Genomic DNA, 57,671 nt, shown 5'->3' on the forward strand with positions numbered 1-57,671 from the left:
TGTGATGAACTAATTAGGAGAGACTCAGGATGACACAACTATTTACTAATGAAGGCTTAGGAATCAGTGGATCCTCGATTGGACAATTAGGCAATTATGGACCGAAAGGCAAGGCCGAATTGGGTCATGGTGGCGAATTCATTTATATGAATGCTGCAAATGGCAACCTGGTTTTACGTCAAACAGATGGTTTTTTAGCAAGCGCAGGGATCGGGTTTGAGGTCATTCAAAGTTATAATTCCCTTGGTGAAGGAGGTAAAAATTGGCAGTTCAATACAGAAACCTCTCTCAGTTTGCATGGTACAGTGAATAATGTGGGCTCTGAGCTGACCCGTATTGACGCAGATGGGCATGCAACTCAATTTATTTTTAATGCAATTAAAGGTTGTTATGTCGATAAAAAGGGAGGGATAGCGACCCTTATTTTCAAAGGTAATCACTGGACTTATCGAGAAGGTTCGAGCGCTTGTTCTTATGAATACAATGTAGACGGGCAACTCACGAAACTCACGGATCGCGATGGCCATCAATTGCAATTCTATTACCGTAACGGACAACTCGATTCTATCGTCGATAACAGCGGTAAGCAGCTCATCAAGTGGACGTTTAATCAAGGTTTATTGCAAGATCTCATCGTAATGAGTGATGGTGTAATCGTGCATCACTTGCACTATGACTATGATGAACAAAATCGCTTAAGCAAAGTCAGCCGTGATATAGCTGAAGGAAAAAGTTACTGGATAAGCTATGACTATGTGGGCGACTCAAACCGCATTTCAACCATCCGTCAATCCGATGGTACTGCTCTATTTATTGATTACGATGAGGAAGGACGCGTAAAAAAATTAGTTGATGGGGAAAATCGTGCAACTACTTATCACTATTTTGACGGTAAGACCTTAATCACTGATAGCAAAGGTGAAACATGGAGTTATTTTTATGATCAGCAGAGCCGTTTAACTGGCATTGATGGTCCCGAAAATAGTCGCATTCGTTACAAGTACGAAGGCAACCATTTAACCGAAATTTATCAAGGCGATTTGCATTGGTTGCTTCATTATAATGAAGCAGGGGATTGCATCAGTATCGAAGAGCCAACAGGGCAAATCACCTCTCGTCTCTACGATGAGGAACATCATTTATTAAGCGAAACTCACTATGCTTCTTTTGGCGGTAATCATCATCCTACTATACCCAATACTCAACGTTTTGTTTATGACGAAAAAGGGCATTTGCGCTTCAAAATTGCAAGTGATGGTACTGTTTCTGAATACCGCTACAACCAAGAAGGACAATGCATTAGTAGTCGTCTCTATCTTCAATCCAGTTACGATGTAGGGCAATTGACTAGAGAGCAAAGCCCCCAATTGGATGAGCTACTCCGTTGGGTAAGTGCTCAAAATGCCCAAGCAATCACGCTCACTACCTATCATTATGATTGGCGAGGTCTTTTAGATGAAGAAATGCATTACACGTCCATCAACGCGAACAGTGAGGGACAACTTGACGGTGCTATTGCGACCTATTTTCGATATGATGCAGCAGGCAGACTTTTGGAAAAAGCCGTTCCGGTGAATGGAAAATTAAGTACCACGAGCTATGTCTACGACGACTTAGGGCGCTTAATCCAGCGCATCGATAATCACAATCATCGCCAGCGATTTGAGTATGATGATGGGCATCAACGAACCATCGAAACCGATGCGAATGGTTTACAAACCATTCGTACTTATGACCGCTCCGGATTGTTGCTAACCACCCAGTATTTGGATAGTGGGCAACAAAATTACGGTACTGTTTATTACACTTATGACGAAGCAGGCCGCTTACAGTCTGAAACTGATGTGGATGGGAGTATCACTTATTACTTTTATGATCATGAAGGCCGGTTGCAAGCCAAATGCGAGCCAGGTGGACATTTAATCGAATATCGCTACGATGAAAATGGACGTCTTATTCAAACCCTGCGCTTTCATGACACAGTGAGCACCGTTGATTGGCCAAGGAAAATTCCTTTATGGTCTGCCATAAGGCCCGAAGCAAATGCGAAAGATCGCACGAGCCAAACAGTCTATAACGCTTATAACCAGGTTGCTTATCAAATTGATGCCAAAGGGGCTATTCTTGCTTTTGAGTATGATCCAGCAGGCCGAGTGATTTCTAAGACGGCTTATGCGATTCGTTTAAGTGATTACAAAGGACAAATTTTATCTTTTGAAGCTTTAAAGCCGCAAATGAGCGCTGAGGATCGCCGTATTCATTATTTTTATGATGAGGAAGGTCGGTTACTCGCTGAGGTCAATGCCGAAGGTGCGGCAACTGCTTTTCGCTACGATAGAGCAGGGCATATCGTGGAAACTATTCGTTACGCGAATCGACTCAATTTTCCACTTGAAGCCCAATGGGTAGCTCCCAGAAGCAGCTTTAAAGATATCCACAGTCGTAGTCTTTATAATGCAGCTGGTTTGAAAGTGGCTGATATTGACCCTTTAGGGTTTGTTATCACTTATGAATACAATGAACGAGGATTATTAATTGAAAAATATGGCTTTTCCACTGCATTAAGTAATGAAATATTAGCAAACATCAATGAAACGACACTTCTTAGCAATCTTGCGCTAAAAAAGACAGCTGCTGATCATGTCACGAGCTATGCGTATGATGATCTGGATCAATTAATTGAAGAACGCTCGCAAAATGGTTTACTGACCCAATTTCGCTATGACGAAAAAGGTTTAATTCTTGAAAAAACAATGATCGACACGAAAACAGCAGAAATTCGTCAACAGCGTTTTCGCTACGATGCCATGGGGAGGATCAGCCACCGGTTGGATGAGATAGGCGCCTATCAATTACTGAAAGCCAGCAATCTCACTCAAGAAGAATGTGAGGCCATTTGGCAACATCATAGTCTTCGTTACCGTTATGATTTAGCAGGGAGGTTGATGAGTGTTACTAATGGACTGAACCAAACGACGCGTTATTTTTATAATGAAGCAGGTTTACTGAATTACACAGTCAATGCTGATGGGCATGTGATTGAATATCAATACAATGCCTTTAACCAAATCGCTATGACACGCCGCTACCGCAACTTACTGAAAGAAAAATCAGCAAACTTATCTTCCACTGAACTTGCTGATCGTTTAAAGGGTTTGCGCGATGAAGCCAGCGATGAAATTACCTATTATGAATACAACTCATTAGGACAGTTAGTAAAAAAATTAACTGGTCGCAGCGGCCAACAAACCATCCATTATAACGCCTTTGGTGACATGGAGGAAACGCATTTACAGCTAGATGCCTCTCATGAGCAAGTGCAACGTTATTCTTATGATCGCCGGGGTTTATTACGTTTCCAAATCGATGATATTGGAGGACTGAATCGCAAAACAGAAATTCAATACGATGTGTTTGGACGCATTGAAAAATCCATTGATGGCCGCGGAGGAATAACGAGTTATGGCCTAAATCGGCGCGGCGAACAGATTATGATTGAAAATCAAGCTAAGCATAAGAAACAAATCTACTATGATGCATTCGGTCGTATACTCAGGGAAACCAATTATGCGTCAAAAGATCTCTATGCTTTCCTTTATGATGACCGAAATAATACTTTAACACTCGAGCATCCAGGCGAAAAAAACAAAGTGGTTACCCAATTCAATGCATTCGGTGACAAAATCACAGTGACAGACGCTAATGGTAATACGACACACTATGCTTATGACGTGAAAGGGCAATTATTGGGTGTTAATGGACCTGAAGAAAGTACTGAACATTATCACTATGATGAAGCAGGTAACTTAGTTTGGAAACAGGACAGTAATGGGCAAAAAATTCGCTACTGGTATGATGCAGAAGGACATGTCTTAAGCAAAACGGTGGACCCAGAGGGCTTGGCTCTGACCACGCGGTATCAATATGATGGTATTGGGCGTCAACTGCTAGTGACTGAGGCGAATGGGCTGCGTAAACAATTTAGCTATGATGATCGTGGGAATTTGATTCAAACCTGTATTGACCCTGAAGGGCTTAGCCTCACCACTCGCTTTGATTACGATGATCGCGGATTACTCATTAGGCAAACGGAATTTAACCCACAAGGTAAACATAAAATCACTGCTTATGAATGGGATGCATTGGGGCGACGCAAAGCAACTGTCCTTGATCCGGAAGGGTTAAAATTAACGACGCGCTATAAGTATGATGAGAATGATAATCTTATCAGCGAAACGGATGCCAACAATAACACCCGCCGTTTTGTTTATGATGCAAAGAATCAATGCCGATTTCAGATCGATGCTCGAGGAGCAGTGATCGAACATGTCTATAATGTGCATGGACATGAAGAAAGAACAATCGCTTACGCAAATCGTATCCCTGCATTAGATGACTACACGGAAGCAACTCTTCATTTAGCACTCATTCCCTCCGAAAAGGATCAATATCAATTTCGCCTGCATGATAGAGAAGGACGGCTCATTGTCTATTTTGATGCTTTAGGCTATGGGACATCCTATTCTTATGATGATAATGGTAATTTAGTCCATCAGATTCGCTTTGCCAAAGCCCAGTCTTTGGATATTCTTAAAGCCGGAAGGTTTGATTTGCCTGAAGAAGTAGAAGAGCGGCATCAGTATTTTGCTTATAACGGCCTAAATCAATTGATTTATCAGTTGGATGAGAAAAATAATTTAACCCAATACAGTTACAATGCGTATGGGCAATTAATAGCTAAAACCCAATTCGCCCAAGCCTTAGCGCTCGAAGGAAATGTTTATTCATTAGAAGTGATACGCGCTAATCTTAAGCCCTCTTCAGCGGATCAATGCACTCGATATGCCTATGATGCTGCGGGCCGATTAAGTCACCAACTAAGCGCTAATGGGATTGTTTCTGCTTATTTTTATGATGCATCAGGTAACCGTCTTGCCTCGTTACAGTATGCAACACTTCTTGAACGCTCGACCATAAAAGACGATTGGCAAAACCAGGTTTTGGCATGCAGTCATGATCGACTAACGCGTTCTATCTATGATGCAGCAGGCAGAGAGGTATATCGAATCAGTGCTGAAGGCCGAGTGCTTGAGCGACGTTATGATGCTTTAGGCAACGTCATTAAAGAAATAGCCCATTGCGAACGACTAAACTCATCAGCCAGAGCTGAAAGTGATTTACTTCTTTTAGAAGTGGACAAAAAAGATAGTATGACCTCGTTTCAGTATGATGGGGTTAGTCGTCTCGTCATTAAAACAGACGCTAACCAGCAAACCACTCGCTACCGTTACGATAACAACAATAACTTGCTGGCTAAAGTTGAAGCGAATTTAGCCGAGTGGACTTATGTTTACGATGAAGCCAATCAGCTCATCGAAACGCGCTCGCCAAGTACATCAATCTTGAGTTTCCAAGCTGGAAGATGGGTATCAGAAACGCGCACAATCCTAACTCAAAATAGTTATGATAGTTTTGGCAATATTATCTCCACCATTCGTGACGTAAATGGTTTAAACCAAACGATCCGTTATGTTTATGATAATAATAACCGTAAAATAAAAACGATATATCCCGACGTGTTACTGAATGCGGCTAGCAACCAAGCGAGCGCTAATCGCCAGGAGCAAGCACAAACGCTAACCGAAGTACAAGAATATAATGCGTTTGGTGAGGTGATTGCTAGCCAAGATAAAGCGGGTAACTGGCGCTATAATGCTTATGATAACAAAGGGCAACTATTATATAGCTTAGATGCTAAAGGCGCATTAACAGAATTTTCGTATGATGCTTTTGGTAACGTATTGTCAAAGACGCGCTATGCGCATGTTTTAAGTTGGTCTAAAGACCTGGGTTCTAGTAGTATTGCATTTGCGAATGCTGTACTCCCCAGTGCCTATGATCGCGAAGAGCTTTATCAATATGATTCCGATAATCGGTTGATCGAAAAAACGCAAAAGCCAATCTGCACCTACAACGCTTCGACGAATCATTACGATACCCTAAGACCTACCACACGGACTACCTATAATGCGTTTGGTGAAGCCATCAAGGTTGCTGTTAAGCGCAATGAAACTGATTGGGCAACGACCCGTTACTACTACGATAAAGATGGCTTAAAGCAGGCCTGTTTGGATGCAGAGCAATATTTAACCACTTACACGTACAATAATTTGGGGGAGTTAACTGACGAAATTCAGTACGCGAACCGAGCCACTTCCTGGGATGAAACGCATGTGCCCCCTCCCGGGATGAGCGCTAAAGATCGACATACCGTCTTTACCTATGATGCATTGGGGCAATTAACCAGCAAAACATTAAAACAGGTCAGTTATCAGCGTCTTATTAATGGGAGCAATCGCTATGAAACGCTCGTTACCGATGTAACGACTAAATATACTTATGACGCATCGGGAAATTTGACGTCTATCACTGACGCCTTAGGGTATACCGCATATTGTTACTACAATGCTCTAAATCAGCTAATCGCTAAAGTAGGCCCTACAACTTCAAAAGGTCGGGCTGCAACAAGTTATCATTATGATGCGTTAGGACAGCTTATTGAAGTCACGCGTTTTGCACAGGGGGCTCAGTCTGCTGATGAAAATCACTATGTATTAAACGGCCATTCAGAAGAAGACGTCACAACTCATGCAATTTACGACAGCCAAGGCAGATTACTTGCAGAAATTGATGGTTTAAATCATGCCATCCAATACAGCTATGATGCGAACGGCCAAAGAGTACGAAGTTGGCAATTAATCTCTCAAGTTGATGGTTCGCAACGCTTAATTGATAAACGCTACACTTACGATACAGAAGGGCATTTATTACAAACCGCAACTTATAAAAATGATGGTCAGTTGATGACAGAGGATGCTGTTTATAATGCTTTCGGCGAAATGACCAGCAAGGGAATTAACGGCAATCTAACTACCCACATCGAGTATGACAATTTAGGACGAGTTCGGCGCTCGAACACTCAAGGGTTTTATCAGCTTTATGTTTACGACTTAATCGATCATGTCACTCAAATAGTGACTTCTACCAATGCCTATTCTGAAGTTTATGATAAGTATGGTGTAGATTTATCCAGCGAGCGATTCAACGTGACTGAAAGCTTTGATAAAGATCAATGGCATTTTAATTTGCAACGGCAAAATAATACCTATGATGGACTTGGTCGTATCTTAAGTCAGCGTAAAGAATTCACGGTTCGGGCAGAAATAGAGGGACAAAAGGACCATTTAGAAACCGTACAGCAGTCCCAACAAGTTGATCGTTGGGGCAATATCATATCCCACCTCAATGCGCGGGGATTTGAAACACGTTATGAGTACAACGCTTTTGATCAGGTGATTCAACAAGAACTTCCAGAAACAGTTGCTTTTGATGAAAAGATGGTAGCGCATACCCTGAAGCCTACGCTTTATTATGCTTATGATGCATTAGGTCGCGCCATTGCAATGACTGATGCTAATGGGCATACCGTAGCAAAAATTTTAGATGCTGAAGGACGTATACGGACTGAAATTGATGCTAAAGGTAAGATGCGATTTAAAAACTACGACCTATTTGGGCAATTAGTCACTCTTCAAAATGAGTTAGGTGGTTTAACGACCTATACCTACGATAAAGCCAATCACTTAGCCAGCGTCACTTCTGCCAAAGATAAACAAACCTACGTGTATGACGAAGCAGGGGAGTTAATTGCTCAATACAATGCACTGGGGCAGTCCCTGTTATTTTGGTATGACAATCTAAATCACCAAATTGCCAAAAAAGATGTTGGTGATCGTATGACTTACGCAAAATATGATGATGCTGGACATAAAACGTTTGAACAAAACGCCAATAATCATAGTCAATTCTGGGATTACGATGCGGATGGGCGTTTGAAATCACATACCGATTTAGGTGGGCACACGACCTTCTACCAATACAATAAGAACGGGCTTTTATTGGAAGAAACTTCAACTACGGGTAAAAACATAAGCTACTATTATCGAGGGAACGGTGAGCTCTTATCCTATACGGATAACGCCTGTAGTGAAACGGTCTCGTACTCTTACGATGCTGACGGCAATGTCATTTCTAAAACGGCAGCACGCACTGCCGAGAGATCAGATGGTTGGTTACGAGAAACAGATAGCTATAGTTATGATGCGTTAGGACGGCTGATTGCAGTAAGACGTCGCCATCCGAACGACACCGATAATCGGTTCCCCGAGAAAGACCACGCATTGCTCAACGTTGATTATCATTATGATGCCGTAGGAAATATTCGCCATACTTCCGTGGAAGCTAATTACACAGGTTACCAAAAAGTGAGGCGAGATGATTTTTATACTTATGACGCCAATAATCGTATGCTGATTAATAAAGGTGCCTTCATTAATGGAGCCATTATTGTTGGTGACGCGCAAAGCGCTTACCTTGATTATGATGAGGCAGGTAATGTCAAAAGTGCATTGAAATTTGAAAACGGGGCATTGCAACAATACAGTTATAAATACAATAACTGGAATCAATTAGAGTCGATTAGTAAAAATAATGGCCTGTTAAAGGCGATTCATTATGATGCGATTGGTCGAGTTGATGAAGAGCGCTTATATGACGTGTTCGGCCATGCTGCAAGCATTACTCGAATGATTTATGACAAAGATCTACTCAAATACCAAACCACAAGTACTATTTTTGCAGGCGCTTGGCTGGAAACGGATAAGAATGTTTATTCCTACGATGCGGTGGGTAATTTAGAGGACAGCGCGAATCAGTTTTTCCAAAATGGCGTGTGGTATCAACGCTATCATCATTATACCTATGAACATTGGGATAGCTATATGCAATCGATGGATATAGCCTCCTTATCCATTAATAATGGTCCGTTCAGCCAGGGTTTAAGCGTGCGTCATTATGATGTGAACGGCCAACTTTTTAACGCGGTTGATATGCCGATAGCAGGAACCGGCACGCCCAGTAATATGGATTACAAAATCAGTACGCTTGATGGAATACGCGGGAGAAAAGATGGCAATGGACAAACGAACTATTTGACGGTGGCCGGCAAAACCATTGGTGATTTGCGCTTAGAGAATGATGGGACCCAGTACTTGAATGTTTATGGGGGATTTAGTCCAACCGGTAGCCAACGAACAGGTTCAGTTGCTGGTTATTTTGAAGATTTTGCTCCTGCCATCACAAACAGTACTGCTGATTTTTTACAAAGGGAAGCCTTAAGCCTTCCGAATGATGATGTCATGGCAAATACGCCTCAAGAAAATATAGGCACTTATATTGTTCAGGCAGGAGATAATATAGAGAGTATTGCGCTTCACATTTACGGTGATAGTAGCCTATGGTATCTCATCGCGGATGCGAATGGGCTTACCGACAAAGTAGGAGGACTTCATAATGGCCAGCGACTGATCATTCCGCCCGTTGCGATAAGGCAACATTTAAACAATACGACTCATCGTGTCATAAGTAGTGCTGAGTTAATTGGTGACACATCCCCGACTGTTTCCATGCCTACATTGCCCGCCACGTCACCATTGACGCCCCATCGAAAATCGCATTCCTTATTTAAAAAAATCGCAGTTGCGGCAGTTACAGTGATTGCCACAGTATTGGCGGCAGCTGCATTTGCAACGCTAGCAGGAGCAATAGGAGCGAGCTTAAGCGGAGGTTTAAGAGGTCTCTTGCATTTAGGTATAAAAGCATTGACGGGACAGGCCATGGGAATGGCCGGCTCACTAGCTACAGGATTTGCAGCAGGGGTTGCCGGCAGTCTTGCAGGGCAGGGCTTAGCTAATGCGCTTGGTTTACAAAAAGGATTCAATTTAAAGGGCTCATTGGTTACAGGACTATCCACCGCGGCATCCGCAGGTTTATTGAATGGCTTGAGTTCGAGCGAGGCCTTCACAAGCCTACTTGGCAAATTTGACAAACTGTCGCCTTCAGGATTTAGCTTGTCCCAAGCAGCGCAGATGATGGGAGAAGATGCAGTAAGCCAAGGCGTAAGTTTAGCCTTACAAAATCATCAACATTTTAGTTGGACAGAATTAGGCGCAAAAGGGGCACTCGGAGGCATTGCAGGGAGTAAGCAAGGAGAAAAATTCAATGAATCGCTCAATAGAAATCTCGGTGAAGGCCTAAGCAGTGTCATTCATTCTGAGCTAAGCGCCCTGGCAACAGGCGGATTACAAAGTGCAATCAATGGCGGTGGTTTTAATGCTGCTCAAGTGCTGAGGGAGAACTTAGGTTCTGCGATTGGCAGCGGAATTATTCAATCCCAAATCGCTAAAACCCCAGAGCAGCCCTCTCTAGTTCCCATTGAAATCGAGGCAGGGGAATACTGCCCCATTCCGCAAGCCCAGGAAGAAACATTAACCCCAATCCAAGAGACCAATCGTCAATTGTACGAATCCATGAATGAAAACACGAATGAAGTGTGGAACGATTACGGCGACACGTTGTTGGTAGAGGGGAAATTAGAAAGCGCAAACACTGAGAGCAATTTATCAATGGGTTTAACAACTTTTGTAAAAGATTCTGTAGTAAATTGGACAAAGGGATTAGGCGCTACAATATGGGAAAAAGGAAAAATAGGAAATAGACTGACAGGTGCTATGCAAGCAGGAGAAGGGGCAATAGAAATGACAAGCGCGATAGCCCTAGAAAACAGCACATTAGGCCTATCAACTCCTCTGAGCTATCTTTTGGGCATTCACGCTGCAGATAAATTAGCCACAGGTTTTAGAACGCTAGCCACAGGAGAACTCACCCCAACCCAAACACTAACCGCTTTAGGAAAAACCAAGCTCTCAGAGCAAAACATTACTCTCACCGAGGATATTTTCTCAATGGGTACGGTTGTAGGTGGCGCAAAAAGAATCGCGTTGAAGATTGGAAAGTATGGTGAGGATAGTTATTATAATTTTAAAAATACACCGCTCTTAAATCGTTATACAAAGAGTGTCGAATTCAGAAGTATAGTAGGAACCGGAGCACTTGGCGGGCTTTCAGGAGCTTATGGAGCTTTTGCTTCTGGGGGGAATAAATATGATGTTGGGGTTGGGGCTTTGGCGGGAACGAGTATTTCATTAGGGGCAGGAATAAAATACTTTAGAATGGTTTTGGGTAATCCTTTTGTGGCTTCAGGCCTATCAAATATCATTGGCCAATATGCTACCCATCTACGAGACCCCGTTAATAATAATTACAGCTTAGTTTCTTTAAGTTTTGTATTATTGGGAACTGGAGTTTCGAGTGCGATTAGTAAGCCAATAAATGTAAGAGTTACAAAAGCAATAATTGATTCAATGTTTAATGGATTTTTTAGTGGTATGGGCAGTGATTTAGGCAAAAAAACAGGATGGTAGATATGATTTGGAATGATACTTATTTAAGCCAAAGGCCAGGTATACCTAAGTGGCTATGTTGTATTGCATCTTGTATCAATTTTGTTATGGCTTATTTCACAATTGATAGCGCTATGACAGAAACTGGGTTAATGAATAAAACAATACCTACTCTACTCTCATTTTTTTTAATTTATTATGGCTTAAGTGGTGTTTTAGCGATTTTAAAAGGTGATGTATACGTTGAGAAGATAGAAAAAGAAGGAGATGTTTTTATCTTAACCAATGGGTTCCACAAACAAGCCAAGTTCACTGCCTCTGAGGTGCTTTCAGTAGAAAGCTCAAAATCCTCTATCGCAGAAAAATTTTTTACTGGATTTGCTAAGCATATTCCCGGATTAGACTTAATTTTAAAAGACGGAAGCAAATATTATATTACCTCAGATATGGAAAATATTGACACATTAAAAGCGCATTTACTTGGAAAAGTGGAAGGCGCATACAAATAAATGTAGAGATAAATAAGTTTTACACATAATTTAAAATGGTGTGCGTCAATTATTCTTGAATATAAAAGGATGATATAATATGCACACGAATTTAACTCTTCCCGCATAATAACGCCATTTTATCTAGGAAGGTACTCAAAATTCCATTATCCAGCTAATCCAACAATTAATTGTACATTTTATTACAGCTCAAAGTTATAATTCATGTGCTTTCAGTTCTGTGGAGAGTCGCTAAACAAAATCTTAATGGCGAGTAAAGCAGTGTAATTCATTGCAACAGGTAGGTTATGAAGTGCACTCAATGGCAGCAGTGTTTATGCGCGCTCATGTTCAAATTAACAGTAATCAACCATTCCATATAGCTCAGAACAAATTGATAACTGGGACTTATTAATGGGGAAAAATTTAATTCAGGAACCAAGGAGAGAGGGCTCAGGGCCTCTTCAACTAATGGCCAATTTCTTTTAGCCTTCTTGCAGCCCTAGTTTCCTAAAAGATTTGAGTTCACCCATATCTATTGCATCATAATTTAGATGTTAGCGAAGCATATTGTTTTTAACTTGAACACTCTCTTACAAATGCTTAAAATAATATGATTTACTAAATAAATGGATAACGGATTTTGGTAGATGAAAAAGAAACGATTGAGTTGCTTTATTGTTGGTGATGACAATATAACATTGCAGTGTGCAACCATAATCTTAGCCGGTAATCACGAGTTACTCGGTCTTGTATCGCGTTCTGAAAAAATAAAAGAATGGTGTGCTACAAATCACATTCCTTATATCCGCACTATTCAAGAGTTTGAGCGTCATTATGTGAATAGAAAGTTTGATTTTTTATTCAGTATCGTCAACAGTCAAATTCTTTCTCCAAAGGTAATGAATCTACCTCGTTATTATGCAATTAACTATCACAACTCTCCTTTACCTAAATACGCGGGCTTGTATGCCACTACTTGGGCAATCCTTAATGGTGAGTCGCATCATGCAATTACTTGGCATGTGATGAATGAGGAGGTTGATGCGGGTGATATTTTAAAACAGCGTTTTTTCCCAATTAATGAGCAAGATACAGCTCTTAGTTTAAATCTCAAATGTTATGAAGAAGCGGTGGATTCTTTTAGAGAATTAATTGATGAACTTTCTGCAAATTGGATAACCCCTATAAAACAGGATTTGTCACTACGTACCTATTATGGTTTACGAGATAAACCGGCTAATTTTGGTTTTGTTTCTTGGGATCAACCCTCCGACGATATTGATCGATTTTGCAGAGCATTCACTTTTGGAAATTATCGTAATGAATTAGTTATTCCCAAAATCATACTTCGAGACCAAATTTTTCACTTAAATGCTCATAAAACATTAACCACATCATCTGCTGCTCCACCCGGACAACTTGTTGCTATTTCAGATCAATTTTTACAAATCGCTACTGCAACATTTGATATAGCCATACTTGAATTAACGGATTTAAAGGGAAAAATATATCCAATTAAGGACTTAATTCGAGCATTAGAACTTAATACAACTTTATCTCTTGAGCGCCTAGAAATTAAGTTTGCCGAAAAATTAGTTCATTTTGATCTAGCAAGAAACCCTAAGATTGAGCAATTTTGGGTTAAAGAATTTTTAAAATGCTCCAAAGAAAAAGTCTCATTTTTGTCAAATTTAATTCATTTGGAAAAAAATAAAAAAATATTATCTCCTAAAGTAAAGATAATTCCGAATCATTTTCTGCGAAAAATCCAGAATAATTTTGATTGCTATTCATTAAAAAACATTCTATCAACCGCCATTTTAATTTATTTATATCGTTTAAATAACTACAAAAATTTATCGGTTGACTTCAGTCGCAAAGAAACGAGAAGTCAGCTTTTTGAATTTAAAAATTTATTTTCGGACTATGTCCCGTTGACAACACATTTTAACAGGCAATTATTATTCGTCGAAGCATTATCCCTTGTGTCAGATGAATACGTGCGATTGGCGAAACAAGGGACTTACGCTAAAGACATTTTTATTCGCTATCCAGAATTGAAAAATCAAGTGGATACGATTGACATTAGTTTCACTTTCGTGGATAGAAAGGAAGAAATCCCCTTAAAACACAATAAGAAACTAAATATTTATATTTCAAACGACGGCTCTTGGTTTTATGTTCATAATACTACGAATTCCAACTCATTCCCTCAGTCTTATGGATTTTTAAGAAATATCTATGACCATATCTTGACTCTATTGAGCGACATCCTCTTTAATCCCGCCAAAAAGCTCTATGAGCTTTCAATATTGGGGAAAAAGGAACGACATAAATTACTTGTAGCTTGGAATAATACTTACCGGAAGTATGATAAAACGAAGTTTCTCCATCAATATTTTGAAGATCAAGCTGTTTTACAACCCAACAATATTGCTGCGGTTTTTGAAGGTCAATCAATAAGCTACCAACAACTCAATCATCGAGCTAATCAATTTGCAAATTACTTAAGAAATCTTGGGATAAAACCCAATCACTTGATAGGTCTTTCGCTTAATCGCAGCATTGAATTACTTGTTTGTATTTTAGGCACCCTGAAATCGGGGGCTGCTTACCTCCCTCTTGATCCTTACTATCCTAAAGAACGAATCAATTACATGCTTAAAGACAGTGGCGCTCATTATTTGGTTTTCGATCAAGAATCGAACAAGCATAAACTCAATGAGTTCCAAGGCAAGATAATTACAATTAATTCTTTGGATTTTAATCAGTTTCCGACGGAAAACCTTACTATTCTCAATGCCTCCATCGATTTAGCCTATGTTATTTATACTTCTGGAACAACAGGAAAACCCAAAGGAGTTGCTATTTCTCACGGTGCGGCTTGTAACCATATGGTTTGGATGCAAAAAGAATATAATTTCGATAAGAATGATATCTTTTTACAGAAAACCCCCTTTTCGTTTGATGCATCTGTTTGGGAATTTTTTATGCCTCTTTTTGTCGGTGCTCAATTAATTATTGCTTCTCCTGATGCTCATGCGTGTCCTATTAAATTAACTCAATTAATACAGGAAAACAAAGTGAGTGTGCTGCAACTTGTTCCATCGATGTTAAAAGAATTAATTTCTACCACAGATTTTGCCAAATGCACCTCATTAACACATCTTTTTTGTGGGGGTGAAACTCTCTTAGCAGAAACTATTCATGCGTTTTTTGACCATCATCCATCAAAAACAAGTCTTCATAATCTGTACGGGCCAACGGAAACTACCATTGATGCGATTTCTGCTACTTGCACTTTAAACGATGCAAAAAGTCAGGTCAGCCGTATCGGTAAACCCATTATGAATACACAGTTGTATGTATTAGACGAGGAAAAACAGCTGGTTCCTGCAGGTGTAATAGGAGAACTTTACATTGGCGGTGATGGATTAGCCCGTGGTTATTTAAACAATCCAGACTATACCGCGGAGAAATTTATACCTAATCCATTTAGCACTATACCAGGAGATAGACTGTATAAAACAGGTGATCTCGTTAAATGGCAATCGAATGGCCATATTGAATATCATGGCCGAATGGATTGCCAAGTTAAAATTAGAGGATTTCGAATAGAATTAAGTGAAATTGAATCCACTTTGGAAAAAATTTCCCATGTTCATCAATGCATCGTCAAACCCGAGCTTCACGCTAATGGTTCTCATTTTTTAACTGCCTATATTGTCCTTAAAAAGAATACCGACCTTTCTTCCACTGAACTTCGTGACATGTTAAAACAACAACTTCCTGATTATATGGTTCCAAGCCGATATTTCATAGTCGATAAGCTACTTGTCACACCGAGCGGCAAACTAGATCGAAAAAATTTACCTACACCTTTAAGACAATTGAATCTCGGAAGCGAACAGGTTGAACCAAGTACGGATATTGAGAAATCCTTAAAAAGAATTTGGTGTATTGTTTTAAAAATAAGGGATCTTGGAGTTGAGGACGATTTCTTTGAGCTTGGAGGAAACTCTCTCTCTGCAATGCGAATAATGACAATGGTGAAAGATCAACTTTCGGTTACGCTCAGCATTAGAAAAATATTCGACTGCCCCACAATAAGGAGTCTAGCGAAAGAAATCCATAATGCGGGGGAAGCTAGTCCTGAGCCGCTAAAATATTTAAAGGATAGTGTTATTGTTCCGATAAAAAAAACAGGAAAAAACCCGCCCCTGTTCCTCGTTCATCCCATTGGTGGTAGCGTATTCTGGTACAAACGTATTGGGAAATATTTGTATGACGAGATTCCTTTATACGCGATTCAGGATCCTGGATTAGATAGGAAAGAATTCATTTTTGAGACTCTGGAGGAAATGGCAAATACCTATATCCAAGCGATTCAAGCCATTCAACCTAAAGGTCCCTATGTGCTTGGGGGTGCATCGTTTGGTAGTACGGTTGCTATTGAAATGGCAAAACAGTTAGAAGAAAAAGGAGAAACCATCTCTTCAATCGTTTCTCTTGATGGTTGGGCATCTTATCCTATACTTCAAAAAAATGAAGCTTATTTTCGTGAGATAATGAATGCGCAAAATTCAAGGATCTTAAAAAAATACATTAAGAATAACTTAAGTTCAGCACATTTTTTGCTTGAACTTCAATGGCATAGAGAAAATATGCTGATGAATTATAAGCTATCAGCGATTAGGGGAAAATTCATTTTATTTAAGGCAAAGGTACTTACTGCGATATTTAACTATGACGCGCACTTCAATTGGTGGGATAATTTCACTATGCAACCCATTGAACTACACTTAGTTCCTGGAGATCATGAAACAATGTTTTATGAACCGAATGTCAGAGTATTGGCTCAGAAACTAAATAAAAGCTTAACTGAAAAAATGTGTAATTACTCACACCCTTTCTTTCTCGCTCCTCAAACCAAGGATCTTACATTATTATTTGATCCCACAGAAAGCCGTGGGGCGTAAAATGACTACTCGTTTCGAAGAAGTGCTGAAGCGATTTATTAACTTACTGCATCAACCTGTATTTTTATTAGATCAAGATGCTTTGATTGTGGATCTGAATTTCTCAGCCGAAAAAATCTTTAAAATTAATAAACACGAGACTCTTCATAAGCCCATTTCATTTTTCTGTCCTGATTTCAATTCAAAGCAGTTAGGAATACCTCTTTTCGTCAAATTATCCGCTACAGCCAACGCTCAACAAATTCTTTTTCATCCTATCCTTTTAAAAAAGTCCAAAAATGGAATCCAATACATTTTGGTAGGCTCTGCTGATCATGGCGCTAAATCAGGTAACCAAGGTAAAGATGAATCACTGCATGAGGCCATTGCAAGTCTAACTCAAATGTTAACTGGCCAATTGATTGATAAAAACAAGAATGCATTAGAGCATGTAAAAAATATCTATCACTACATGGAAAATATTATTGCAGAGATACCTGTTAGTGTTTATTGGATGAATAAGGACTGTGTCTATCTTGGTTGCAGTAATAGTATGGCTAGATTATTAAATCTAAAGTCAAGGCACGAGATTGTTGGCAAAACCTATGCTGACCTTTATGACGAAATCTCAGCCTCATACTATAAAAAAGCAGATCAAGAAGTTATGAGTCAAGGTGTTTCTTTGAGTTTAGAGGAGCCGATGTATCATCCTAATGGAAGAAAAGAAATATATTTGTCGAAAAAAGTACCCTTATGTGACCCGGATGGAAACCTTATCGGTATGCTGGGTATTTCAGTGAACATCACTGACCGAAAAGAAATGGAAGAAAATTTACGGCAAGCTAAAATGGCAGCCGAAGCAGCAAATCAAGCAAAAACTGAATTTCTTGAAAACATGCGCCATGACATCCGTACTCCTTTGACAGGCATAGTCGGTTTTGCAGACATCCTTGAAATGGAGTCAGATAATCCGCAAGTTAAAGAATATGCTGAGAATTTAGTGGCCTCAAGTCATGCCTTACTCGATCTATTGGATGAAGTCTTAGAAGCCATTCGCGTAAGTTCGGGAGAAATTCCTAGGCTCAAGAAAAAATTTAATTTGCAGAAAACATTACAACAAATCATCGAGCTTAATAGAGCCAAGGCGGCGCAGAAAAAACTGAAAATGACTTTTAACTATGACTCGCAAATTCCTCGATATTTGATAGGTGATAAGATCCGCATTCATCGCATTGCCTTGGAGTTGGTCGCTAATGCGCTTAATTTTACCGATACAGGTTACGTCAAGCTTACAGCGACACTTGCGCAACAAGATCATCGTGAGCTTATTATTAAACTGGTTGTGGAAGACTCAGGCATTGGTATCCCCAAAGATAAACAGCAAGAAATCTTTTTGCAATTTAAACGCCTTACGCCTTCGTATCAGGGTATTTATAAAGGCGCAGGTCTTGGTCTTTCGGTGATCAAACAATTTGTCGACGAATTGAATGGGGAAATTTATGTCGAAAGTGAGGTGGGCAAAGGTACCCGATTTACCTGTCTTTTACCCCTTCAACAGTCCTTGCTGAATGATGAATTTGGTGTTGATGATGAGATGGAAAAAGTCATCGATAAGCCTTATGAAACCACGTATGCTCAAGAGATAAAGCCAAGCCAGAAAGCGTCAAATCAAACACAATATCGTGTTCTGGTTGTTGAAGATAATCCCATTGCGCAGACGGTGGCGAAATCCATTTTAGCTCAATTAAATTGCCAAGCGGATATCGCGGAAAGCGGCAATAAAGCTGTCGAAATGTGGAAAGCAGGAGCATACGATTTAATTTTTATGGATATCGGTTTGCCGGATATCGACGGATATCAAGTGACTCATCTCATTCGTGTGCAAGAGCTGGCAAAAAAATCACATACCCCCATTATAGCCTTAACTGCTCATGCGGGAGATGAAAACAAAAAACGTTGTATTGATGCTGGAATGAACGCTGTGCTCACTAAACCCCTGACAGTAAAAAGCTGCACTGACATTGTGGATGCCTTTATTCCAGGTAAACATCCCCATAAAACCCAAGAGTCACTAAACTATTTTTCTGATTTACCGCAACAGACTGACGAGTTATTTAATCTTTCACCCTTTCCTCTTTTGGATATTAAAGAGGGTATTAAAACAACAGGAAGTAAGACTGCACTGGCTGACATGTTGACTTTTATGGTGAATGAATCTCTTCCTGACGATTTAGCTGCAATGAAAAAAGCACATGCAGCTCAGGATTGGGATAAAACACAACAACTCGCCCATAAAATCAAAGGAGGTGCGGTGTATGTGGGAACCGTTCGTATAAAAATGGCTTGCCAATACCTTGAGCGTTATTGGAAAACAGGACAGCGTAATTTATTAGAAGAGCTTTACCAACAAATTTTAAAAGTAATTGAAGAAAGTCTAAGCGAAATTTCTCATTGGTTAGAACGCTATTAATAATTCACGAAACCTGCTTTGCTGCAATATTAAAAAGTGATCCATGTCTTTATTAGACATATAATGAATCAATTGTCCTCTAATTTAATGTGTACTACGAATGAATGATTCGTGCTCTAATTATTGAAATATGCTTTTACAACCTCAACGAGCTGTTTTGTTGAATCCATACCATTAAGAATGAAATCAGCCTCGAGCCTAAATTTAGCATCATTAAACAATGGCCTTGATTCTGTGAGGTATAACTGCAATTCATTTAAAAGATCGGTTTTCGTTTTATTGGCCTGTTTATAATCCCTAAGCAGCCAGCGGCATAAAGAGACGTCTAACGGTACATGAATATGAAACCAGGTATCGATGTAGAGGCCCGTTTGTTGATGAATACGCCCCAACGGTGCATCAAAGATAATAAACTGTGTGGGTTTAATCGCATCATGATGTATAGGATGAATTACGGTTTTTCCTGCTTTAAGGTCTCTAAGAATATCAGCTAATTTAGGGTAGTCCCATTCAGCATAATTTTCTCCTCTTTTGTACCAGTCAACATAATCTTCAGGGCCATTGGAAATAGCATCAAAATCATCCCAGGCAATAACTGGGCTTTTTAAATCAGTAGCAAGCGCGGTACTTAACGTTGTTTTCCCGGCGCCAGTGTTTCCGCTAATTCCAATAATATGTGGTTTTATTTGTTGATTCATCTTTAATAGCGTTTTCGATAAGAGCACTAACATCATAAGTAGGAGGTTTCCAATTATAGCGAAAGTTGAGAACAATATCCTTGAGTGCGATTGTAATTATTGTGATCAGTGTGTATCATTTAACAGCTTAAAGGTAAAGGATTTCGCTCTAATCATAAGCTGGGATATAATCAGGCGGTTTACCGATATTCTAAATCTTATAATTTCCCTCTCCCAAAAAAATAATTTAATGGACCTTATCGGGATTTCATTTGATTTAACTAAAACCTTACTTCATTACATTAAGGATTATTAGCATGCGTTTGTACTACAGAGCAGATACTCGTAGCCCCAAAACTATTTTCTGCGATGGATTTCAACCAAAAAACAATTTTTTAGGTCTATTAGGAACGAGTTGGTGGCAGCACGGTATCCGCCAAACGGGTTATCCCGCTCTGCTAAAAACAACCGCGACTGATGCACAAATGGATAACGTTGTTTGTTTAGCTAAAAAGCTTGAGTCAACTCCTCTTTTTCCAGTATGCGACCAATATCATACCGATTATGACTCAGAAATTTATGTTTATGTCATGGCACTACCTGATGCTGAATTACCTCAAGATATCGATGCGTCACAGCCGATTGAGGTATTTGACATGGAAGCTTACCAGGTTCAAGAACTTAGAGAAATTATGAATCACTCTGTGAACCCTGCAATGGCTGGCTATGTGTTAAGAGGCCACGAAGCATTTGTGAAAAATGTTGCGGTGCAAAATATTATTTGTGCGGTTAAATGCAAACGTTCCGATTTTGCGCTGACAGCAGGATTACCCGTATTCACAAAAGCACAAGACGATACTGATAAATTTGTTATCGACCAGGAGCGTTATTTTGAAATAGGGCATGAGGTTTTTCTAAACAGTAAGTATTCGCAAGATGCACAATATAAAGACGCTGCCCTTGATGAATTGCATCGTGTTAAAGCAAAAGGTTTACAGCCATCGACGAGAATTGAAGATGCGTTAGATCATTGCGGGATTGTATATAATAAAAATCAAATCCATAAGTCAACTTATTTTTGGCAAGAGGTGACATCCTTAAACTTCGGAGTGGCATTTTTTAGTATTCTTGAGAGTATTTACTATGCTGCAATCCAGCTTTACAAAGCCTGTGTGCGCCAATCAGTACAAAAACCCCTGGAAATAGTCGAAACTTTGCCCGATTCAATGCAAGACACCCATAGAAAAAAGACTTTGAGCTTTTATGGACGATATTTTACAACAGTTGGTGTGGTTACAGGGCAGGTTGATTCTATGACGGCTTATGCGATTTCTCATTTTTAAGCGCTATTGTGTGTAATACTCTTCGGTTTTGGTGGTTAAAATAAAGCATTGAGTAAATTTTTTATGTCGTGGCAATGGGATTCGCTCTCACTATTTTGGAATCCTAAATTGGCTTCGGGACAATGCGAGTTTATTCTATAATTTGCAAATTTAATCTTCAGGTCTAACTAATGAAATCAATTGGTGTCTACTTAGGAGCTCATTACGGAAATGATAATTCTTTTAGAGAATCAGTCATTACTCTAGCTAAAGAAATCACTAACCTTGGCCTAGTTTTAGTGTATGGCGGGTCAAGTCTTGGTTTAATGGGGCTTTTGGCTAATAGTGTAAAAGCATATGGCGGAAAAGTAATCGGCATAACTACTCATCAACTTATAGAAAAAGAACAGCCACTTGATACGCTAGACGAGTTATATGTAGTTAATTCCATGCAAGAGAGAAAACAAATTTTACAACAAAAATCGGATATGTTCGTCGTCATGCCAGGGGGATTAGGGACTTTAGAAGAAGCTTGTGAAACTTGGAATGCTATTAAAATTGGCCTATTTAATAAGCCGATTGGTTTCTTAAATGTTGCAGGGTATTTTAATGAGCTTTTTGCATTCATTCATACTTGTGAGAAAACAGGTTTTCTCTCTGAAGAGCATAAAAGAATACCTAAAATAAACGCCGATATAAAATTATTGCTAGGAGAACTTATTGAAAATCTCGAAATATTACAAAAAAATCACTATAAAAGAGCCGACAATGAATTGTTCCACTCTCTGTAGCTATCAATCTTTTATTCAATAAAATTCGACCTTTCTGTATTAATTCAATTTGGCATTATAGTTTTTTATGCGCTTAGGTAATGAAGTTTTAGATTGTGTAGTTTAGCCCCCACTGTAAGGGGTCTCTGCAAAAAGCGATGAATGAGCTTGGCAGAGTAGGTGCGGATTATGAAATGCCAACAGACCCTATCATAATTGCTAATAAGCATAAGAAAATTACGCGAGTGAACTGAAAAAAACAATAAAAATTGAGCAAGAGACTAGTAGTGGGACTTTATTGATATTGATGGCCCAACGAATCCGTACACTGATCTTCAGTGTTTGTTTGGCTATTTTTATAGGCGCCCACTGCAAATAATCCTATTCCGGAGAGAACTGCTGCTATACCGAGTCCAGCCACTATTACAGTACCCAAAGTTGCTGCATTAAGGACTGTGAAGGCTACGGCTACTGCTGCAATGCCTACTACCGCTATAAAACCACCTAAAACCATCATGTTAATATTCTCAGCGAATTTGTCTATTTCTGACCTCATCACCGAGGCTGCTGGCATTAATCGCTGAGAATGACTTATTTGCGTAGAATGGCTTGCCAGCTCGCTATTAGCTTCTTTCTCAATTAACTGGCATCTTGTTTTGCCATAGCTAACCTCTAGCATTCGCTTATCGTCTGCTGGGAGACAAAAAACGTTAAAATTACATCCATTACCTAAACTAACATTGCCATTGGAAATTTCTGCTGTGCAAGTACCGAGCTTTACCTTATCCGTTTCAATATTATAAAGCATCAAGTGAGTAGGAAATTGAGTATCTTTAAAAAGAAAAGCGCCTTCTCCCCGTTCATCGACAATAAATACCCTTTGTTTTATACCCAAAGAATCAATGAAATACGCGCCTCGATTTATCGGATCTTCTTGGTTTGTCGGAAAAAATAAATCATAGAACTGGTTATCTATCTCCACGCCATAACTCGTTGAAGCACTATTCTCATTTGTCCACTGGTGGAGATGAATTTGTTTAAATGGCATAGGGGCGATGCTCAGTTGAAAATTAAAAGACAAAATTTTACAGCATATTGTGGTTTATTCAAGTAAACATGATTCAAGAAGTATTGTTCAAATGTTGTTTTAGGACTCATTTTAAATTTATCCCCAAAAAGGTTGTAATCGTTTTGCTGCAGCGCGTTGCTCTAATTGTTCTGACGTCTTGTGATCAAACTGTTTAAGGGGAACATTGGAGGGGTGATAGAGGCTGGGCATTAAGTGAAGCACTTCTTCTGTTTTTTTGAGTAAGGAATGCAGTTCATAATCCATCAAAGGCGTTTTGTTTACTTGATGATAGAGTTCCTCTGCCTGTCCAAGACCATGAATAATGGCTTGGTGAAAATGTGAAATTGGGCCTCTGAGTGCAGCAATATGATCAAAAATGGGGCCCGCAGCTGGTTGTTCTAGAATTTGCTCCACTTCTTGATTAAGTTGATGGAGCACCTCTAAAAATTGGTTTTGTTTGCTAAGCAGTTTTGAAGTTTCCCTAACCATAAGGTGCTGCCTTGGTGCTTTGTTTTTTAGTGCAAATGAGGCATGACTGTTTTTATAACGAGCGATAATTTTAGAGAGGGAGCCAGTGAGTATCGCGAGCACATTTAAGATTTGTTTTAAATCTTCATTTCCTACCGCATAAGCTAATCGATCTCGATTTGTTTTGGCAGAATGCTGGGGGTGGATGCCAAGAAAATAAAGCACATTATGATCGAGCGTTAATAAAAAATTTAAGGCATCTTCGCCGCTTAAACGATATTGTAATAGGAGTTGAATAGTAAGGATTTTGTCCTCAGTTGAAAACTCGCCTTCGTCAGTCGAAACTTGACGAAGATTACTTAAAATAGATTTTGTTTCATTAAGAAATAAGGTTGCTTTATTCATTAAATGGTCAATCGTATTCGGTATATTACTCATAACGTTTCATTTAGTGTAGGGCGAGCGAATGAATTTTACCCCTTATTATAATTATGCGATATATCTCTCACGAGATCTATCAACTATACCCCTCTTGCAATCGATGGTTTAGTAAGAACGGCATGGTTTTTCCATGTCCTTATCGACACCCTCACTCGTCTGTTTGATCACCCAAAGGCCAATGCCTGCGCCTCCACAATCAGTTTAATGATAAACTCACGATGAGCTTGTTGTGCCATCGGGGCCGTAAGCTTGCAATTCAGGTTGAATGACTATTGGTTTTCCCTGCAGAGTAAAATTATACTCATTAGGAGTGAGTTCTCTCGACTCAGGCTTACTCAGTAGGCTACATAAGGAAAAAGAATGAAGAAGGAATGCCTTAATACTGCCTTGTGTTTTTTTATACTACTTTGCTTATCCGGTTTAGTTCGTTATTTTTATAAAAAAGAGCCACGTCCATCCACCGCTGATGGCAGTATTGTTATGGCTATAGGGATATTTTCATTTGATGCTTTACTAAAGCTGCCTCTCGTAAGCCGTGGTTTCACTCAATTGGTCACCTTAGAATTGCTGATTGTTTGGTTGTTCCTGGTGAAGAACTATCTTAATCAGTCTTTACATGGTGGGTTCAAATGCTTAATAAATCATACGGCAGGTCAATTTGGAATAGGAACTTGGGTGGCGGGATCATCAATACTCGCTTTGCTGTTTTTCCGAGACTTTACCTGTTACCGCTTCATCGCTTGGTTATGCGCTTTTTTAGCATTTATCATTTGGTTACCCTACCTTGCTCTTTCTGTTTGCAATCTTTGGCTTATTGTCACTAGGCAACGCAAAGTCCACATTGGAATTATGTTATTAGCCACCGTAAGCACACAATCCATTGTATTGTTAACTTATTTCATGTTTGCTACCACCATTCCGCGTTTGGCCTATCAAGCAGTTATTGTTTTGGGTTACTCCCTTTATTTTACTGGGCTGTTTATTATTGTAAGGTACCTCCTTTATAGCCGATTGAGCCGTATTATTTTAGGATGGCACAGCACAAATAGCATCCTTCATGGCGCCTTATCCATTTCAGGATTAGCAGCGGCCACCACTAAGGTAATTTCTGATCAATTAATTATAGTGACATGGTTTCTAGCTACTGGTTTCCTTCTTTTAGTCGAAGGAATAAGCGTAATAAAAGGCATTTATCGGTTTAGAAGAGCTGGATTTACTGAGGGTATACTGGTATACGATGTGTCTCAATGGGCACGGGTGTTTACTTTGGGAATGTATTACACGTTTAATCTTTCTCTAATAACGCATCAAGTGTACGTTAATCCTCTCATTCAATGGGTTGCTTATTATGGGCAATACGGAGTGCTAGGCATTGTATTATTCGAATTAGTTAATTATTTTTATTATTACCTAAGTTCAAAGCGTATTGACGTGCACTTCGCGTACAAGGGCTAACCAGGCCTTTGCCGCTTCTGAAAGGTAGGAATTTCTGCGCCAAGTCATGGCCATGTCCCATTGAAGCTCAGGTTCGTTAAGTAAAAGAGAGTGGATTTGGGGACTAGGCCTTTGAGTAGCTATCATTCGCGGCAAGAAAGTAACACCCAGACCTGCTGAAACAAGTTCTAACATAAAATCAATCTGACTACTTTGCGCAACGACCTTGGGCTCGAAATCGGCCCGGTGGCATGCATCCAGTATAATTCGATGTAAAGCAAAACCACTACCAAACAGAATAAATGGAATCTCTTTAAGCTCTGGTAAGGAAATCGAACTTCGCGTGGTTAAAGGATGGCTTGATATCAACAGTGCGACTAGGGGTTCAGAACGCATTAATTGAAATTCAAATTCTTCAGAAATGGGTAACAATGTTCCAGCAAAATCGATTTCTCCTTCTCGCAGGCATTGTGCAAGCTTATCACTCCCGTGTTCAATGAGTTCTACTTCGATGCCGGGATAACGCTGATTATAGCGAGCAAAGAGAGGAGCAAAGAGAGTGCTACTCCCCACAGGAGAAATACCTAACCGTAATCGCCCTTGTTTCAACCCTCGGATCTCATCAAGCTCTTTCAGAAGATCATCGCGATCCGCAACCAGTTTTAAGCCTCTACGATAAACAATTTCGCCCGCTTTGGTCGGGACATTATGCCTCTTAAATCGTGCAATGAGAGGGGTAGCCAATTCATCTTCAAGCTGCTTTATGGCTTTGCTCACTGTGGATTGGGTAGTAAAGAGGACCTCTGCCGCTTTGGAAAAACTACCTTGGCGCACCACTTCAATAAAAACACGGAGTGATTTAAATTCCATAATAATTCGCTATTGGAATGATTTTGAGTCTATAAATTCATTTTATTCATAATAAAGAAAAGTGTAAACTTTAATGAGATAAAAATGATCAATATACGGCTCCAACATGGTACTAAAAATTCAACAAAATTCACTGTTTCAGGTCGGATTAGTTTGCTTAATGTGGCTTATTTGCGAGCAAGTGGCCAACGTTGTCCGACTACCGATCTCGGGGGGAATCCTTGGCCTTGGGGTGGTATTCATTCTTTTAATTACAAAGCGTTTAAAGCTTGACAGCATTAAGCAGGGTACTGAATTACTTCTTAAAGACATGTTGCTTTTTTTTATTCCCTCTGTGCTTGGAATATTAAAGCATCAGGAGTTTTTAAGTTTGCTTGGACTTAAGATTCTCTTTGTAATTTTGCTCAGTACGGTATCGGTAATGTTAGTGACGGCGGTTGTTGTTGATTATTGTTATCACTGGAGAATGGGTGATGCTCAGTGATTTTTTAGCTGCATTCAGTGGGAAAGCATTTTTTTGGTCAGTCATCACGATAAGCTTGTACTTTATTGTCAAACGACTTTACCGCCGATGGGCATTTTGGTGGCTAATGCCCATTGCGCTCACGCCTATTTTGGTGGGTAGCATTATTCTTTTACTGCATGTCAGTTACTTCGATTATTTTCGTAGCACTAAATGGTTAGCGCTTTTGCTTGGGCCGGCGACCGTTGCTTTCGCAATTCCCATTTATGAGCAACGCGCACTCATTCGCAAGCATTGGCCAGTGCTTCTGATTGGTGTCATTGTCGGAAGTGTAACGGCGATATTAACCAGTTGGGGGTTAGCAATTCTTCTAGGTTTCGATGAAAATTTACTCTTAAGCTTGTTACCCCGCTCAATCAGTACACCCTTTGCGATCGAAGTCTCACGCGGAATTGGTGGCACGCCTGATTTAACGGCCATTTTTGTGATTATTACGGGAATATTAGGTGCTGTGATCGGTGAATTCATACTCACGCGTTTGTCTTTTAATTCAGCGCTTGCAAGAGGGACTCTTTTAGGGATCGGGGCGCATGCAGCGGGGACTGCTCAAGCTCAAAAAATAGGATCGACAGAAGGGGCTATCGCTAGCTTAGCAATGATTTTAGTCGGTCTCTTAAATGTACTTCTTTTCCCTCTCATTAGTCATTTTCTAAAATAACACCCTGTCAATTGGAATTTTATTGCATCTTTAGCAGTAGTAATAATGCTGCTACAGCAATGACGGATATTTTCATACTCAATCATTTCAATGCTGACAAAATCTGTCACATCCCTCTCTTAAAATAACCTCGGATTATGTACTACTAGGAGTATTAACATGACATTTCAAAAGTCCAAATTAGTCAGCCTCGATAGTTTTTCCGTTTTAGAATGCAGTAAGCGCCTGTTTGTTTTGCAAACAGGACTTTCAACATTGGAGACATCCAATCCCATTGCGAACAAACAGGCTACCTTACTGTGGACTGTACGTTGCTTTTTAAAAATCACAAGGCTAATATAAACATGCGGGGAAAATCCCCGCACGGACTTTCTAAGGTGTTAGCGCACCGAAGAAGTCTAACCACCAATAACCCCACAGCACTGGAGTTACTCATGGCTAATCTTAGAGTAATACATCTTGCGCTTATGCGCAAAGAGCAAAATGTTGTTATAGCTGCTAAACCCAAACAAAAAACATTCAATTCACCCACTTTTGGTTCTAATCCCTCGATTAGCCATGAGATTTGGCGGTTGCCGAAGGTGTTTGAGTTGCGTTCTTTGTTAGCAGCAAAAAGCAACGTTGCGCGATTATTCGAATAGGGGGTTGAAGCGGGAGCACTGAAAAGTGCTCCCAAATCAACTTTAATCGGTTGTGCTTCGCCCCCTTCGGTGAATTTCTTTTTTATACTCACAAGGTGAGCGTAAGCACTTAGTTTCAATTCATGCAAAGGAAAAAGCATATGACGGCTAAGTTACGCATCTTAATCGTAGAGGACAATGCGATAGCGGCAAAGGTTTTACGAAACCACTGTTTAAAAGCAGGGTTTGCTGTGGACCATGCCACAGGAGCAAAAGCGGCTTTAAAATTTTTACTGCAAAAGCACTATCGGCTTATTTTGATGGATTTAGGACTAGCAGATGGCGATGGCAGGACACTAACTCAATGGATAAGAGGAGAGAAAAACTTAAACCAGTCTACTGCAATCATTGTGATAAGCGCCCATATGGATGAGACGTTGAAGCATGCCTGTTTAGCAGCAGGTGCTAACGAGGTCTTGGTCAAACCAGTCAGCCGCATAATCTTGGATAAACTACTCAGGGATAGCCAATGAACAAGCGAGGCCAACTGACATTTGACAATCTAAGTCATTTTTTAGCAAAACTGGCAGAAAACTCTAACAGCGTCTACTGGCTGAGCACGCCTGATTTGAAACGGATTGAGTACCTAAGCCCGGCATATGAAACCATCTGGGGGCGGGCAAGGGAAGAGCTCTATAATGACCCAGAAAAATGGGTAACTTACCTGCACCCAGACAATGATTACAGTTACCATCCTATCCATGATATGGCAGAGCGTATTGCTGCACGTGGCCAGCAAGCGCGTTTTTCAGAAACATATCGCATTATCCGGCCGAATGGCGAAATCCGCTGGATAGTCGACAGGGGTTTTCCTATTTTTGATAAAAATGGGTGTTGCCATGGGGTGACGGGAGTGGCGATAGATATTACCCAGGAAAAATACTATGAAGAACAATTACGGCTTGCCAAAGAAAAAGCCGAGATTGCCAATCAGGCTAAATCAGAATTCATTGCCAATATGAGCCATGATGTACGTACTCCGCTAGCAGGCATCTTAGGTCTAACCCAGGAATTAATTGATGCCGCGAAAGAAGCAGAAAAGCGAGGACAGCAACCACTGGCTAAAAAAGTAAAAAAAGACGGACGCCATCTTTTTTGCGCAGCCAATGCGTTGTTAAACCTCTTTAATGAAATTCTGGAAGCCATTCGTGTTGAGTCGGGGCAAACCGTAGCTAAAGAAGAGTCCTTCCATTTGCATCGCTTAATTAAGCAACATCTCAAGTTGCTTGGACCGATCGCGCAACAGAAAAAGTTAAGCTTAACCTGCCACATTGACCAGCGAATCCCTTCCTACGTGCGTGGCTTACGCCACCATCTTGATCGCAGCTTGCTAAATTTACTGAGCAATGCCATAAAATTTACGCGACAAGGCTATGTCAAAATCATTATCGAAAAAGACGAAGAGCAAAGAGCAAGCGATAACGGTATCCCCATAAAAATCAAAGTACAAGACAGTGGTATTGGCATTCCAGCTGATCAATTCGACGCTATCTTTGAGCAATTTTCACGCTTAACACCCGCGTACCAGGGATGTTACTCAGGTGCAGGACTTGGTCTTTATATGATTAAACGTTATATGGCTGAGATGAAGGCCCGCATTGAGGTTGAAAGCGAGGTGGGGAAAGGATCTTGTTTTACATTACGGCTAGCTTTGAGGGAGGTATCATGATATTGACTCCAGAAGGTCAACCCGCGGGGGATTTGGATAAAATTACTTTGTTGGCGATGTGGTCAAGACATTTGCGCAAACAAGAGCGGTTGGTCATTACTTCAAACATGGGCAAACCCACCTTCGCCTTGAACGGGCATGCTGCATCTCTTGCTGCACAGCATTGGTCGCAGTTGCAGTTGGCTGTCCAAAAGGCGCATCACTGTTTTCGTAGCAACCCTGACTCGGCTCTCACGCGTGATTTAATTGTGCAGATGGCTAGTGCCATTGATTACGGTGACCCCCAGGGTGATGCTGAGGCACGTGAGTTGATGGCAAAAGCACTGAATCGTTGGTACAAGCAACGTATTGAAGTGGAACCACAGCATCTGCTTTTTACTGTAGGCGGTGCTGCTGCCATCCATATTGCTCTTCACGTCCTGCATGAGCAAGCGCCTGACGCTAAAGTAATTACTCCTTTTCCGCATTACAGTTTGTATGCAACAACGAATAAATCCCTGCAGTTACACCCAATTCCGGTAATGGATGAACCAGGCTATCGTTTAACTGCCAAGGCCTTAGCCAAGAGCTTAGCACGCAACAATCATCCCATTGCGGCTTTCTTATTTTGTGATCCCAATAATCCTTTAGGCACCCTAGTAAGCCCTGAAGAATGGCAGGCCATCGCCGCTGTCTTACAACACTACCCCAAAGTACCCATCCTGCTCGATGAAGCTTATGCTGAAATGCGGCTTGATGGGCAAGCCCACCAGTCTCTGTTAACGGTTGCGCCTGAGCTTTACCCCCGCACCATTTTACTACGCTCAGCCACAAAAGGTTTATCTGCAGCTGGCCAACGAATGGCTGTGTTAATCACGCCGGATGCAGCATTGATGAGCAAGCTAGTGGTGAAAAATGTTTCTATCTATGGCCATGCCCCACGGATTGAACAATATATCTTTGCCTCCGCGCTCAACTCCTTCAATGAAAATGACCGAAAGGATTTAGCTGCGTTTTATGCCCCGCAGGTAAAGCTTGCTCAAAACCGGCTTAAAGCGATGGGCGCTGCAATGCCTGATCCGCTTTATCAAGTGGAGGGTACATTTTATGTCTTAGCCGATCTCAGTGCCTTATTAGGCCTGGAGCTTTCTGCCGAAGCTGCCTATGTGTTAGGCAAATCAGGACCTATGGAAACGGATGAAGATATCGCCTATTACCTGTTGTTCAAAGGTCTGAGCATTGCCCCTTTGTCTTATTTCGGCGCAGCTCCACAAGCGGGATTTATGCGCATTACCTGTAGCGGCGGGGATTCAGAGATTAATGCGCTCTGTGATATTTTGCAAAAGGCTCTAGTTCAGGCTAGGAAAATGAAAAAACAGATCAAACAAAAGCGGATTTTAAGTAGTTCGGAGATCTAGAAGGTAATTTTTTAATAGCTAGGGTTCTGTACAGGCCCTAGCAACAATAGACCTAATTACGTTGAATTGCTGGATTATAGACCCGTGCCAAAAGAGGGTGTCGATGCTTTTGTGTATTGCTCCCTTCTTTCGTCTAGACTTTTGTGCAAAGCAATCAGCCCTTCTTTTAATTTTTGCATTTCTTCATTTTGAGGTTCTTCTAGTAATTCTAACGCTTGTTGACAAGCGGCCATACTGTCAGCGAGATGTTCTTGAGCCTCTGGCAATTTATTTTGATAACGACAAGTTCTTTCAAGATTAGAATAAATTCTGGTTTCTAAATTGCGAAGTTTGGCCAGTTCCAAGAGTTCAGAACTGGGTTTTTCCTTAAGAGAACTACAGGCTTTGAGCGCGTCCAGATAAATAAGGCGTGCTTTCTCAAAATCTTTTGATAGGTAGGCAGTGTCAGCTAATTTTTTAAATCCACTGATTTGCTCCAACAATCCTTTTTTAATGCTTTCATCCTCAGGCGACATTGCATGAGCTTCCAAGTAAGTTTCTAATTTGGTTTTTTGTATTCTGTGATCCAACAAATTATTTCTTCTAGCACGATAAAGATCCCTGACCTCTTTTATATGTTCCCCAATACACATTTCTGTGCTGCGATATTCTGTTAAAGTTTTATAAAAAATGGTCTCATTAATTTGATAAGCATGTCCTGTAAATTGCGTAGCATTGGCTAGCCCATTAGCACAGACAATGCCATTCGCTATCCCTGTTCCTTTGCGATATTCTGCACTCATCATTGCATCACCGCACACCGCAATCGGGAAAGGGAATGGGCTTGATTGACAAATTGGATTTTCTACTTGATGGGGATCGACAATGAAAGGACAGAACTTTAAAGATCCTGGCTCTATTTCAAAATCAATTTTCTTCCCTGCTTTTAATTCAAGCATTGTGGATAACCATTCTCTTTGCTTAGACTCAGGAGCGCGCGCTAGTTCGTCAGGCATTTCAAAATAGCAACAAAAGCGAGATGGCTTACCGCCAGAAAAGCTCCAGCGTCTCATATCCCAATGAGGCATATCATTTTGTGTCCATCCTTGTGCTCGTAATTCCTCAAAGCGTTTTACTTCATTGATGGCAGAGTGGGTGCCTCTATACCCAGAAAGTAACTCGGCATCTTCTTGATTCATAGTAATGAAGGCAATGAAATTAGTTTTTACAGGATTGTCGGCAATCGGGGAAACTTTAAAAATTTCTTTTGACGTTGTTGAATTGACATAGTTAACTACGGCTCTGCTTTCACCCGAGCAATCAATCAGTAAATCACATTTTATCGGGCTTATATCTCCTTCAACTTCAACCGAATCACCTTGAATACCCTTAAAATGGGCGGAAGTAAATTTTACCTCTAATTTCTCCGCTTCTTCACGCAGCACTTTCTGGATGTCGCTGATGTAGTAGGTTTCAGGAAAAGAATCTGCAAAGGGGATTTCTACTTTGATGCCGAGATGAGCCAGTTGCCGAGTAATGAGTTGTCCAGCTTCTACTGCAACTACACCGGGTCTGGAAAAATGGTCGGCATATTTGTCAATGACTTGTACGGGAAACCCTTTGCGGGCCAGATAAATGGCGGTGTATAATCCCACAGGTCCTGAGCCAACTATAACAATGGGCATACAATTCCTTATTTTATTGGAATTGTATTAATTATAGGCATTAAGATGAAATAATGATCAGCAGCCCCGCATTTGATTGAATGGTGACAATATAATCACTATAATAGATAAAAGCACAATATTTCTAAGGAATGAAGCGTGTATAGTAAATTTGAGAGAGTTATTCCCATTAATGATACGACGCTTTTAAAATTCATTGAGGATGATGCCCCTTTCTACTCCAAACTTTATCTGTATCATGATAATAAGAGGGTTTCTGACTGTAGTTTTAAGCCCGAAGAAAAAAAACAGATTAAAGAAGCAATGCAAAGCTATACGTCCCTAATAAATACGTTGAAAACAATAAGTAATGCCGTAAACAATAAGTATCTAAATGAGTTTATCGAACTTATTGAAAGTTATAGAAAAAATAATCACCAAACCTCTCCAGGTACATGTCCACCCCGACCTTGATACCGCGACCACAGTGCTGACAGAATCTGTCACATACTCCGCTTAATATAGCCTCAGTGTGGATTACTGAGGAGTATTAACATGGCATTTCAAGAACCCAAATTAGTCTCTCTTGATGGTTTTTTGATTTCGGGCTTGAGTGTAAGAACGAAAAATAGCGAAGAATTCGATCCGAATACCGCTAAGTTACCTAAGCTTTGGGAAGCGTTTTCACTGAAAGCAAATCATTTACCTTTTTTCATGAAGAATTCTGAGATTTTCGGTGTATACACGGATTATGAATCGGATGCTACAGGCTATTATAATGTCACCGTGGGAGGGCTTACTGAAAAAGTTTTGCCTGAGTTTTCTACGGTCAAAATTCATTCGGGGAATTATTTAGTTTTTAGTGGGAAGGGGGTAATGCCAAAGTCCGTTATAGAAACTTGGTTAAGGATTTGGTCCTATTTTGAATCGTACTCAGAATGTAAACGTAATTTTATTTCTGATTTTGAGTTATATCGAGGGGATGAGATTAGTATCCATATTGGTGTAACAATCGAATCGAGTGACTAAGAGAGCGATCAAGTCCAAGTCTCATATTATCGTTGCGTGTAATAAAGATAAGGTATAAATTCGTCTGACCTAAAAATTTCAGGATTCAGTTGTATGCCTAGTCTCAATGTTGGCTTTTCATTTCGTAAAGTGGATAAAAATGATTACAATCTGGTGTGCGACTGGTTGAAAAAAGATCATGTCAAACCCTATTTCTATGATGAAGGGCTAGCTAATACGCTGAATAATCTACGCTTGTTCGTGAGCGGCAAAAATCATAATGGCAGGTACAGTTTCGAACACTGGATTGCGTTTTTTCAGAATCAACCGTTTGCTTTTTTGATGACATCACGAATCGATGGACCGTATGATGCGCAAGATGATTACGATAAATGGTACGAAGAAGGAAAAGAAACAATAAGTTTAGATTTGCTCATTGGTGAGGAAGCATTTCTTGGCAAAGGCTTGGCGGCTAAAATGATTCGAGCTTTTCTTTTGGATCAATTTTCTTTCGCCGATAAAATTATCATTGATCCGGCCGAAGAAAATGCGCGTGCTGTGCATGTTTATGAGAAGGCAGGCTTTAAAAAGATTGAGCGGTTCTTTCCTGCAATGGACCCCATTCCTCACTGGATGATGATTTTAGACATGCAGACATTGCTCAAAGAGGCTAGTAAGTAGCATAAACAATAATTCCACCTATTTTTTGTTTTCTAATGTCGGTGAGTAGCTGTTGGTAGCCGTTATACATGAGCTGAAATAAAGCGCCACCGAATCGTTCGACAAGCGCGTCTCGTTTTACATCAAAATGATGCAATAATTGGATGTACCAATGCTCAAATTGAGTGGTCACGTCTAAGCTGGTCTTAAATTTCCATCCTGTTCCTGCCAATTGTTCTTTTAATTCGGGTAAATAAATTGGGTTAAACTGTGAGGCGGTTTTCGACCAAGAAAATGGGCTATCAATGGGTGATTTATTAGGACGTGAATAATCAAAAATCACCAAGGTACATCCTCTTTCTGCTAAGCGTGAGAATTGGTAGAGCGCTTCTTGTTGTGAAGTGAAACAAAAAAATGAACTAAAGCAGTAAATGACATTGAATGTTTGTGATAACAGAAATTCTGCTTGTAAAATATTGCCATCAATAAAAGAAATTTCTGGGTAATTCTGCTGTGCATATTGAATAAGCTCGCTATCGAGATCAATGCCGGTAATCTGTCCCCAGCCGCGCTGTTGTAAGTAGTGAGCTGTTCCTCCTAAACCGCATCCCACATCAAGAATTCGTTGCGATTTGTTTTTCTCGATCGACGTCATGGCAAGTTGAATGGCTTCAACTTCTCCAGGATGGGCAAAATCACCATTTCGAGCGAAAGAAAGCAATTGCTTGGTTAGACTCATATTTTTTCTCTAAGTAGTAAGAATTCATAAAACTAAACTAGCATTTTTTACGCGTGAATTTAATCCCTTTATTTGATCGTGCAATAGACAGAATTGTAATGAGGGCATACAATCGAGAGGCGTTAAAATTTTATTAAGGGAATAATAATATGTTAAGGAAAACGCATGTCACTGGAGTCATTTCTTTATTGGTATCTACCTCTTGTTTTCCGGGCTTTTATGTGGGAGCCGCTGTTGGACCTGAGGGAGCGAGTTTTAGTCAAAAGGCGCATGTTCAACGGCCAGGCACAGCAACATCAGGTGCCTTTAATGTGATCGATAGAAATCATTTCTCTGGTATTGGTTTATTCGGTACTCTTTTTGCGGGATTAAGTTGGATTTATAAACAAATTTATTTGGCCGCAGAAGTCAATGGAACCATGAGTTCAGTCGAATATAAATTGATCAATGATGAATACGTTCATCAGAATTTTGCTAAAACTACCTTCACAGTTCGGAATAGTGAAGGAGTAAGTGCATTACCTGGATTTCTTCTCTCTGAAAACACTGTGCTTTATGGGCGTATTGGCTATGCAAATGGCAGGATTAAGCTTGTGGAAGGAGGCGATCCAACCATTCATGGCGCAGCGACTAGGAAAAGTGGTCTTCGATGGGGGCTTGGCCTTAGGCACGCCTTCAACGAGCGTTTTTCTTTTATGATGGATTTTAGCCAAATCACGTATAGTAGCATCCATAGTTTTGTTTTTGAGCCGAATGGTAATGTCACTAAAGCGACAAAAATTACTCCTAAGACAGCTCAGGTTGCATTTGGTCTTATTTATCGCTTCGATAAGCCGGCTCAACAAATCTATGTAAAATGAATGAGTTCTACACTTGGCGTAGGCAAAGATGTGATCCATAGGGCTCGATTACGATCGATTAACGGATAACCCTACGCCATAATTTTTTGATCAAGCCAGTTGAATAACAGTTTCTGAGTCAGTTCAGATGCTTCGTCGATACTCTGTAGACAGATAAAAGGCACATTTTTCTTTCTCTCTGCACGAGCTAATCGGGATTTGATTTTTGCAAGTGAATGACAGGCTCCATTAATAGTTACTACTTCCAAAGAGGAATCAAAAACAACATTCTTTTTTTGAATTTCCAAATGTTGTGCTAAAGAAATCGGCCAAAATTGTTTGTAATCTCGAAGCCTATAGCTTAGATTGTCCGATAATTGCTGCGGATTTTCTTGAAAGAAATTTGCAAAGATGTCTTTTCTGGCAGGGTAAGGCGCGTGAGGTAGATGAAAAAAATGCTTATTCAATCCTGCTAATTGGGCACTTCTTTCCTGCACGGTCCGATGTAAATTGTTGGATTCGAGGGTTTGGGCTGTTTTACCCAGTAAATAATGCTTAAGTTTATAGTGCCATTTTTGCTTTTGCTGAATTTTCCATTCGCCCCGTAAAACAAGCTTACCACCTTGAAAAAAATCGTGGGGAGAAACAGGGCGGATAAGTGAAAAATCATCGTTAAGATAAATAAATTGGTTTGAAATGCCCTTAATACGCCATAAAACCGATTCAATGGATAAACTGTTGAAAGTAGGTAAGTAACTCTCGAGTCCAGAAAAAATCTCACGATGATCAATCAATTTCACTTTTTCTGCATGAGGGGTTCCTTGCAACTGTTTGATAATAGGGGGTGTTTGCTGGTCAGTGACAATAAAAATGGTCTTGAGCCAAGGCGCAAAGCGAAGCAAGGACATCACACAGTAAGTCAGCTCACCGCGTTCGTTAAATCGAGTGGGGGCGGCGCCTTCAGTGCGCTTTATGCCTAGCTGCGCGCAGTAGTGAGCTAATTTTTCAGCATACACTCTATCATTGCCATCTACCCAAGTAATGACTGCATCTATCGTTTCTTTTATTGCCATATATTCAGAGAAAGTTAAAACACAGAGTATAGCGTTCATTGTTGTTAATTAACACTAGTTGAAAATTAAATAGTCTAAATTTTATTTCGTCGCGAGCTTTTGTTTTTATGCTACAAGGAAGTCACTGGCTGAGTAATTAAAGTGTTTAAGGTAAGAGTCAATAGATTGCAAAGAGAAGCGAAAGATTCTTCATTTGCAATTAACGTTTGATTGGATTCGACTTCGATGCCTGCGTAATCATTATCCAGAAAACGCTTTCTGAGTGCACTAGTAAAGCCATCACTTACGCCACGATAAGGATAATTCAGGCGCACTCTCAAACCTGTATGGTGTTGCTTAAGCAATTGCTGCCATAGCTGGGCTAATCGCTTTTCATTGTTGCGCTTGGGATCATACAGGAGCCCCACATCAGCATTACGGATGTCGTTATTTAACACTGGAGTAAAGCTATGGATAGATAAATGCAAGACTAATTTTCTTTGCTGAATGTGGTTTTTTATTATTTCTTCCACTCGCTGGCGAAAAGGCAAGTAATATTGCTGGATTAATTGATTCTTTTCTTCTTTGGATAATAAGGCAGTGACTTCTGAAAAGCAGTTGCGATGATGCAGGCTGCGATTACAGTCAATCAACAGGCGAGTCGCCTGAGCTTGTACTAGATCGCACTCAAAGTACTGGCTAAAAGAAAAAGCAATGGCTTGAGCGCCAGGGTCGAGGCCTCGATGGCTTGCCAATTGTTCGTGGTAGGAGGTGAAAAGCGCTTGATAGGGTTCTGGTACGGTATTCACTGCATGTTCACAACTCACCACAAGTGCTATTTCTTTCATAAAGGGTTAAAAAGCTGATTAGTTAAGAGACAATGGCCTAGCTGACGATACACTCGGTTTAATGTTGATTTACTGTGATCATTACCGCAAGCCCGTAAAATTCGTTCACTTAAGTTTCCATGTTTTAAAATGTATTCAAGACAAAGCTGACTTGTTCTATCCAAATCAGAACTCACACGCTCGATAAGTTGAGACCAAATTTCCTGAGCAGTCATTTTGCGTTTAGGAAGTTGCCACTGAGCACATAATTCAGCATCATCCACACTGAATGCGAATCCCGATTTTACTGCTTGATCGTAGACGGCACGCAAGCGCTTCGTATCACAAGGTTTGTCTAAATAGTAATCAGAAGCTAACCAATTCTTCAAAATCGCATGAATAGCAAGAGCAATGGCAATGTCGGCTTGTACGCATTCCTGAGAATCAATAATACGAATTTCTATGGCCTTGTAATTAAACTTGGGAATTGCTGCGCGTGAATTAAGCCACTCATTCTGTAAAATTCCTTCGGGATCGAATGGACTGATATCCCTGTACATGGGGAGTAAGATGGCTTGTTGGTATTCGGATTCAGAGGCGATGAACTCAGGAATAATATCGCCGCTGATTGAAGGGATACGTTGTTGATTTTTACCATAAAAATACAAGCGGGAATCCTTTAGGCCGGTCTTTTGACCATCAAGAAAAGGAGTACTAGCAGCGATAGTAGGAAGTAGCGGTAAAATGAGGCGAATTAAATTATGGAGTTGGCAAAATTCTTCGTCATTCGCAAAAGGCAGGTTGACATGCATGCTTTGTAAGTTAGCCCAACCATGGCCTTGGCAATTAAAAATGGCGTCATATTGCCGATAAATCCCCATATTACCATGCGGCCAGCGTTTCGTTTCAGTGAGAGGATCCATCCACGGATGAGCGCCAGTCGGGAGAAGTTGCAGATTGCATTGGGTTAATAAGGGTTGCAACTTAAGGATAGTCTGTTGGAATTGCTGCGCGAGCGGAGCATGAGGGGGTTTAGGTCCATTGTTTTTTAATTCCAGAACGTGCATCACTAATTCATTACTGACAGCAATATCGCCTAACTCCACTTCATTGACTTGTTCTCCAGCCAAACTTCTTAGGATGACATCACTTTTGGGTTGTACATCTAATTTTTCAGGGTCAACCAGCATGTATTCAATTTCGAGACCAATGACAGAGAAAAGCGAATAATTAGACATAACCATGCTTCCTGCGAATACGTTGTAAAAAGACATTCATGATTTGCTCATACAGTGCTTCACCGAGAAGCCTATCTTCAATGCCGCAGTCGATATTGGGATTATCATTGACCTCAATGACATAATGTTTATCGCCATGGCTTTTTATATCAACGCCATATAAGCCGTCGCCAATTAAGCGCGCGCATTTTAAGGCCGTTTTAATGATGGCTTCTGGAACTTCATTTAATGGAATGGTTTCATTAGGACCTTCCACCTTTTCGCTTCGTGCATCCCAATTGTAAATTTGCCAATGGTTTTTAGCCATGTAATAGCGGCAGGCAAAAATGGGTTTGTTGTCTAACACACCGATTCGCCAATCGTATTCGGTGGGAATAAAAGGCTGCACTAACACTAAGTCAGAGGTTTTAAAAAATTGGGCGAGCGATTTTTGTAATGCTTTAGCATCATCCAATTTAATCACGCCGTGTGAAAAAGCACTGTCTGGGCGCTTAAGTACACAGGGAAATTCAATTTCAGGAATCGCTTTATCGTATTTGCTAATGAATTTGGTATCAGGAGTTAATATTTGATGACTGCGCATTAATTCAGCTAAATAAACCTTGTTGCAACATTTAACAATGGATTGCGGATCATCAATAACAACTAAATTTTCTTGTGAGGCACGTCTTGCGATGCGGTAAGTGTAATGATTAACAGCGGTTGTGGCGCGAATAAAGAGGGCATCGTATTCGGCAATGCTTTTACTGTCACTTTTCTCAATAAAATCAACGTTTAATCCCATTGACTCGCCTACATTAGCAAAGATCTCTAAGGCTTTCTTATTAGAGGGTGCATTTGGTTCAGCCGGGTCGATAAGAATAGCCAAATCATGAAAGCGCTGTTTTTTACGCCATTGATGGAAACGTTTTTTTGAGAGATAACATTCTGCTGCTTGTTGCATGAATTCTTGATGATGCGCAGGGATATCATTGGGGGCAACAGTTTGCACCCCTTTGATTCGCCATTGTTTTTTCTTCTCAAAAGTGAAGCGGAGCATAGGTAAAGGAAATAGTCCATGTAGTTTTTTAGCCAAAGCCGCATGACACTTGGCCATATTTTGACCAAAATAGAGGCTGAATACAAATTCCTCAGTTTTGATTTCATGCAAGCTATGCTGAATCTCTTCATCCACATCCTGCGAAATAAATTTAGATAAGCTCGTACTCAAGACATCTTGAATGCTATCCACGGAAGGAATAACTTTGTGATCGCGGGCATGGGCGAGCAAAGAAACATAATATCCTATTGTCTGATGATTATAGGAACTACAAAGATTAATCACTCTTACGGATTTACTATGATGATAATTGGCATCGGATAAATAATCTGAAGCTTGAACAATAGAAGCAAGAGGAGCTAAAAAGTTCCAACTGGATGGATGATCCGTAACAATTATAGTTTCCATTCAAATCCCTTCGGTTGAATTATTAATAGATTGGCATCGTAGGTTAATACACCAAGTAAAATCGAATTAATAAGACGGTTAGAATTTACCTTATAGTAGTTATCATTTGAAATTGGATTTTCTCGATGCGGATCAGCCACAATAATAAGTCTTTTCTTTTCATCATAACCACACAATACAACAAAATGTCCACAAGGTGTACCGCGAATGTCATCGTAAATTGATTCGCCTTGTTTAGTGAAGCGCTCCCGAGAACTACGGTACAAATAAGTGGCACTAAGCCCTGTTAAAATAGGAATATTTTTAAGAAAATATTTCTTAAGTAAGGGGACATTGAGGGTTTGGAAACGCACGCTCCCCCCTAACGCTAAATATTCTAAGTAGGCTTCGCTTGCTTGAATAATGGCTTTGTCAGATTTATGTTTCATTTGTGCAGTCAATTTACTGGCTAAATTCTTTTGACAAGCTTCTCCTTGATCCGATGAAAACCAAGTCGGATCAAAAACATCAAGATTATTAATATAAATGATGGCACTAAAGTCATTTTGCAATGCATGTTTGCCTAACATGGGTGCTAGAGTTCCTCCCGAATGAGAGCGATCGACAGAGCTCACAACCTGTTCAAGATCGACATTTAAACCATAATAATGGTATATGGCATGTAAGCTAGTAGGCCCACAGCTTTCATCGTCAGGTTGTGTGTGAATAATTAAATCAATCATTGCTGCTTATGTAGTTGGCAAATGCAGGTTTCTCAGTTAACGTTAGACTTCGCTAGGGAGTTTGTCAATTCCTCCTGAGGAGAAGATAGGCGATCCTCTTTTTCTACGTTGAGAGGCTATCACTTAAGGAGCCCAATGAATATAAGCTATTTGCATTATCCGGTGAGAAGGATTTTTAATGGGGTTACTATTGCTCCGAACAGCAAGATAAAAAGAAGGATAAATAAAAAGGGGTATTCCCTTTTCTTCAAATTTATTTCGTTTTTGCCGGAAATAATCTGCTTTTGACTTAGCAAATAAGTTAATAAAACTAATCCATAAAAATAGAACGAAGACGGAATTAAACGCACAGCAAAATTTTGCATGTTTTGAGTGATAACATACCCTTGCGGTAGATCAATAAGAAAAAGGGAGAATAGCCATAAGAGCATAGTTGTATTTGTCGAGGTGGTTTCTTGAAGGGCGGTTGCCCAGGTTAATGCAAAAGGAAAAACGAGCAGGGGAAAATAGTAAAGCCAACCAAAGGGGCTGATGAGCAACATCATCGCTAAAGTCATACCAAAAGGTTGGTGATTAATCGTTGTTGTTTTGTATAGACGAAGGTTGCGAAAATACCAAAACAATAAGACTAAAAGTAAAACAACAAAAAAAAGTTCTAGATAGGGTTTATTGTGATAACCAAATAAGCGAAAAATATAACCGTAAATTGATGCATTCCAATTATCCCCGTACCAAAAAACCCGCTCCATTAATGTAATATACTGCGAATAAATTTCAATTCCGTAAGTCACCCATGGAATTAGACTAAACAATAAAAAACTAAAGACTGCAATCATTAAAGCATTCAGACGACCTTGTTTAAAGAGATAAAACAATACCAAAGCAGGAAAAAACTTAAGCGCTATACAAAGACCCCAACAAATGCCAGTCTTAATATAACGATCAGAGAGAAAAAAATGGTAACCAAGCATTAAAAAAAATAATAGGAACGAACCAAATTGTGCTATGACAGTATTCACCATTGTTGGGAAAAAGGAGAAGTACATGAGCAGTAAAATTAGTTTATATTTTTTAATGAATTTATCTGAGAAAGTATAATAAAAGGCGATCCACGCCCCGATTAATCCAAGGATAAAAGAGAGAGTAATCCAGATTATCAAAGCAGTAGGATAGCTAAAACAAGCGAGTGGACTGAAAAACCATAAAGTAACCGGTGGATTTAAGTTAGGGGTTAGTTGTTTAGTGGACGATAAAAAGTCACTGTACAGTATTCCATAAGGGTTTCCGTTATTTTTTAGTGACAAAAGGGCGGAATAAAAGGACGTAAAATCCTGTTTGTCTGGATGGATTAATAGGACAAAAAAAAGTAGAAAGTAAACGCTAATCAGTACTAACGTAAAGCCGATTTGTAGCTTGCGATTATTCATTTACCGTACTGTTCCAGGATAATAATCTAAGCATTTTATCTCTCCAAAGATTCTTGCTTTTCAATCATTTCAAACAGAGCACTTTTCTCTTGTTCAGGTAATGATAAAGCGATAAGTAAGCTATTCAGTGGAACAATTAAACCAAACATAAAGAAAAGAAAGACAGCAATGAGAGAGCGGCGTTTTTGCTCATCTTCCAAAAACGTGTGGATATTTAGTTCATGATGCCCATGAATTTGCTGGTTTTTGATTAAAAAATAGAGCAAAAGTATTAAGCCATAAAAGCAAAATGAATATAAAGTAATGCGCTCGACAAAATGTTGCATTTCTTTATTAACGACATAAGCTTGAGGAAAATTAATGAGAAAAAAGCATGCGGTCCATAGTACAAGCTGTACTGGTGACGTGTTTTTTTTCTCGAAAACCGTAGAGAACGTGAGCACCAAAGGGAACATTAACAGTGAAAAGTAGTACAGCCAGCCAAAAGGGCTTAGTAATAACATCATAACCAACGTTAAGCAGAAGGGTTGATGATTAACTTGATGTGTTTTGTATACAGTGGATGGGCCAAGCGTTTTAAGATAGAGAATGAGCAAAATTAAAAAGAGGCCGGAATAGAGGAGCTCTATTGGGATTAAATTATGCGAAGTGTAGTGGGTATCGATAAGAAGACGAAAAAGAAAACCATAAACAGACGCATTCCAGCTATCGCCAAACCAGAGGACTCGAGTGATCATCGAATGATATTGCACATACAGAGTTGGTCCATAGAATAGGATGGGAATTAAACAAGCTAATAGAAACGTGGCGAGCATCGTTAAAAAGACTCGCGTGCGTCCTTGTTTTAAAACATAGAACAGCAATAAGGCGGGGAATAATTTTAATGCGATGATAATTCCCCATGAAATACCGGCTAAGTAGCAGCGGTTGGTAAGATAGAAATGATAACCAAGCATAGTGAAAAAAATTAAAATCGCCCCGATTTGTACTATTGATGTATCCATTAAAATGGGAAAAAAAGAAAAGTAAATGAGGTAGAAATACAGCCAATATTTCTTCCATTGCTCCGCAGAAAAAGCATAATGAAATACAAGGCGGGCTGCTAGGAAGCCTGAACATAGTGAAAGCATTGACCAAATGATTAGGGCTGCACGGTAGTTAAAATGAGCTAATGGGCTAAAAAGCCAAATGAAAAACGGAGGATTTAAATTGACAGCCATGACAAGTTGAACGGGGTAAGGATTTTTACCCGCAAGAAGCAATTTTGCTGAGGTATAAAAAGGCGTGAAATCAACAATGCGTTGATTAGAAAAAATAAGATAAAAAAGCAAAGTGTAGATAAAGGTAAGAAAGAACAGTGGAAACATAGCGTAAGTTGGATGCTTCTTCATTTTTCATACTCTTCACGTCATAGATTTCCCTCCTATTCCTACATCCCGCGGATAAGCCGCAGGATGTAGCGAAAGAGGGAGCGATTGCCTCTTCATGAGTAGGTCAACGGCGTTAAACCAAAACTTTCACCGATAACTCTAAAATAAAATCGGCAATTTCCTCCGGATTTTCCGGATAATGAGTAAATGCTTTAATTTTTAAAGGGGTATTAATACGTTGCCCTGTTTTTTTAGATTCCTCAATCATCGCTTTCACCTCTTCGCCTTTATCGAAAATAAAATAGACATCTGATTCGGGGCGTTGGAGAAATTGTGCTTGAAACGATTTAAAAACGAGGGATATTTTTAGTTTTAACTGATTGGCATAATAAAAGCCATGTAATCCTCCCGCAAGGTCAGCCCCTACTGCAAGAGCACCAAAGTACATCGAGTTAAGATGATTTTTACTTCGTCGGCTAAGGGGAAGCTTAACAATGACACGTTGATCATCCATGGTCATGAGTTTAGGTTTTAAATGGCCAATTAATGGAACTTTAAAATGGCCAAAAATCCAAAGAAATAGTTTAAAGCGGGCGAGGGGATTCATTAAGCATCCTTGCTCACCTGCAGTTTTGAAATAATCTTTTTAACGCCACGAACGGCATTGACTCGTTTGATGATAGCAACAATGGATTTATCTTGTTTTACCTTGCCAGACAGAGTCACAGTGCCATTCGTTGTGCTGGCATTGATTCCCACTAGTGGTATCGATTCGTCGTCAAAAACCTTTGCTTTTAACACTGCTGCTTCCACTTTTGCGGTAATGTATGCATCGGTGAACGCGGTATTCACTTGCTTAATTTCTAAATCGTCCGCTTCAACCGCTTTGACCCCTTTTGTGACTTTAACTAATTTTAATGCATCAACAAAGGTTTGTTTATCTTTGACATTCCCTTTCAGCGTTACGATACCGTCTTTAGTTGACACTGAAATTTTTAACGGATTGAGATCCGCGTTCTTAGCAAATTTGGCGGTAATTTTAGCAGTAATCACTGAGTCACTGAGTTGTTGTTCGAATTCTTTAAAATTATTATCAGCATGTGCTAAACCAACGCATAGCAGCAGTATAGAACTGATAAAAAAATTTAAAAATGGACGCATGTCAGGTTCTAGTCAATGAACATGAAATGCAGTATATCATTTTTAGAATTTATAGGGCTAGGGGAAAAATAGTTTAGCTATTTGTATAAAAATGAAATTTTCATTTTACAATTCGAGTCAGTATGGATATTATTCGATCACATTGTCGATATGGAGATTTATCATGCAGTTAGTTATTCAATTTAGAGCTTTTTCTACCCAAAATTTAAGTGTGGGCAAGATGATTCAAATGGGCTCTGAAAGGTTAGCACAGATTAAGGGCGAAATAAGAGAGGCTTTGACGGAACACTATCAAGAGTATGAAGAAACTTATGATCAAATGTATGGTCAAACATCCATCAATTTATTTGTCACTGAAGTGGATGAGAGCAAGACAGATTGGCTAGTCTTCTTTAGAGAGCAAAATGACATTGAAAAGCTAGCATCGATTAATAAAAAGTCAAAAGAAGTCAAAATGACTACTTACGAGAACTCAAACACAGAAGAATATCAGTGTGAGTCATTATTTACTGAATCTCCCTTGTTTTAATTGTTTTGCAGCAAAAAGGGCCTGATAGTATATGTCAGGCTCCAATATAAATTTTTATCCGCTAAACTTAATTTAAAGCAATCCTCTTTGCGTTTGCTTTAATACCATTTGCAGCTATAATTTGTCTTTTTTTTAAACCAAATTGCCTATGGATTCCATCAGCATTCGCGGTGCAAGAACCCACAACCTTAAAAATATCGATGTGGAGTTGCCTCGCAATCAATTAATCGTAATTACCGGACTTTCTGGGTCCGGTAAATCGTCCTTAGCTTTCGATACACTGTATGCCGAAGGCCAACGTCGTTATGTGGAATCACTTTCTGCTTATGCGCGTCAATTTTTGTCCATGATGGAAAAACCGGATGTGGATTCAATTGAAGGTTTATCGCCAGCGATTTCCATTGAGCAAAAAGCCACGTCCCATAATCCCCGCTCGACGGTAGGAACGATTACCGAAATCTATGACTATTTACGCCTGTTATTTGCGCGAGTGGGTGAGCCCCGTTGTCCAGTGCATGGAATTAGTTTACATGCACAGACGATTAGCCAAATGGTGGATCAAGTCTTAGCGATGCCAGAGGGTAGCAAAGCCATGATATTAGCCCCAGTAGTGCGCGAGCGAAAGGGTGAACATGTGCAGTTACTTCAGCAATTGCAGGCCCAGGGTTATGTGCGGGCTCGTATCGACGGTGAGTTATGCGAATTAGATGATCCGCCTAAGTTAACTCTACGCCAAAAACACACGATCGAAGTGGTTATTGATCGCTTTAAAGTTCGGCCTGATATCGCTCAGCGCTTAAGCGAGTCGTTTGAAAATGCGCTCAATCGTGCAGAGGGATTAGCGGTTGTTGCTGCGGTAGATGACGAATTTGATGAAATGATTTTTTCTTCCAAATTTGCTTGCCCAGAGTGTGGTTACAGTTTGAGTGAATTGGAACCGCGGCTCTTTTCATTTAATAATCCAGTAGGTGCTTGTCCTTCTTGCGACGGGTTGGGCGTGGATCAATTTTTTGATCCTGAGCGCGTGGTTCATGATAAAAGTGCGAGCTTAGCTGAAGGGGCTATTCGCGGTTGGGACAGAAAAACGACTTATTACTACCCTATGTTGGAATCATTGGCTCGTCATTATCATTTCGATATTGAAACCTCTTTTTGTGATTTACCTGAGAAAATACAAGAAATAGTCCTTTATGGCAGTGGAAAAGAGGTGATTGAATTCCACTATCAAAGAGCACATGGGGATTACATGGTCAAAAACCACCCTTTTGAGGGGGTTATTCCTAATATGCAACGCCGCTATCGAGAATCGGATTCGTCGTTAATCCGTGAAGAGCTAGCCAAATATTTATCTTCACGTCCTTGCCAGCAATGTCATGGTGCTCGTTTGCGTGAAGAAGCTCGCCATGTTTTTATTGACGATAAAAATTTGCCAGAAATTACAGCCTATTCCATTGAAAAAGCGCATGAGTTTTTCAGAACGCTGGAATTAACAGGGTACCGAGGTGAAATTGCAGCAAAGATTAATAAAGAAATTGTCGAACGGCTAGGCTTTTTGGTGAATGTGGGTTTGGATTACTTATCCCTTGCTCGAAGCGCTGAAACGCTTTCGGGTGGGGAGGCGCAGCGAATTCGGTTGGCTAGCCAAATTGGTTCAGGATTAGTCGGTGTAATGTATATCCTTGATGAGCCTTCAATTGGGTTACACCAGCGCGATAATGAACGTTTACTGAATACGTTGTTACATTTGCGTAATTTAGGGAATACGGTGATTGTGGTAGAACACGATGAAGATGCTATTCTTTCCGCTGATTACGTATTGGATATTGGCCCTGGTGCAGGGGTTCATGGTGGCAAAGTAGTGGCCTGTGGTTCGCCCAAAGAAGTGATGGCAAACGCCACTTCGTTGACTGGCCAATACCTTTCAGGAAAACAAGCCATTGAAATTCCTTCATCGCGGGTGCCAATGGACAAGTCAAAGATGCTTTATTTGAAAGGGGTTAACTGTAATAACTTAGATAACGTTGAAGTGAGTATTCCACTGGGACTAATTACTTGTGTGACAGGGGTTTCAGGCTCTGGAAAGTCAAGTTTAATTAACGATACGTTATACCCCCTTGCAGCAAACAAATTAAATCGAGCTAGTCTTCTCACGATAGGTACGGTGGACGAAATTCAGGGATTAGAATTATGCGATAAAGTGATTGACATCGATCAAAGTCCGATTGGTCGCACCCCCCGTTCAAATCCTGCCACGTATACGGGAATTTTTACTCCTATTCGTGAATTGTTTTCAGGTACTCCGGAGGCACGTGCGCGAGGCTACCAACCGGGACGTTTTAGCTTTAATGTGCGTGGAGGCCGTTGTGAGGCTTGTCAAGGTGACGGATTAATTAAAGTCGAAATGCACTTTTTACCTGACATTTACGTGTCCTGCGATGTTTGTAAGGGCAAACGCTATAATAGAGAAACGCTCGAGATTGAGTATAAAGGCAAAAATATTCATGAAGTCCTTGATATGACAGTGGAAGATGCCCGCACTTTCTTTGATGCTATCCCTGTCATTGCAAGAAAATGCCAAACGCTGATTGATGTAGGTTTGTCGTATATTCGTTTAGGTCAAAGTGCTACCACTTTATCGGGGGGCGAGGCTCAACGAATTAAATTGGCTCGTGAATTATCTAAACGAGACACAGGAAATACTTTATATATTCTTGATGAACCAACGACGGGACTACATTTTCACGATACAAAACAATTGCTCAGTGTGTTATTTCGGCTAAGAGAGCAGGGTAATACTATTATCATTATCGAGCATAATTTAGATGTCATTAAAACGGCTGATTGGATTATTGATCTGGGCCCTGAAGGGGGTAGCAAAGGAGGGAAAATCATTGCCACGGGGACACCCGAAATGATTGCTCAAAATAAGGTTTCTTATACGGGACATTTTTTGCAACCACTATTGGCTAGGCGTTAAAACTAGAGCCTGAGTGGAGGAATAAGCCTGGAAGGAAAAAACCTGGAGAGGATATCATTTTGCAACGCTACAAGCTACGCCTATGGGTTCTGCCCTCGCTAAAGAGGTAGGATGTATCAACCATTCTGAATTTTCAATTTATAAATTTTAAGCAGGGTAGCCCGGGATTTATTTCTCAATTTCCTTGGGCTACGTACGTCTAGGCCTGAGAATCATCTCGTTTTGAGATTGAGACCAAAGCCTCTGTGCTGGGACTGAATTTCAGAAAAACCCGCGTCATGCGGTCGGTGCGCACATTCTCATGCGCACGCCCTGAAAAAATTCTCAATCCCAGCTCGGATTATCGAGTCTTAGAACACGGATACGTTATCTTACAGTGCTTTCATAAACGCCGTCAGATCTTGTTTTTCTTGTTGATTGAGTTGGAGACTAAGAACCAAATTAAAAAATTCCACCGTGTCTTCTAAAGTCAGTAAACGGCCGTCATGCAAGTAAGGGGGTGAGTCTTTAATTCCACGAAGCGGGAAGGTTTTGATGGGACCATCACCGACTGCTTTAAGGCCATTGATCAACACCGGATTAAAGAAGCGCTCTGTTTGCAAATTATGCATCGTATTGTCGGTATAATAAGGTGGTGTATGGCATGTTGCGCATTGGGCTTTGCCGAAAAACAGCTCCTGTCCTCTTAACTCGGCTGGGGTCGCTTTGGCCGGATCTAGTTTTCCATCCCACTTTAATTTAGGTGCGGGCGGGAAATCTAATATTTCTTGGAATTCGGCCATGAAATGCACTTGGCTGCCTCGTTCAAGAACGTTCACCCCTTTTTTAGTCGCAATGACTGGATCTCCGTCAAAATAAGCGGCGCGCTGTTCGAATTCTGTAAAATCCTCCACCGTTTTCAGAGCGCGTTGAGAACCGAATAAGCGTTGAATGTTAACACCTCTTAAACTGGGTGTAGTGATGCGATGGCGGAATTCTTGAGGACGTATATCACCCACTAAGTGGGTCGCTTCATTGGTATGGCCATTGGCGTGGCAGTCGAAACACGCAACACCACGGCTGGGCTTTACAGTGCGGCGATCCGCTGTTTGGTTAAACTGCTGTTGCGGGAAAGGCGTAACAAGTAACCTTAACCCTTCCAGTTGTTTGGGGTTAAGTATGCCATTGAATAGTTCATAAAAGTTTTCGATCGTTACCAGCTTACCTTGGGATACATCACCCAAATCGGGGCGTGTGGTCAGATAAATAGGGGCTGGGAAAGGAGGTAAAAAATGATCAGGAATGTCAAAATCAAGATCAAATCGCGTTAAATCACGTCCTTCTTGTTTGTTGATTTCATCAATCGCAAATTTTGGAAACAGCATCCCGCCTTCGGTATGATTGGGGTGAGGTAATGGAAGAAAGCCTTGAGGAAATACCCCCTTTTCTTTAATTTGCTCCGGAGTCATTTTGGCCAAATCATCCCAGGTAATGCCTGCAGGAAGTTTGACGCGTACGCCTTCTTGCATAGGCTTGCCTGTTGTCATGGTATCTTTCGACGGTTTATTACTCAAATCATAGCGTTGATTGAGGAGAGTCTGCTGCTTATCGTTAATACCCTGTTTAGCATTAGACATACGCTCTAGAACCGTTTGAAAACTTTCTTTATCCACAACGGGCATATAACTTGAAGTAGGTGGGGGAGGAGCAGCATGAGTTTGTAATAGGTAGCTAAAGGAAAACAGTGCTAACCAAGCGGTTTTTTTTATCATAGAAAAGTCCATTTTTAGAATTATTTCTACAAAAGCATAAAATACTTGGCGATTCTTTACAATTGACATATAAAAGTAAGCAACGTCTTTGAAATTTTTTTACACACTCCTGCCTCTTATTTTTCACGGATTTTGAATTGACTTCGATCTGTTAGGAATTAGTGGGTAAAAAACTTCAGGGACGTTGCCTCATTTCAGCTTAATGATTTGCCTCATCCAATGGCAAACTTACTAGGACGTTTAGGCCCCCTTCTAGCCGATTGGACAAACTAATTTTCCCATGGTGCAGTTGAATAATCTCTTTAGCGATGGTTAAGCCTAAGCCAGCTCCGCCAGTCTCTCGTGAGCGGGACGTTTCGCCTCGATAAAAAGGGAGAAAAACGCGCTCAATGTCGTTGTCATTTAAGCCTACCCCTTTATCTTGGATGGAAACTTCAACATGAGTGGCGTTCTTTTCCAGTGACACGAGGGCTTGTTGACCGTAATAAACGGCATTGTTGATCAAATTAGAAAAAGCGCGTTTTAGCAGATTAAGGGAGCCAAAAAAGATGAGCTTATTTTCATGAGCAATGAATTGTACATCAAACTTCAAATCTGAAGTGTCTTCGCAGAGGGATTGTAGCATTGCGACGAGATCAAAACGTTGCTTTTTTTCCTCATCATGTGCTTCTTTGAAATAGTCTAGTGTTTCTCGAATCATCATTTCCATGTCATTCACATCGTGCATCATTTTTTCGAAATGCTCATTTTCCGTAAGGTATTCCATTCGTAATTTTAATCGAGTTAAAGGAGTGCGTAGATCATGCGAAATAGCCGTGACCACTTGCGTACGATTTTGCAATAATTTGCTCATTTTCATTTGTAGAGAGTTAATTTGCGTAAAGAGCATGCGTTGATCGCTGTTTCCTGTCACAGGAATAGAAAGCCAGTTTTCCTGACTTTCATTGTACTTAAGGCTTTGTATTAAAGTCTGTATAGGTTGGTTGAGACTTTTTACTGCCCAATAATTAATTAAAAAAAGAACAAATAAGAGTCCTAAAAGGGCAACAGCTAGGACAATGCGCAAGCCCGTGTGATGATGCTGAGGGGGAACGAGGCTGAAATTAAGCCAAGATTTTTCTTTAATGAAAACAGAGAGTTGCAAATGTTTCTGGTGCTTTAATAAATCAAACACAATAGGAGGCTGTAGATTTAACAAGGCGTTATCCTGATAAAGTGGCGTTTCTGATAGAGTCATTTTTGACCAGGGAATTTTTTGCTTTTGCAGTATGCGTGACCAATTGGATTCGGGCTTGGATTGAAGCCGATGAACCAGCTTGATAATGGAGTGCACAGTCTTAGGGGGTATAGCCGGTCTTAGCGCGGCAAAAATAAGGTATTGAGTTAAAACAATGCATGTGAGTAACACAAGAATATTTCCTGTGAGCAGCATTGCATAGGTTTTTTTAGCCGAAGAGGTTAATTTGCTCATGATGAACTAACTTGGGTTTGTAATTGATAACCACCACCTCGAATTGTTTTTAACAAGTGAGGATTTCGCGGGTCGGATTCAATTTTTTTGCGCAAGCGGCCAATTAATACATCAATGGTCCTATCCATTGGATCACAATCTCTGTCATAGAGTAAATCAGTGAGCTGATCGCGACTTAAGATCCGCCCGGGGTGCTCCAGAAAAATAAGGAGTAAATCGTATTCGCGTTGACTTAAAGGGATTGCAATATCTTCTTCATCAATAAGGCAATGTGTTTCCCTATCTAATTGCCAATTAGCAAAGCGCAATCTTTTTATGGGGCTTAATCGTTTACTCGTTAACAATTCACCGTTGGTGCGCCTTAATTGGGCTTTGATGCGCGCTAATAATTCGCGTGCGTTAAAAGGCTTGGTGATATAGTCATCAGCACCTAACTCTAATCCTGCAACCCGGTCCGCAGTACTGTCTGCCGCACTTAACATAAAAATAGGGACATCATAAATTTGACGAATGGTTTTACATAAACTCAAACCATCTGGACCGGGAAGCATGATATCAAGGATAATCAAATCAAAATTGTTTTCACGCAATAAAGCGGGTAAATTATTTCCATTATGAGCGCAGGTTGTTCTATAGCCGTGTTGTGTTAAGTAATCGCTGATCAATAAACAGATTTCTTTATCGTCATCGATGATTAAGATGTGATTTTTTTTAGCGTTCATAAATAATAGTATTTAGAAATAACTCGTTTCAGCGCTATTATATCACTCTTATGTAGCAAAGTTATTACACTTTGTTTTTTGAATGAGCGATTTTGCACCTAAATATTTTTAACAAGAGAAAATTACCCCACTATGCAACACAAAGCATTATCCATTGCAGGATTTGACGGTTCTGGAGGCGCTGGTATTCAAGCTGATCTGAAAACTTTCTCTGCTTTTGGGTGTTATGGGATGACTGTACTAACTGCTTTACCTGTGCAAAATACGCAAGGGGTAAAATCTTGTTATGAGTTACCATTACGTGCAATTGATGAGCAGTTACATGCAATTTTTGAAGATATAAGACCCGATAGCATTAAAATTGGCATGCTATTTCAAAGAGAAATTGTGGAGCTTGTTGCGGATTTCATTAATAACCATGCCAAAGGAATTCCGGTTGTTCTTGATCCCGTTACTGTCGCCAAGAGTGGGGATTCTTTATTGGAGCCAGACGCTCTAAATGCGTTAAAAAACCATCTTATACCGCTCACGACTCTCATTACACCTAATTTACCCGAAGCTAAGACTTTATTAGGACCAAAGAGTTCATCTGAAATGGTTGAAATGGCGCAGCACTTACTGGAGTTTGGAACAGAGTATGTTTTATTGAAAGGTGGGCACGCAAAAGATCTCGATTCAAATGATCTTCTTCTCAGTAAACAAGGAGAGAAGTATTGGTTAGGAAGCCCAAGAATCGACTCTAAAAACACGCATGGCACGGGATGTACTTTGTCGGCAGCTATTGCTTCATGCTTGGCGCTTGGTTTTGACATGCTTAGCGCTTGTCAAATGGCGAAAAGCTATATTTTTCAGGCAATTGATGCTGCAAAAAATGAAAAAATAGGTAAGGGTTTTGGCCCTGTGCATCATTTTTATCATCTATGGCCGACAATCGAGAAAATTAAAGGGGATAATGCTTAGCGTCGTTATCTCTTCCACTCTCAATCGCTTGCTAATATCGTTTAAGTAAGCGTTTTAATTCATTCCATGAGTAGGTATTAATAACCTCTTTTTTTTCCAACCAGCCACGTCTGGCCTGATTGATCCCCAATTTCATAAAATCAAGTTCTCGAATGCTATGGGCGTCGCTGGATATGGCAATTTTTACACCGATAGTTTTAGCAAGTTGGCAATAAATATCATTAATATCTAAACGATAAGGCTGAGAATTGAGTTCAATAAAGCAGCCTCGTTCTTTTGCGGCAGTTAATATTCGTTCGATACTCACTGCATAGGCTGGTCTTGCACGAATTAATCGTCCTGTAGCATGGCCTAAGATATTAAAATAAGGGTTATCCATTGCTTTTAATATTCTGTCAGTCTGCTTCTTTTCGGGTAATTTAAAAAGAGAATGAACAGAGGCGACAACAATATCTAATTCTTTTAAAACCTCATTAGATAAATCAAGGGAGCCATCTGCCAGGATATCCACTTCGATCGATTTAAGAATTAAAATTTCGGGTAAAGAAGCATTTAATTCATTAATTTTTTCAATTTGCTGCAGAAGCCGTTTTTCATCGAGACCATTGGTGATCGCTAAGCGTTTAGAATGATCGGTAATTGCAAAATACTCATAGCCTTTTTCTATTGCTCCTCGTACCATTGCTTCTAAAGAGTCTTTTCCATCGGTTTCATTAGTGTGAGAGTGTAAATCACCCTTGATATCGTTTAACTCAATAAGCTTGGGTAATTGATGAGTTTTAGCCGCAGTAATTTCATGCGTTCCTTCTCTTAACTCAGGTTCGATGTAATCGAGATTTAATGCGTTGTAGATCTCCTCTTCAGCGCTGGCAATGATTTTATTCTCGTGAAAAAGACCATTTTCTTTGAGTTGATACCCCATTTTTATCGCTTCATCATTGAGAAGCTTGATGTGCTTTTTACTACCGGTATAAAAAATTAAAGCGGCTCCAATAGCATTTAATGCAACATTATAGATAGTCAATTTCATACTATTCCACAATAAAACAACAATACTTTCATCGTCCTGATTAATGATGTGTTTAACTCCTTTCGCATGGGAAAATTCATTCATTGCTTGCGTGAAATGGGGTGCATGAATTAAAAAAATAAATTCACTGACGATCTCTTTTTTTCGTCTATATTCACCACAACTTTCAAACCAAGTGATTTCATCAATGGAATGAAAATGCTTTAGCAAGTCGCTGACTACGGGGATAGCATGATAAAGTCTAATGAAACGTTTTATGGCAAAAGATTTAGGTTTATTAAGCTGAGTATCAATGAATTTTTGGTTAAGCCATTTGATATCGGATAATTGATTTTTTTTAATGGCCCGAATCAATTGAGTTTTGGTAAATACATTATGCTTATTTAATTCTCTAACCCGCGTTTTTCCAATGCCTGGTATATCGGTTAAATCCGATAAAATTTTTTCTTTAATCACAGGTTCTTTATTCGAAAGAATTAGATTCATGATAACCGAGGCTATTCCTTTACCGATGCCCGGAATGGAAGTCAAATCGAAGTGTTGTTTAAGTAATGTTTCAATTTCTTCGTCTAATTGAGAAATGGAATAAGCGGCTCTGCGAAAAGCGCGTACTCGATAAGGATTATTGTCCGAATCGTGTAATAAATCGGCAAATCGAGATAAAGCATTAGCGACTTCCTTATTGGTTTTTTTCATGGCATTTTAAAGGCACACTCACTTAAGTATAGTCAAATAGTTTTAGAATTAGTCTTTTTGGAATGATGATCTTTTTAATTAAAAATTATCTAAACTATTAATACCGGTTTGTAAAAGGAGCACCTATGGAGCAGCGTCCGCGTTCCAAAAATCCATCAAAAGATAAAATGGTCAAAGGCACTAGAGTAAGAATTTCTGAAGTGAATGCAGAGGATTCAGTGCCTATTATTCCCGGAAAAGGGAATCGCGAATTTGATGATCCAGTTACCCCGAACAAAAATTTTTCCGATAAAAAAGAGGTGAATAAATAGTTTGAGAGGGTAATTTGCACGTTCAGCAAGGCTTTATTGCTCCGAGTAATCGCTTATGTCCAAAAATAACAGGAAACGAATATTTTGATTACAATTTGATTTTTTTCTATTTATAGGGCTATAAATTATTGAGGGATAAAATTAAAAAGGATGGAATGATGCGTACCTTTCTGATTGCAATTCTGATCATAGCCGTTCTCTTAATCTTCTGGGTTGTCGGTATCTTTAATAGTCTAATTGGCTTAATAGAAACCATTAATAACAATAAACGACAAATCGATATTCAGCTGGATCGGCGATATAAGGTTTTTGAATCCTTAATAGAGACTGTCAAGAAATACATGGATTATGAGCAGACTACGCTGAAAGATGTGGTTGCGCTGCGAAATCAAGCTCAAGCAGCAAAGGCTGCCGGTGATGAAAAAGCACGAATGAATGCTGAAAATGGCATCTCACAAATTGCCTCCAATTTAAATGTGGTGTTTGAGCAGTACCCGGATCTTAAAGCGAATCAAAATGTGTTGCAATTGCAGGAAGAAATTGTAAATACAGAGAATAAGTTAGCCTATGCAAAACAAGCTTATAACGATAGTGTGGAACGCTATGAAGCGAAGAAAAAATCATTTTTCGAATCCATCGTAGTGAATTTTTTCCGCGATAAATTGGATAAAGCGTTTGAATATTGGTCACTGCCTGAAGAGCAAATTAAGGCGCGTGAAGATTACACTGTTAAATTTTGAGCTAACTTATGTCCTTATCTGATTACCATGCCTCTGTAGGCGATTGGCGTGCCCAATTACGGCGAAATGAGCGCAAAACCCGCTGGGTTATTGCGCTCTTTATCCTCATTTATACGGTTGTAGGGTTAATTGTGGATGCCATCGTTTTAGAAGAAATGGCCTATCCCCAAATTTCACTAGAACAAGCGTTGTATGCACTAGTAACATTAAAAGCAACCCCTTATGCAACGCTGCTAATGTTCTCTTTTGCAGTGATTTCATTACTTATAACTTATGCCATGTATGACAAAATCATGTTGTTAGGCACTGATTCGCATGAAATCACGCCAGAAAACGCAAGGGACTTAAGAGAAAAACAATTGTATAACGTGGTTGAAGAGATGAAAGTGGCTGCGGGCTTAAGATTCATGCCCAAAGTTTACCTTATTGAAGCAAATTACATGAATGCGTTTGCTAGTGGATACAGTGAAAAATCGGCGATGGTTGCTATTACCCGGGGGTTAATGGAAAAACTGGATCGTGCTGAGATGCAGGCTGTTATGGCTCACGAGTTAAGTCATATTCGCCATCATGATATCAAGCTCACGCTCATGGTCGCCGTGCTTTCTAATATTTTGCTTATTGTTGTTGATGTCTTGTTTTATTCAGTGGTGTTTGGACGCGATAATAACCGACGAGACCAAAATCAATTCGCATTAGTCATCATTTTTTTGCGTTATCTATTACCCTTAATTACCGTTGTATTGGCACTTTTTTTAAGCCGCACGCGCGAATACATGGCTGATTCAGGCGCTGTAGAGTTAATGCGGGACAATGAGCCAATGGCTCGTGCCTTATTAAAAATCTCTGACGATAACCAACTTCATGCTGAACAATACATTCAGGAATATGGAAATACTGCACATGAGCAAGTAAGGCAATCTTCCTACTTATTTGACCCTTCTAGTATTGATCCCGTAAAGTCCTTTAATAATGCTTTTTCTACTCATCCAGGCATAGAAGATCGCCTTAAAGCGCTTGGTTTTACTAGAAAAAGCTGAACAATGCTAGTTTACAAAACCGAGCTTCGTGCCTACTATTTAAAATGTGGCATC

Annotated in this window: 44 protein-coding genes (1 of these 44 running past the window's edge); 25 read left to right on the top strand and 19 right to left on the bottom strand. The window is 40.0% G+C overall.

The window, feature by feature from the left end; genetic code table 11:
* The 5 genes from B5D33_RS09085 to B5D33_RS09105 all read left to right on the top strand — a co-directional run.
* Positions 1-13: the end of an Ig domain-containing protein gene (locus tag B5D33_RS09085; RefSeq protein WP_058452059.1), read on the top strand. The gene continues 1,601 nt to the left of window position 1, outside the view; the window shows 13 of its 1,614 coding nt (coding positions 1,602-1,614); its start codon lies off the left edge, out of view; it ends in the stop codon at positions 11-13.
* Between the two features lie 16 nt (positions 14-29).
* Entirely contained in the window at positions 30-11,381 is an 11,352-nt protein-coding gene (locus B5D33_RS09090; RefSeq protein WP_058452060.1) for a hypothetical protein, read from the top strand.
* A gap of 2 nt (positions 11,382-11,383) precedes the next feature.
* Complete coding sequence (locus B5D33_RS09095; RefSeq protein WP_058452061.1) at positions 11,384-11,869, top strand: hypothetical protein; 486 nt, start codon at positions 11,384-11,386, stop codon at positions 11,867-11,869.
* Positions 11,870-12,498: 629 nt separating this feature from the next.
* Positions 12,499-16,830, top strand: coding sequence for an amino acid adenylation domain-containing protein (locus B5D33_RS09100; RefSeq protein WP_065239994.1), 4,332 nt, complete (start codon positions 12,499-12,501; stop codon positions 16,828-16,830).
* 1 nt (position 16,831) lies between these two features.
* Positions 16,832-19,279 (top strand): PAS domain-containing sensor histidine kinase, encoded by a 2,448-nt coding sequence (locus B5D33_RS09105; RefSeq protein ID WP_065239995.1) that lies wholly within the window; start codon positions 16,832-16,834, stop codon positions 19,277-19,279.
* 116 nt (positions 19,280-19,395) lie between these two features.
* Here B5D33_RS09105 and B5D33_RS09110 read toward each other — a convergent pair whose 3' ends face one another.
* Positions 19,396-20,013, bottom strand: a complete 618-nt coding sequence (locus B5D33_RS09110; RefSeq protein ID WP_234802489.1) for a nucleoside/nucleotide kinase family protein — start codon at positions 20,011-20,013, stop codon at positions 19,396-19,398.
* Positions 20,014-20,273: 260 nt separating this feature from the next.
* On the opposite strand from B5D33_RS09110, the gene B5D33_RS09115 reads away from it, so the two are divergent.
* A complete protein-coding gene (locus B5D33_RS09115; protein ID WP_058452062.1) occupies positions 20,274-21,299 on the top strand; it encodes a hypothetical protein in 1,026 nt (341 codons plus the stop codon).
* Positions 21,300-21,469: 170 nt separating this feature from the next.
* Positions 21,470-22,069 carry an LOG family protein gene (locus B5D33_RS09120; RefSeq protein ID WP_058452063.1) on the top strand — a complete coding sequence of 200 codons (600 nt, stop codon included), beginning with the start codon at positions 21,470-21,472 and terminating at the stop codon, positions 22,067-22,069.
* A gap of 274 nt (positions 22,070-22,343) precedes the next feature.
* Here the strand turns inward: B5D33_RS09120 and B5D33_RS09125 are convergent, their stop codons facing one another.
* Together B5D33_RS09125 and B5D33_RS09130 are read right to left on the bottom strand one after the other, a co-directional pair.
* Complete coding sequence (locus tag B5D33_RS09125; RefSeq protein ID WP_058452064.1) at positions 22,344-23,096, bottom strand: hypothetical protein; 753 nt, start codon at positions 23,094-23,096, stop codon at positions 22,344-22,346.
* 117 nt (positions 23,097-23,213) lie between these two features.
* The gene (locus B5D33_RS09130; RefSeq protein WP_058452065.1) at positions 23,214-24,023 is read right to left on the bottom strand and encodes a hypothetical protein; all 810 of its coding nucleotides are present in this window, start codon (positions 24,021-24,023) and stop codon (positions 23,214-23,216) included.
* Between the two features lie 363 nt (positions 24,024-24,386).
* Between B5D33_RS09130 and B5D33_RS09135 the strand changes: the two genes are divergently transcribed.
* On the top strand, positions 24,387-25,481 hold the full coding sequence (locus B5D33_RS09135; protein ID WP_058452066.1) for a TDT family transporter: 1,095 nt from the start codon (positions 24,387-24,389) through the stop codon (positions 25,479-25,481).
* Here B5D33_RS09135 and B5D33_RS09140 read toward each other — a convergent pair.
* Positions 25,443-26,330: a LysR family transcriptional regulator gene (locus tag B5D33_RS09140; RefSeq protein ID WP_058452067.1), complete on the bottom strand. Its 888-nt coding sequence runs from the start codon at positions 26,328-26,330 to the stop codon at positions 25,443-25,445. The two genes, B5D33_RS09135 and B5D33_RS09140, sit on opposite strands and share 39 nt — an antisense overlap.
* A gap of 106 nt (positions 26,331-26,436) precedes the next feature.
* Between B5D33_RS09140 and B5D33_RS09145 the strand changes: the two genes are divergently transcribed.
* From B5D33_RS09145 to B5D33_RS09170, 7 genes are all read left to right on the top strand, one after another.
* Positions 26,437-26,814 carry a CidA/LrgA family protein gene (locus tag B5D33_RS09145; RefSeq protein ID WP_058452068.1) on the top strand — a complete coding sequence of 126 codons (378 nt, stop codon included), beginning with the start codon at positions 26,437-26,439 and terminating at the stop codon, positions 26,812-26,814.
* A complete protein-coding gene (locus B5D33_RS09150; protein WP_058452069.1) occupies positions 26,804-27,511 on the top strand; it encodes an LrgB family protein in 708 nt (235 codons plus the stop codon). Before B5D33_RS09145 ends, B5D33_RS09150 begins: the two co-directional genes overlap by 11 nt.
* 159 nt (positions 27,512-27,670) lie before the next feature.
* Entirely contained in the window at positions 27,671-27,853 is a 183-nt protein-coding gene (locus tag B5D33_RS16320) for a hypothetical protein (protein ID WP_133140987.1), read from the top strand.
* A 2-nt stretch (positions 27,854-27,855) separates the two neighbouring features.
* On the top strand, positions 27,856-28,152 hold the full coding sequence (locus tag B5D33_RS16325) for a hypothetical protein (RefSeq protein ID WP_133140986.1): 297 nt from the start codon (positions 27,856-27,858) through the stop codon (positions 28,150-28,152).
* Positions 28,153-28,292: 140 nt separating this feature from the next.
* Complete coding sequence (locus B5D33_RS09160) at positions 28,293-28,664, top strand: response regulator (protein ID WP_058452071.1); 372 nt, start codon at positions 28,293-28,295, stop codon at positions 28,662-28,664.
* Positions 28,661-29,860, top strand: coding sequence for a sensor histidine kinase (locus tag B5D33_RS09165; protein ID WP_058452072.1), 1,200 nt, complete (start codon positions 28,661-28,663; stop codon positions 29,858-29,860). The genes B5D33_RS09160 and B5D33_RS09165 overlap by 4 nt, the downstream gene beginning before the upstream one ends.
* Entirely contained in the window at positions 29,857-31,257 is a 1,401-nt protein-coding gene (locus B5D33_RS09170; RefSeq protein ID WP_058452073.1) for a pyridoxal phosphate-dependent aminotransferase, read from the top strand. Before B5D33_RS09165 ends, B5D33_RS09170 begins: the two co-directional genes overlap by 4 nt.
* Positions 31,258-31,331: 74 nt before the next feature.
* Here B5D33_RS09170 and B5D33_RS09175 read toward each other — a convergent pair whose 3' ends face one another.
* The gene (locus B5D33_RS09175; RefSeq protein WP_058452074.1) at positions 31,332-32,921 is read right to left on the bottom strand and encodes an FAD-dependent monooxygenase; all 1,590 of its coding nucleotides are present in this window, start codon (positions 32,919-32,921) and stop codon (positions 31,332-31,334) included.
* A gap of 138 nt (positions 32,922-33,059) precedes the next feature.
* Here B5D33_RS09175 and B5D33_RS09180 point away from each other — a divergent pair, with 138 nt between their 5' ends.
* The 3 genes from B5D33_RS09180 (at position 33,060) to B5D33_RS09190 (ending at position 34,589) form a co-directional block, all read left to right on the top strand.
* Positions 33,060-33,374 (top strand): hypothetical protein, encoded by a 315-nt coding sequence (locus B5D33_RS09180; RefSeq protein ID WP_058452075.1) that lies wholly within the window; start codon positions 33,060-33,062, stop codon positions 33,372-33,374.
* Positions 33,375-33,455: 81 nt separating this feature from the next.
* A complete protein-coding gene (locus B5D33_RS09185; protein WP_058452076.1) occupies positions 33,456-33,929 on the top strand; it encodes a GyrI-like domain-containing protein in 474 nt (157 codons plus the stop codon).
* Positions 33,930-34,022: 93 nt separating this feature from the next.
* Entirely contained in the window at positions 34,023-34,589 is a 567-nt protein-coding gene (locus B5D33_RS09190; protein WP_078767398.1) for a GNAT family N-acetyltransferase, read from the top strand.
* Here the strand turns inward: B5D33_RS09190 and B5D33_RS09195 are convergent.
* Entirely contained in the window at positions 34,579-35,307 is a 729-nt protein-coding gene (locus tag B5D33_RS09195; RefSeq protein ID WP_058452077.1) for a class I SAM-dependent methyltransferase, read from the bottom strand. The two genes, B5D33_RS09190 and B5D33_RS09195, sit on opposite strands and share 11 nt — an antisense overlap.
* Positions 35,308-35,456: 149 nt before the next feature.
* Between B5D33_RS09195 and B5D33_RS09200 the strand changes: the two genes are divergently transcribed.
* Positions 35,457-36,167: an outer membrane protein gene (locus tag B5D33_RS09200; protein ID WP_058452078.1), complete on the top strand. Its 711-nt coding sequence runs from the start codon at positions 35,457-35,459 to the stop codon at positions 36,165-36,167.
* 71 nt (positions 36,168-36,238) lie between these two features.
* Here the strand turns inward: B5D33_RS09200 and B5D33_RS09205 are convergent, their stop codons facing one another.
* From B5D33_RS09205 to B5D33_RS09245, 9 genes are all read right to left on the bottom strand, one after another.
* Positions 36,239-37,258: a stealth family protein gene (locus B5D33_RS09205; RefSeq protein ID WP_078767399.1), complete on the bottom strand. Its 1,020-nt coding sequence runs from the start codon at positions 37,256-37,258 to the stop codon at positions 36,239-36,241.
* Positions 37,259-37,329: 71 nt separating this feature from the next.
* Positions 37,330-38,046, bottom strand: coding sequence for an N-formylglutamate amidohydrolase (locus B5D33_RS09210; protein WP_058452080.1), 717 nt, complete (start codon positions 38,044-38,046; stop codon positions 37,330-37,332).
* Positions 38,043-39,263 (bottom strand): carboxylate-amine ligase, encoded by a 1,221-nt coding sequence (locus tag B5D33_RS09215; RefSeq protein WP_058452081.1) that lies wholly within the window; start codon positions 39,261-39,263, stop codon positions 38,043-38,045. Before B5D33_RS09215 ends, B5D33_RS09210 begins: the two co-directional genes overlap by 4 nt.
* The gene (locus tag B5D33_RS09220) at positions 39,256-40,710 is read right to left on the bottom strand and encodes a RimK family protein (protein WP_058452082.1); all 1,455 of its coding nucleotides are present in this window, start codon (positions 40,708-40,710) and stop codon (positions 39,256-39,258) included. The genes B5D33_RS09215 and B5D33_RS09220 overlap by 8 nt, the downstream gene beginning before the upstream one ends.
* On the bottom strand, positions 40,698-41,432 hold the full coding sequence (locus B5D33_RS09225; protein WP_058452083.1) for a C39 family peptidase: 735 nt from the start codon (positions 41,430-41,432) through the stop codon (positions 40,698-40,700). The genes B5D33_RS09220 and B5D33_RS09225 overlap by 13 nt, the downstream gene beginning before the upstream one ends.
* Before the next feature lie 155 nt (positions 41,433-41,587).
* A complete protein-coding gene (locus B5D33_RS09230; protein WP_058452084.1) occupies positions 41,588-42,859 on the bottom strand; it encodes a glycosyltransferase family 87 protein in 1,272 nt (423 codons plus the stop codon).
* A gap of 35 nt (positions 42,860-42,894) precedes the next feature.
* Complete coding sequence (locus B5D33_RS09235; protein WP_058452085.1) at positions 42,895-44,250, bottom strand: glycosyltransferase family 87 protein; 1,356 nt, start codon at positions 44,248-44,250, stop codon at positions 42,895-42,897.
* A 112-nt stretch (positions 44,251-44,362) separates the two neighbouring features.
* Positions 44,363-44,836, bottom strand: coding sequence for a DUF4442 domain-containing protein (locus tag B5D33_RS09240; protein ID WP_058452086.1), 474 nt, complete (start codon positions 44,834-44,836; stop codon positions 44,363-44,365).
* Positions 44,836-45,390 carry a BON domain-containing protein gene (locus tag B5D33_RS09245; RefSeq protein ID WP_058452087.1) on the bottom strand — a complete coding sequence of 185 codons (555 nt, stop codon included), beginning with the start codon at positions 45,388-45,390 and terminating at the stop codon, positions 44,836-44,838. Before B5D33_RS09245 ends, B5D33_RS09240 begins: the two co-directional genes overlap by 1 nt.
* A 163-nt stretch (positions 45,391-45,553) precedes the next feature.
* On the opposite strand from B5D33_RS09245, the gene B5D33_RS09250 reads away from it, so the two are divergent.
* Positions 45,554-45,919, top strand: coding sequence for a hypothetical protein (locus B5D33_RS09250; RefSeq protein ID WP_058452088.1), 366 nt, complete (start codon positions 45,554-45,556; stop codon positions 45,917-45,919).
* Positions 45,920-46,067: 148 nt separating this feature from the next.
* A complete protein-coding gene (uvrA, locus tag B5D33_RS09255) occupies positions 46,068-48,896 on the top strand; it encodes an excinuclease ABC subunit UvrA (protein ID WP_058452089.1) in 2,829 nt (942 codons plus the stop codon).
* Between the two features lie 371 nt (positions 48,897-49,267).
* Here the strand turns inward: uvrA and B5D33_RS09260 are convergent, their stop codons facing one another.
* The 3 genes from B5D33_RS09260 to B5D33_RS09270 all read right to left on the bottom strand — a co-directional run bounded on the left by B5D33_RS09260 (position 49,268) and on the right by B5D33_RS09270 (position 52,840).
* Positions 49,268-50,647 carry a hypothetical protein gene (locus B5D33_RS09260; protein ID WP_058452090.1) on the bottom strand — a complete coding sequence of 460 codons (1,380 nt, stop codon included), beginning with the start codon at positions 50,645-50,647 and terminating at the stop codon, positions 49,268-49,270.
* Positions 50,648-50,846: 199 nt separating this feature from the next.
* Positions 50,847-52,118 carry a sensor histidine kinase gene (locus B5D33_RS09265; RefSeq protein WP_058452091.1) on the bottom strand — a complete coding sequence of 424 codons (1,272 nt, stop codon included), beginning with the start codon at positions 52,116-52,118 and terminating at the stop codon, positions 50,847-50,849.
* Positions 52,115-52,840: a response regulator transcription factor gene (locus tag B5D33_RS09270; RefSeq protein WP_058452092.1), complete on the bottom strand. Its 726-nt coding sequence runs from the start codon at positions 52,838-52,840 to the stop codon at positions 52,115-52,117. The genes B5D33_RS09265 and B5D33_RS09270 overlap by 4 nt, the downstream gene beginning before the upstream one ends.
* Before the next feature lie 132 nt (positions 52,841-52,972).
* Between B5D33_RS09270 and thiD the strand changes: the two genes are divergently transcribed.
* Positions 52,973-53,800 carry a bifunctional hydroxymethylpyrimidine kinase/phosphomethylpyrimidine kinase gene (thiD, locus tag B5D33_RS09275; RefSeq protein WP_058452093.1) on the top strand — a complete coding sequence of 276 codons (828 nt, stop codon included), beginning with the start codon at positions 52,973-52,975 and terminating at the stop codon, positions 53,798-53,800.
* 31 nt (positions 53,801-53,831) lie between these two features.
* On the opposite strand, the gene B5D33_RS09280 is transcribed toward thiD, so the two are convergent.
* Positions 53,832-55,526, bottom strand: a complete 1,695-nt coding sequence (locus B5D33_RS09280) for a DNA polymerase/3'-5' exonuclease PolX (protein ID WP_058452094.1) — start codon at positions 55,524-55,526, stop codon at positions 53,832-53,834.
* A 125-nt stretch (positions 55,527-55,651) separates the two neighbouring features.
* Here B5D33_RS09280 and B5D33_RS09285 point away from each other — a divergent pair, with 125 nt between their 5' ends.
* The 3 genes from B5D33_RS09285 to htpX all read left to right on the top strand — a co-directional run bounded on the left by B5D33_RS09285 (position 55,652) and on the right by htpX (position 57,617).
* A complete protein-coding gene (locus B5D33_RS09285) occupies positions 55,652-55,837 on the top strand; it encodes a hypothetical protein (RefSeq protein WP_058452095.1) in 186 nt (61 codons plus the stop codon).
* A gap of 158 nt (positions 55,838-55,995) precedes the next feature.
* Positions 55,996-56,577 carry a LemA family protein gene (locus tag B5D33_RS09290; protein WP_058452096.1) on the top strand — a complete coding sequence of 194 codons (582 nt, stop codon included), beginning with the start codon at positions 55,996-55,998 and terminating at the stop codon, positions 56,575-56,577.
* A gap of 8 nt (positions 56,578-56,585) precedes the next feature.
* A complete protein-coding gene (gene htpX, locus B5D33_RS09295; protein WP_058452097.1) occupies positions 56,586-57,617 on the top strand; it encodes a zinc metalloprotease HtpX in 1,032 nt (343 codons plus the stop codon).
* Positions 57,618-57,671: the final 54 nt, after the last annotated feature.

This window comes from Legionella maceachernii (assembly GCF_900167045.1).
In the GTDB taxonomy this organism is placed as follows: Bacteria; Pseudomonadota; Gammaproteobacteria; order Legionellales; family Legionellaceae; genus Tatlockia; species Tatlockia maceachernii.

Bases quoted from the DNA above. Each gene is read 5' to 3' on its own strand.
- B5D33_RS09250 (WP_058452088.1), top strand. From the start codon at position 45,554: ATGCAGTTAGTTATTCAATTTAGAGCTTTTTCTACCCAAAATTTAAGT.
- B5D33_RS16325 (WP_133140986.1), top strand. From the start codon at position 27,856: ATGCGGGGAAAATCCCCGCACGGACTTTCTAAGGTGTTAGCGCACCGA.
- B5D33_RS09105 (WP_065239995.1), top strand. From the start codon at position 16,832: ATGACTACTCGTTTCGAAGAAGTGCTGAAGCGATTTATTAACTTACTG.
- B5D33_RS09115 (WP_058452062.1), top strand. From the start codon at position 20,274: ATGCGTTTGTACTACAGAGCAGATACTCGTAGCCCCAAAACTATTTTC.
- B5D33_RS09285 (WP_058452095.1), top strand. From the start codon at position 55,652: ATGGAGCAGCGTCCGCGTTCCAAAAATCCATCAAAAGATAAAATGGTC.
- B5D33_RS09125 (WP_058452064.1), bottom strand. From the start codon at position 23,096: ATGCCATTTAAACAAATTCATCTCCACCAGTGGACAAATGAGAATAGT.
- B5D33_RS09290 (WP_058452096.1), top strand. From the start codon at position 55,996: ATGCGTACCTTTCTGATTGCAATTCTGATCATAGCCGTTCTCTTAATC.
- B5D33_RS09185 (WP_058452076.1), top strand. From the start codon at position 33,456: ATGGCATTTCAAGAACCCAAATTAGTCTCTCTTGATGGTTTTTTGATT.
- B5D33_RS09165 (WP_058452072.1), top strand. From the start codon at position 28,661: ATGAACAAGCGAGGCCAACTGACATTTGACAATCTAAGTCATTTTTTA.
- B5D33_RS09175 (WP_058452074.1), bottom strand. From the start codon at position 32,921: ATGCCCATTGTTATAGTTGGCTCAGGACCTGTGGGATTATACACCGCC.
- B5D33_RS09220 (WP_058452082.1), bottom strand. From the start codon at position 40,710: ATGGAAACTATAATTGTTACGGATCATCCATCCAGTTGGAACTTTTTA.
- B5D33_RS09150 (WP_058452069.1), top strand. From the start codon at position 26,804: ATGCTCAGTGATTTTTTAGCTGCATTCAGTGGGAAAGCATTTTTTTGG.
- B5D33_RS09135 (WP_058452066.1), top strand. From the start codon at position 24,387: ATGAAGAAGGAATGCCTTAATACTGCCTTGTGTTTTTTTATACTACTT.
- B5D33_RS09235 (WP_058452085.1), bottom strand. From the start codon at position 44,250: ATGAAGAAGCATCCAACTTACGCTATGTTTCCACTGTTCTTTCTTACC.
- B5D33_RS09090 (WP_058452060.1), top strand. From the start codon at position 30: ATGACACAACTATTTACTAATGAAGGCTTAGGAATCAGTGGATCCTCG.
- B5D33_RS09270 (WP_058452092.1), bottom strand. From the start codon at position 52,840: ATGAACGCTAAAAAAAATCACATCTTAATCATCGATGACGATAAAGAA.
- B5D33_RS09140 (WP_058452067.1), bottom strand. From the start codon at position 26,330: ATGGAATTTAAATCACTCCGTGTTTTTATTGAAGTGGTGCGCCAAGGT.
- B5D33_RS09205 (WP_078767399.1), bottom strand. From the start codon at position 37,258: ATGAACGCTATACTCTGTGTTTTAACTTTCTCTGAATATATGGCAATA.
- B5D33_RS09120 (WP_058452063.1), top strand. From the start codon at position 21,470: ATGAAATCAATTGGTGTCTACTTAGGAGCTCATTACGGAAATGATAAT.
- B5D33_RS09260 (WP_058452090.1), bottom strand. From the start codon at position 50,647: ATGATAAAAAAAACCGCTTGGTTAGCACTGTTTTCCTTTAGCTACCTA.
- B5D33_RS09160 (WP_058452071.1), top strand. From the start codon at position 28,293: ATGACGGCTAAGTTACGCATCTTAATCGTAGAGGACAATGCGATAGCG.
- B5D33_RS09145 (WP_058452068.1), top strand. From the start codon at position 26,437: ATGGTACTAAAAATTCAACAAAATTCACTGTTTCAGGTCGGATTAGTT.
- B5D33_RS09095 (WP_058452061.1), top strand. From the start codon at position 11,384: ATGATTTGGAATGATACTTATTTAAGCCAAAGGCCAGGTATACCTAAG.
- B5D33_RS09170 (WP_058452073.1), top strand. From the start codon at position 29,857: ATGATATTGACTCCAGAAGGTCAACCCGCGGGGGATTTGGATAAAATT.
- B5D33_RS09195 (WP_058452077.1), bottom strand. From the start codon at position 35,307: ATGAGTCTAACCAAGCAATTGCTTTCTTTCGCTCGAAATGGTGATTTT.
- B5D33_RS09265 (WP_058452091.1), bottom strand. From the start codon at position 52,118: ATGAGCAAATTAACCTCTTCGGCTAAAAAAACCTATGCAATGCTGCTC.
- B5D33_RS09210 (WP_058452080.1), bottom strand. From the start codon at position 38,046: ATGAAAGAAATAGCACTTGTGGTGAGTTGTGAACATGCAGTGAATACC.
- htpX (WP_058452097.1), top strand. From the start codon at position 56,586: ATGTCCTTATCTGATTACCATGCCTCTGTAGGCGATTGGCGTGCCCAA.
- B5D33_RS09110 (WP_234802489.1), bottom strand. From the start codon at position 20,013: ATGATGTTAGTGCTCTTATCGAAAACGCTATTAAAGATGAATCAACAA.
- B5D33_RS09200 (WP_058452078.1), top strand. From the start codon at position 35,457: ATGTTAAGGAAAACGCATGTCACTGGAGTCATTTCTTTATTGGTATCT.
- B5D33_RS16320 (WP_133140987.1), top strand. From the start codon at position 27,671: ATGACATTTCAAAAGTCCAAATTAGTCAGCCTCGATAGTTTTTCCGTT.
- uvrA (WP_058452089.1), top strand. From the start codon at position 46,068: ATGGATTCCATCAGCATTCGCGGTGCAAGAACCCACAACCTTAAAAAT.
- B5D33_RS09280 (WP_058452094.1), bottom strand. From the start codon at position 55,526: ATGAAAAAAACCAATAAGGAAGTCGCTAATGCTTTATCTCGATTTGCC.
- B5D33_RS09130 (WP_058452065.1), bottom strand. From the start codon at position 24,023: ATGAGTAATATACCGAATACGATTGACCATTTAATGAATAAAGCAACC.
- B5D33_RS09230 (WP_058452084.1), bottom strand. From the start codon at position 42,859: ATGAATAATCGCAAGCTACAAATCGGCTTTACGTTAGTACTGATTAGC.
- B5D33_RS09215 (WP_058452081.1), bottom strand. From the start codon at position 39,263: ATGTCTAATTATTCGCTTTTCTCTGTCATTGGTCTCGAAATTGAATAC.
- B5D33_RS09225 (WP_058452083.1), bottom strand. From the start codon at position 41,432: ATGATTGATTTAATTATTCACACACAACCTGACGATGAAAGCTGTGGG.
- B5D33_RS09245 (WP_058452087.1), bottom strand. From the start codon at position 45,390: ATGCGTCCATTTTTAAATTTTTTTATCAGTTCTATACTGCTGCTATGC.
- thiD (WP_058452093.1), top strand. From the start codon at position 52,973: ATGCAACACAAAGCATTATCCATTGCAGGATTTGACGGTTCTGGAGGC.
- B5D33_RS09240 (WP_058452086.1), bottom strand. From the start codon at position 44,836: ATGAATCCCCTCGCCCGCTTTAAACTATTTCTTTGGATTTTTGGCCAT.
- B5D33_RS09190 (WP_078767398.1), top strand. From the start codon at position 34,023: ATGCCTAGTCTCAATGTTGGCTTTTCATTTCGTAAAGTGGATAAAAAT.
- B5D33_RS09100 (WP_065239994.1), top strand. From the start codon at position 12,499: ATGAAAAAGAAACGATTGAGTTGCTTTATTGTTGGTGATGACAATATA.